Genomic DNA, 54619 nt, shown 5'->3' with positions numbered 1-54619 from the left:
CCGGGGTCGGTTCTCCGGGCCGCCGCGTTGGACCTCGGGTCGCCCGCGGCCCTCCTTGCATCGACTCCTGATCTTCCGCTGTCGCGCCGTTGTCGAGGTGTGCTCGCACGGCCGCGGCGCCCCGGGTTGTCCACAGCCCCACCGGTTGTCCACATGTTGATCATGACTCGTTGTGTCCTTCCTCACCGCTCGACACCGTGGAACCCGTACCCCTGAACAGGAGGACGGGATGAAGCGACCGGTGGCGCTGGTGGCCGAAGCGGGTCTGGTGGACGAGGTGCTGCACGCGGCGGCGGTGGTCGGCTGCGAGGTGGAGCGCGTGGCCGACGTGACGGCGTTGCGCGGCAGCTGGCACGCCGCGGCGGTGGTGGTGCTGGACGAGGAGGCCGTCGTCGCGTGCGTGGCCGACGGGTTCCCGCGCAGATCGGGTGTCCACGTCGTCGGCGCCGGGCCGCCGGGTCCGGAGGTGTGGCGGTGCGCGTTGGCGTTGGGCGTGGAGCAGGTGCTGGAGCTGCCCGCGGGGCAGGAACGGCTGCGCGCGGTGCTGGCCGATGCGGCCGAGGGCGGTCCCGTCGCGGACGGCAGGGTGCTGGCGGTGCTGGGCGCCCGTGGCGGCGCGGGCGCGTCGGTGCTGTCGGTGGCGGTGGGGCAGGCCGTGTCCGCCCTGGGAGGTCAGGGGTTGCTGGTCGACTGCGACCCGTTGGGCGGCGGGCTCGACGTGCTGCTGGGCGCGGAGGGGCAGGAAGGCCTGCGCTGGCCCACGTTGCAGCTGACCGGTGGCCGGGTGCCGGTGGCGGCGCTGCGCTCGGCGCTGCCCGGCCGTTCCGGTGGTGGGCGCGGGAGCCTGACCGTGCTGTCGTGCGGCCGGACCGGCCCGGGGCCGGAGCCCGATGCCGTGGTGGCGGTGGTCGAGGCGGGGCGGCGGGCCGGTGGCACGGTCGTGTGCGACCTGCCCCGGCAGCTGACCGCCGCGGCGTGCGCGGCCCTCGACCGGGCCGACCTGGCGGTGCTGGTGGTGCCGGCGGACGTGAAGGCGTGCATGGCGGCCAAGGCGCTGGTCGACCAGGTGGCCGAGCGCGGCGCGCGGCTGAAGGCGGTGGTGCGCGGCCCGGCGCCCGGCGGCCTCACCACGGCGCAGGTCGTGGAAGCCGTGGGCGTGCCGCTGCTGACGACCATGCGGCCCGAACCGGGCCTGGCCGCCGCCCTCGACAACGGCCGCTTCCCGGAGACCCACCGGGGACCGCTGGCGAAGGCGGCCCGGGAAGTCCTGGCGGTGCTCCATGACGGCTGATCGCGCACCCGGTCCGGTGCGACGGCTGCTCGCCGGACCGGCTGTCGGCGGGGGTTCGGGGGTGCTCCGTGAACCGTGATCGCAAGCCGACGGTGAAGCGGCACCCGGGTTTCCGGCCGCCGGTCGCGTTCCGGACCTGTCGGCCGGTGTCGTTGGCGGCGCTCGTGCTGGCCGAGTTGTCGTTGCCGCGCCTTCGGCAGCCGGTCGACCCCGACGTTCTGGCGGAAGCCGTGCGTGAAGTCCTCCCCTTGCGGCACAAGGGGTTGCGGGAGGTGGTGAGTGGTGAGCGACCTCGTTGAACGGGTCCGCAGGCGGTTGGCCAGTGGGCGCACCGAGTTGACCTCCGCCGCGGTCGCCGCGGCGGTGCGGGGTGAGGCCGGTGGGGTGCTGGGCGATGAGGACGTCCAGCGCGCGCTCACCGTGCTGCGCCAGGAGTTCGTCGGCGCCGGGCCGCTCGAACCGCTCCTGCGCGACCCGGGCACGACGGACGTGCTCGTCACCGGGCCGGACCAGGTGTGGGTCGACGGTGTCGCCGGCCTGCGCCGCACGGACGTCGCCTTCCCCGACGAAGCCGCGGTGCGCCGCCTCGCCCAACGGCTCGCGGTGGCGGCGGGGCGGAGGCTGGACGACGCGGCGCCCTGCGTCGACGGGTGGCTGCCGGGTTCCGTGCGGCTGCACGCCGTGCTGCCGCCGATCGCTCCGCTGACGTGCCTGTCGTTGCGCGTCCTCCGCCCCGCCGCGCACGACCTGGCGGCCCTGCGCGCCCGCGGCACGTTCGACGGGGCGACGGCCGACCTGCTCCGCGCGATCGTGCTGGCCAGGCAGGCGTTCCTGGTGGTCGGCGGCACGGGGTCGGGCAAGACGACACTGCTCGCGGCCCTGCTCGGCTGCGTGCCCCACCACGAACGGGTGGTGTGCGTGGAGGACGCGGGTGAGCTGCAGCCCGACCACCCGCAGGTCGTCCGGCTGCTCGCGCGCGGCCCGAACGTCGAGGGCGCGGGCGAGGTGACGGTGCGCGACCTGGTCCGGCAGGCGTTGCGGATGCGGCCGGACCGGATCGTGGTCGGCGAGGTCCGGGGCGCCGAGGTGTGCGAACTGCTGTCGTCGCTGAACACCGGGCACGACGGCGGCGCGGGCACCCTGCACGCCAACTCGCCCGCCGAGGTCCCGGCCCGGTTGGAGGCGCTGGCGGCGCTCGGCGGCCTCGACCGGCACGCGTTGCACAGCCAGCTGGCGGCGGCGGTGAAGGTCGTCCTGCACACCGGCCGGGCGGCCGACGGGACCCGTCACCTCGCCGAGATCGGGGTGCTGCACCGGCGATCAGGTCACCTGGCGGTCCGGCCGGCCTGGCGGCGGGACGGCGGTTGGCAGGAGGCGGGCGCGGCGCTCAAGTCCCTGGTGGGGTGGTCATGAGCTTCTTGCTGCTGGCTGCCGCGCTGCTGGTGCTGCCGTCCGGTCGGGCGCGGCGGCGGTTGGTCGGGGGTCGACGTCTGCCGCGGTGGCGGGCGCCGACGGTGAACCTGCCGCTCGTCGTGCTGGCGGGCACCGCGCTGGGTGCTGCGGCGGGCGTTGGCGGGGCGGTTGCCGGCGGGCTGTTGGCGGGTGCCGTTTGGCGGGCGCACCGGGAGGTGGGTCGGCAACGGGCGCGCTTGGCCGCGGCGGGTGCGCTCGCCGACGGGTTGCAGGCGTTCGTGGCCGAGTTGCGCTCGGGCGCCCACCCGGCCAAGGCCGCTGTCGGCGCGGCCGAGGACGCGGGAGCGCCGGCTGCCGAAGTCCTGCGGGCGATCGCGGCGACGGCGGCGCGCGGGGGTGATGTGGAAGCGGCGCTGGCCGACTTCCCCGACGCCCACCACCTGGCGCGGGCGTGGCGGTTGGCGGCGGTGCACGGCGTGCCGCTGGCCGACGTGCTGGACGCGGTCCGCCGTGATCTTGATCGGCGGACGGCGTTCGCGCGGCAGGTCCACGCCCGGATGTCCGGTCCGCGGGCCGGTGCGGCGGTGTTGGCCGGGTTGCCGCTGTTCGGGGTGGTGCTCGGCGAACTGGCCGGTGCGGGTCCGCTGGCGGTCCTGACCGGCGGCGCGCTGGGGCAGGTGCTGCTGGTGACCGGGGTGGTGCTGATCTGCGCCGGGTTGCTGTGGAGCGGTCGGCTGACCGGGCAGGTGATCGCGTGAGCCTCTTCCTGCTCGCGCTGGCGGTGATCACCTTCCCGGCGCCGTCCAGGGCGGCGCTGCGGTTGAGACCCAGAGCGGGGCCGAGGCGGACGCGCGCGCCGAAGCCGGGACCGCCGGACCCGTTCGCGGCGGCGGCGACCTGGGACCTGCTGGCCGCCGCGCTGCGGGCGGGACTGCCGGTGGCCGGGGCGGTGCGGGCCGTCCTCCCCGGTGTCCCGCCGGGGCCGGCCGAGCGGCTTCGGGAGGTGGTCGACCTGCTGGCGTTGGGCGCCGACCCGGTGCACGCGTGGGCCAGGGCCCTCGACCACCCGGACACCGCGCCGCTGGCGAGGGCGGCACGTCGGACCGCGCGGTCGGGCGCCGCGCTGGCGGGTGCGGCGGCGGACCTGGCGGTGCAGGCGCGGGCGGGGGTGGCCGACCAGGCCGAGGCGCGTGCCCAACGCGCCGCGGTGCTCGTCGCGGGACCGCTGGCGCTCTGCTTCCTGCCCGCGTTCCTGTGCCTCGGCGTCGTGCCGGTGGTGATCGGGCTCGTCGGCAGCGTCGGCCACAGCTGGTAGTTGTCCACAGTAGACGGAGGAGTGGGGATGTCGGTTCGTCGGGTGAAGGTGTTGGGCGACAGCGGGATGTCGTCGGTGGAGTAGTCAAAAGTGTGGCTATGCATCCCCTGGCATGGCCAGTCTACCAGGGGAAACATTGCGTTTCATGATCAACTAACCGTGTGTGTCGCTGTGGGGGTCGACCCACGGAGCGCGGGACTCTGAGCAGGGGAAACGCTAGGGCTGCCCAGCGGCATTCCCGCGCCTTCAGGGCTTCTAGGCGGCGTAGTCGCAAGATCGCTTCACGCGACATCAGTGTTGATCTTGGCCACAGGCGTCGAGGAAGAGCCGGGTGGCTCCAACACGCCGTCCGATGCCTTCTAGCCTCCGTGTGCTTCGATCAACGTCTACGTGCAAACCGGTTCAGCTCATGAGGGTCCGAGCTGTCCAGCTTGTTCGTTTGCCACCTCATCCACCCACACCACATGCACCCGCCGTACTCCCGCCGACCGGGAGCTGATCTCGAACAGCGTCCTTGCACTCTTGGCGCTCTGGGAGTGCAGTTGGAAGTCACCTTCCACGGAGTTGACGTCGGCACGGTTCTCGTAGGCCAGGCCGTAACCCGCCACGCGGGCGTCTTCGGCCTCGCCGTACTCCTCCACCAGGGCGAACAGCCGCGGGGCTTCGTCCACCGCCAACTCCCGCATGAGCCCGGTGAACTGCTCCGCGCTCCACGGCGGCATGGGCCTGGTTGGTGCTGCCTGCTCTACCAGCTCGGTCACGCGCTCTTCCTCTTCTCGAAGCTCTGGATCACGTCGGCCAAGGCGTCACCGGGCATCAGGCGGTTACCCGCCTCTTCGGGCGTGACCAGCCAGATCACCGGCGTCTCCCCGAGGGTGCTCGGCGGCAAGGGCATGGGCATCCCGGCCTCTACCACCTGGGCGTCACTGCTCATGAGCAATGAGGGCACCGGCGGCCGGACCAGGAAGTAGGCCAGCGGCATGTTCGGGAAGGCCAGCACGGGCGTCGGCAACTTGGAGAACCACGGGTCATCCGGGAGCGCCATGACCAGCGACTCGGCCACTGCGAACGCGCCCAGCTCCGCACCGGTCACGGTGAAGACGTTGGGCTCGTGCAGGCCCGGAGCCGACCACCACTCTCGCACCAGGTCGGCGTTGGTGGTCGCTGCCTCGATGGGCTTCAAGCAGGGACTGGTAACCGGCTGCTCGTCGGCGGGGTCAGCGAAGTGGCCCTCGTGCCAGATCGCTCCCGGTATGACCGGCCAACCGAGAGCCGCGTAGCTCAGAGCCGCTTGTGAGGTCGTCGATGGTTTGGTGTTCGGCGTGCTGGTCGGCACTGCCTTACCTTTCTGTCGAGTGATCTTCTGCTGGAGTGAAAGCGGGCATGACCTCGAACAGGTCGTGGAACTGGAGAGGTGCCAGGGCGACCAGCGCACCGCCGATGAACGCCGGGCCGGGCTGCAGCTCACCGCTGAGCACCCGTGCGACCGTGGAGCGGTTGACATCCATCGCCTTGGCGAGGGCGTAGTCCGAGCGGAAGCCCGCGAGCCGCGCGGCCTTGGTGAAGAAGTCAGTCCGAAGTCGAATGGTGCGCGGCATCGTGGTGGTGAAGCCAGTGGGCGATGAGTTGCTGGGAGTCCGCCATGCTCAAAGCCAGGCGGCTGAGCCGGTCCATCTTGTGACGGTAGGAAGCGACGACCTGTGGATCATCGTGGAAGACGGTGGCGGCGTAGGTCTCGACGTAGACCACCGGTCGATGAGGGGCAGCCAGAGTGAGCAGCGTGGCCGGGTGCTGCAGAACCTCGTGCAGACCACGTGCGCGAGGAACAACCCGAACCACGATGTTCGTCGTGTGTGCCAGACGGGTCAGGTACAGCAGTTGATCCCGCATCACCGCTGGAGAGCCGACGACTGAGCCCAGGGCGGCTTCGCTGACGTAGAAGATCACTGGGCGGTTCACCCGCCGAGCCGAGTGTGCTTGACGATCCATGCGCGCGGCGACGGTGTCCGTGTCGCTGAGAGCCAAGGCGTAATCGGCAGTCTGAGCCAGGCTCGGAACTCCGACGGGATCGTAGGTCGTGATCGCGGTGGCTTGCTGTTCATGTACGCGCAGGCCAAAGAGGTCATCGGCTGATGCCTCATGGGGACGGAGGAAGCTGCCCGTGTCGACAGCTTCCACCAAGGCCATGACCCGGTCGCGGACCTCCTGCTCCGCGCCGCACACGCCGAGGAACAGCGCAATCTCGTGTGGCGAAGTGCCGCGAGTACCTGCCTCGAGCTTGGACAGCTTGCCCGCCGACCACCCCAGGACATCGAGAAGATCATCCACCGTCTTCCCTGCCTGCTGCCGAACCATGCGCAGGTAGGCGCCAAGCTCGCGGCTGTGAGCCGAACTTGACCTGCGGGGCTTGCCCTCCGCTCGCGTCATGAACCCTCCAGCCACGAGTGGTTCGCTGCGCTGCGCGTGGCCGTCTGCGTATCGGTGACCAGCAGCAGGCAGTGCTGCAAGCGGAGGTGGCACAGCACACGAGCCACCTCGTCCCGATCGTCTGAGATGTGCCACGTGCTAGGGGTGACGAGACCGCTTGGACGCAGACGCTCCAGCGAACCTTGCAGGCGTCGGAAGCCCCGTCGTTCCAGCGGGGGCAGGGTGGTGACGTCGGAGAACATCGCCCCCAACGTGAGCTTGATGCTCCTGGCCCACTGGTTCAGGTGAGCTTCACCGTGAGGAACGAGTGCGTCCTCACCCGGTACCGCCCGTACATAGCCGAGCGTCAGTTGCCCTGCAGTCAACGGCGGATGTTGTACGGCGGTGCGGATCACTGGTTCGACCTGTCGCCCGGTGCCGTCATCGGTCATCCCTCGTGGTTCCTAGTTGATCTGTCAACGAGTCCCGATGGCAACTGCGCCGAGCACTCACACGCGAGCGGCTGCTGCCCCCTTGATCGACATCGGGAAGACTGACAGCAGAAAACCCCAATAAGTCCACGCGGCGAAGCATTCGAGTGTTGTCTCGATGTAGTCTCTTGCCTCTGGTAGTGCGAAAAACGCTGGTCAGAGCCTTGTGGTGCCCCATAGGGGCGATACAGTCGGTGCTACCAAGGAAGGGATGCCGAGATGGCCAGGCGGCGAGATGAAGACGGGTTCTTCACGCACCCGCTCGCCTACGTGCGCGCCGAACGGAACTGGACGTACCAAGATCTGGTTAACGTCATCGCTCGCCACGTCGGCAACATGGCGTCGCGCCGGGAGAAGGCATGGCGCTGGGAAAACTGGGGCGTCGTACCTGATGAGGACTCTCAGTACGCCCTGGCTCGTGAACTAGGCGTTCCGCACGAACAGGTGCGTCGGCTGGGATGGCCTGCCTGGCTCCCGGCAGGGGACCGCCTGAACGTGGGACTTCCCTGGACTCAAGAAGCAGCGTTGACCTCGCTCGACCACACCGCAGGAGCTGCTGTGCTTGATCGTCGTGCTTTTCTGACCCTGAGTGCCGGGACTGCGGTGACTGTCGCCAACCAGTGGTTGTCGCTGGAACCTCCTCGCGTCGATGTGGCTCTCCGCGGCGGCATGATCGACACGACCTTGGTGGAGGCCCTTGAGCAGCGCCTCCCGACCATCAGGCAGATGCAGTACGCCCTCGGTGGCGGCAGCGTGCGCAACCTGGCTGATGCCGAACTCAGGTTGGTGACTGACCTGCTTTCCCGCAGCAGCTACACCCAGCAGCTCGGTGAGCGCTTGTTCAACGTCGCTGCCGAGCTGGGCCGGGTGGCTGGGTGGTCGAGCTTTGATGCGGGCTTCCACGCCTCGGCGGAGCGCTACTTCATGGCGGCGCTTCGGGCCTCGCACACCGCCAGCGACCGGGCGATCGGGGCCAACATCCTCAAGTGCATGAGCTTGCAGCTCGTCGACGCCAAGCGGCCGGATGAAGCGTTGGCTATCGCGACGGCGGCGCGTGATGGTGCGAAGCAGGCTCCGCCGCGCATCATCGCCATGATGACCGTGCGCGAGGCGCGGGCGCACGCCGTGTTGGGCGAGACCGTCGAGTGCGAGCGGCTCCTCGTGAAGGCCGAAGCCGCCATGAGCCGCGCTGACGACCATGAGTCGCCGGGGTGGGCCAGCTACTTCGACCAAGCTGAGTACTGCGCGCAGGTAGCCGCCTGCTACCTCTTGCTACGCCGCCACCAGGCCACTGACCACTGGCTGAGTCAGTCGCTCAACCTGCAGCCGGCCGAGCGCCCGGTTGACCGCGCGACCTACCTGATGTGGCGCGCCGAGACGGTGCTGGAGCTTGGCGACGTCGACCACGCCTGCACGCTCGTTGGTGAGGCTGTGCCGTCCATCGCGGCGGCGCGGTCGGCTCGAAACCGGCGGCGCCTGGTGAACCTCCAGGGCAAGCTTGATGCGCACCACCAACACCCGGCCGTGGCTCAACTGGACGAGCAGGTTCGGACTCTGATCGCATAGGCGGTATGACCGCTGGCATCACGCGCGTGGCTCTGGTGACCGGTTCCAACCGCGGGCTCGGCCTTGCCATCGTGCGAGGTCTTGCTCAGCAAGGGCTTCACGTCGTGCTGACGGCGAGAAGCGAGCAGGCGGCGGAAGCTGCCACTGCGCCTCTTGTAGCTGAGGGCTTGCCGGTCTCAGCGCATCAGTTGGACGTCACGGATGTGGCGAGTGTCAGCCGGGCGGTCAACGACATCACCTTCGAGCACGGGCGGCTCGACGTGCTCGTGAACAACGCCGCCGTGGCGATCGACCGCGGTCTCGACGCCTCGTCGCTCGACCAGGAGCGGATCAAGGCGACCTTCGAGACCAACGTCTTCGGGGCGTGGCGCTGCGTCTCAGCGGTCGCGCCGGTGATGAAGGAGCAGAAGTACGGGCGCATCCTGAACCTGACGACGCACATGGCCAGCCTCGGCACGATGAAGAGCAGCAGCCCGGCCTACCGCGTCTCCAAGACCGCCGTGAACGCGCTGACCAAGGTGCTCGCCGATGAGCTGCACGAGCACAACATCTTGGTGAACGCGGCGTCCCCAGGACGTGCGGACACCCGCTTGGCCTACGGCAAGGCGGAGCAGACGCCCGATGAAGCAGCCAGCGCGATGCTGTGGTTGGCGACGCTGCCGGATGATGGGCCGACAGGTGGTTTGTTCCATGGGCGTGAGGCGTTGGATTCGTAGGCCACTTGTTAGATCGATGGAAAAGGCTTGCCTTGTAGCTGGAACTGTGTGCCGTACTTTTGTTTTCTGAACTTCATGACAAGAATCCGATCCGACATCTGTCGGTACAGCAAGTTTGCGCGCTCCTTTTGAGGTTGGCTGCTAGAGTGCAAGAAGTTTCGTGCAGCGCGAATTTCGCGTTCAGACCCGCCGTGGTGTACGGCAAGACAGAGTGACGTTATGTGTTTTCGAGGAAGGTGTTCCGCGTGTGATCTAAGTATTAACAGTGCCAGTGTGGAACGCTCATGCGCACCCTGCATGGTGTGGCGCTTCTGCATCAAGTAGTCCGCTTTGGTCAAGCATTTTGCGATTCTCTTGACTGCTTGAGGAGTCGATCGTTTCATGGCTCTACTATTGTATCATTTTTCGATGTTACCTTGAATCCACCTCGCTACTTCTCCCGTGATGTCCAGTCCGGGAACAAACGCCTCTAGCCACATCCATGCACCATGCGGGTTGGACTCCAGGAACACGAGGGTTCCATCTTCTCCGACGATAAAATCACTCGCCGCGAAAGGTAGACTAAAAGCTTCCAGGAGTGAGGTGAGTTTCTGTGCCGTGGATAGGTCCAGTTCGCCCATGCGATATTCGCATGTCGTCGCTGTCGCGCGCCAATCAAACCGATCGGGCTCAGTGTCTGACGAGAATACTTCCACGGCGAAGTGTTGCTCGCCGACTGTGGTAACGCGCAACTCCTTTCGTCCCTTGATCAGCGGCTGGAACTGGCATGGAACCGTAGCCACTTGTGCCAAATGAGCGATATCTTCGCGTGTCAGACGATGAGTGTAAGCGAATGTTCTTCCAAGTTCCGATTTGTCGGTCGTAAGGATTGGGCGGCTGATCGTTTTAGCGACTACCTCGCCCTGGCGCTTGATCCACTCCCGAGCCGAGTTAGCACTGTTGGTTATCAATGTGTCAGGTAGGTTAAGTCCGTGCTCTGTTGCAGTCAGATACTGAAGCGGCTTATTGCCAGCCTTTCTGCATCCCCAGAAGTCGTTGAACCACTTCCCTGGGCGAACGATGGAGAGCAACCCTTCGATAGTTTGTTCCACCTCGCCCGTTGCAAAGTCCAGGTAGGCAGGGTGCAGACCTTTCGATATACCGGGCTTACCTAGCCTGCGGAACCAGGCAACCTTTGGCCTAGTAACGTCCCACTGTACGTTGCCCTCGTGGACAAGTACCCGATAATCCCCGAAGGTGTCGAAGGCAAGGGTCGCCGCTTGTTCTCGTGGAAATCGGTCAACGTCTAGGCGGCAAACAGAAATGTCGCCGCCTAGACGTTGAAGGACTGCCGAGATATGCGGGTCGACCGATGTTCCTATCACTAGGAGGTCAACCGAGTGCATGATCTAGACGTCCGCCTCTTCCGTGTCGTTCCGCCATGTACCGGTATCGTCGTTTCTGCCCATCTCGTTGGAGCTGTACGGCGTGGTGGTGCCATCCGCAGCCCATCGAGCCAAGAAAGGCAACTCGCGGTCCAGATCGATACCTTCTGAGACGGTCGCAAGATGCGTCACCATATTAATTCACCTCCTTCTAGGTGATATCTATGCTTGCCGCGGTCTGTGGCAAGCAGCTTTCCCCCGAGACTATTCGTACTGCTAGTTCGCTAGCGAGACTTGAGAGTCACTGCCACTGCACTCCGTAGCTCAAGTGTGGCTTCAACCCGTGAAACTCGGTGGCCAGTTCGCCAAGTCGGTCTACGGATAGCAGTTCCCCTGTCGGTTTGAAGTCAACTGTCGCGAACCGCGGCACACCATTAAGTCGCCAGATTTTCTCCGGTATGTCCGTTGAGTCGAACTTGACGCGCAGATAAAAGTGCGCACACGGAAGCAATGGCGCCAGTTCGCAGTATGGCAACATCCACTCGCGAGGATACGAAGTCAATTCAACGCCGTACTCGTGCGCATCGCCAAGGTTGAGCGGTCGGGGCAGCTTCATCGTGAATTTGACATAGCCTGGTGCGGTCTGCTCGTCGGCAATGAACTCACCGCCGTATAACGGCCGTACAGCAATACGATCCGACCCGTCGAAGTTCGGAGGGCGTGGAGCGCTAAAGTAGATGTCAAATTCTTTGACGCCATCGGTTGTGGCGATGATGCGGCGCTCTTCACGAAGCAGCGGTACCGCTCGGTCCATGAACAGTACAGAGCGAACAGTGTGGTTGTACCACCCGGTTGGTGTGAACGGACTGGCACCTTCCGCTGTCAGTTCGTCGATCATCTCGGCCAGCATCCGGAACGCCGAGTCCACCCGCCGGATCGCTGTCTTCGGGTCCTTACGCATGAAAGAGGCGAGCCAGGTCATGCGGTCCTCTAGCGTGATGCCGGGTGCTTCCGCCGCCAACCCGAAGGCGACTCGAGCCGCGAGCTTGCGATCTTCGTCCAGCTCCTCGCACAGTTCCGTCATCTTGAGGACGATGGAGCGCCTGACCGACATGGCCGTGTCGGCTTCGGTAACAGCGCACAGGGCACGAAGGCGCGGCCCCACACGGTCACGAAGGTCGTCGGCCGCCAGGCCGCGCCCTTTGCGCAGCTCTTGCAGCTCCTTGACCGTGTCGGAGGTGGAAGCCATACGTACTCCTAGTGGGTGGTCGTGCTCAGGTAGCGCTACAGGGAGCCTGGCAGTTACAGACTTTGATGCAAGACATCCATTCGGACGTGGGGGAAGAATCTGGGACAGGAGGACAAATCCTGGACATTTGATCTTAACTATGTTGCAATAGAGGAGAATGGAACAAGCATCACACGATTATGAGCAATCCCAGGCACGAACACCTGAGGAGTTATTAGCTCTCGGTGATTCGTTACTTGACGACTTCCGTCGAGCGGATAGTGCCATTGCGCGCATTCGGCGTGAAGTCCTTAGGGTCAGGCGCACTCTTGCTCCCGAGGAAGAAATTCTGGACGAACGAGCCGATCACTTAACTCGTGTGCTTGTAGAGCTACCGAGTCGGGATATTGACCTTGCCCGCTATGTCTATAGTGTGCTCACCCACAGTGATGACCCAAGAGATCGATATTGGGCTGCCATCTTTGTGCCGCACATGCTTGCTGTCGACAAGTCGACGGGGCTAGGCATGCTGGAGCGCCTTATAGGCGACGAAGAAACTGAGCAAAAAGTTCAAGACACGGCTTGGGATGTACTGACAACGGATATCGCCTCACAGAACCTAATAACCCTAAGTGAGGCTGTGGAGTACATCGACACGTACCACCATCTGTACAGCTCGCGCTTGGTGCAACGGGCAAAACATGCCAGAGAAAGGCTGCAATCCGGCAACGAATAGTGTTACTCCCATTGCCAAGCGACGCCTGCGCAGAGACCACCATACAGATCGGCGAACTCGACCGATATCCTCCCCTCGTTATCCAAGGTTAGCGGAATCCCTGACTCGGGAGCGCCGGGCCGTTCGATACGATGCAACTTATCGTAGCCCCAGAGAAACTTAGGTCGATCCGTCAAGAAGTGAACCTCTACACGGTAACGCAGCGCTGGGCTCTCAAAACTTTGACCGGAAAAGTCAACATTGACCGTAGGTTCTGGATCACTCTCGGGTACACGTTCGCGAAAGCTAAAGGTATGCGCCCGTCCTCGCCTGAGCGGCACTGGAAATTCGATGGTGTGAACAACACCTCCGTCGGCACCACGAACCGAAGGCGCAAGAATGCCACCTTCGGTGTCGCTTAGTTCAGTGGGCGTATATGTACCGTATCTAAAGTGCGGTGCGCCATCGACGAGCGGAATTACAGTTCGCGTCTGACGTGATTCCACAAATCGTCGGTCTTTATTGATACACACTACGCTGAGTTGCGTCATAAGGTAGCCGCCGCGCGGAATAGGAAAGTCCTTTGGATCTGGTGCGCCTGCGTAGAAGGCGCTTAGCAGCCGAAGTGCCAATTCGTCGATAGCTTCGTCTTCCCAGTCTCGTACCCGACCGGCCGTACGCTTGACGGACTTGGCATAGGCGGCTCGACGCTCCTTAAGTTCGGTCTGCTGATCGCCACCGTCCGCACCGTAGGCCGCCCACAGAGCCCTGCCGCCTGGGAAGTCGTTCATCGAGCGCAACGCAGACAGGAACCGCTCACGGGTCGTCTCCGTCGGCTGCTGCGGGCCACCACATGCTTGGACGACCGCTCCTGCCTTGCTAAGTCGAGCAAGGGTGAGGCCCGGCCCCTTACGCAGCCACTTGAGATCCTTGACCAGCTCGCTGTCCTCGCTGCTGCGATCTTGGCTGTCAGCCACCACGTCTCCTACCTGCGAGATTCCACTTCCGCGCCACTTTTGACCACCAACCCAACTGGGCTGCTGAGATTGACGCAAGCCGCCATCAGGAGGGCGGCCAGGCCCCGGATGGTGGATGGGTCGCGGCTACTGGGCAGGAGGTGAAGCACATGGGTTCGCACTGGATCTGGCTGCTGCTGGGTCTGGTGTGAGGCAGACGGAAGCGGGCACGGGTTCCTAGGCACGTAGTCCGCTTCCGTCGCCGAACACCTACGGGCGCACCCGGAAGGTACGTTCCAGACTAGCCGTCTAGACAAAATCTGGACAGGAGTTGTCTGGCGCAGGCCCGGATGTCCTTGCGACATCCGGGCCTGTTGCTGTGTCCAGGTATTGTCCATCGCCACTTTGCAGACAACTGTCCATTTGTCGCCCATCGGGTGTCTATGCACAAGGCTTACGCCATCGGGGCTAACCTCGTAGGTTTTCATTAACCCGATACTCCTCGGCAAGTACCGGCATGACAAGGAGTTGCTAGATGGCAGACCTTGCGCATCGTCTTAGCAAAGCCGTTGAAACGGGTGATCGCAACTGCCTGTTCGCGTCGAACGGGCATCTGACCAGCAAGAAGGAGAAACCAGTGTCAGGAGAGCTCCAGCGTTTCTCGACGCAGGCCGAGGTGTCACCGCTCATGCGCACGCATGGCGGTCTTGTCCTCTCCAGCGAGGGTCGCCAACTTCAGGCGTCGCTTCGTCAGGAGGCGGCCGACGGCATCCTCAAGAAGGCGCGTGTCGCCATCGCGACCGACGTGGCGATGGACGCCATGGACAGCGTCAAGGCGGTGGATGACTACCGCCGCACGTTGGCGGGCAGCGACGAAGGGCTCAACGCGCTTCTCGCTCAGGTCGAGCTGAACCACGTCAGCCACGTCAGCCGCATCCAGCGCGGCAGTGCCTTCTAGGCAGCGGGCGACCATGAGGAAGATCGTCGCCAAGCTCAGCAGGTTTCGACTGGCCAAGCGGCCCACTGTGATCATCACGGTGGCTCCGGCTGCGGAGACGGCACTGACGGTCAAGGACGACAGCAAGGGGGCGGCGATCGAGGCGTTGGTGGAGATCGATACCTACCGCCAGCGCCTCGCCGCCGACAACCCGACGCTCAACCAGGCCCTCGGCGGCATCGAACTGACGCTCGCTCGTCAGCTCGGCGAGCAGTTCCGTCCAGTAGACCGAAGGAGAAGCTGAGGATGCCTCTCTTTCTTGCGTACATGGCCTTCATTCTGGCCGGGGCTGCCGGGGTGCTCATCATCAGCGGCTTGATCTACGTGGTCGTGAACTTCTGGTGGGCGCTGCTCCTCCTGCTCGTGGGAGGAGCAGGCTGGCTGTACCGCTACCACCCTGGAGTACGAGCCAAGCGCGAGCTGCGAGCCGCGGTTAGCCGCGGCCAAGAGCAGCGTGAGCGCATCCGGAACGCTACGTGGCGAGCCAAGGCCGACATGGACCGCATCGCACGGGACTGGAAGCGCCGCTCGTGAGAAGGCTCCGGGCGTGGATGGTGACCGCGATCCTCTTCGCGGTCACCATCCGCTTGCTCTGGTGGTCGGTAGAGCCGCTGGTGCCCTACATCGTGGCGGGCCTCTTCATCGTCACGATCATCGGCTTCGTCTGGTTCCGCTCGACGCGCTGGTAGGCCGAGATGGTCCTGCGCTTGCCGTTGGGCAGGGCCATCTCCAGCTCGTTGCCGATCGTCTTCGCCATGAGCAGCGCCAGCATCGCCGACTTCACGCTCATCACGCCGTTCTCCTCCAGGACGGAGCCCGTCTCGTGGAACCTCCTGATCAGTACCGCACCTTCGACCTTGCCTTTCCCGACGATCTCAAGCCGCAGCAAGTACAGGCGTGGCTGCGCACGCTCGTCGGCACGGCGCCGAGCGGCCTGCGGCGCATCTTCAACCTGCCGACGACCGTCTTCGAGGTCGTCGTGACCGACCGCATGACGACGTATCGCCTTCGCGTGCAGCCAGCGCAGGCTGACTACGTCGCGGCGCAGCTGCGCACCTTGATTCCCGGCAGCAAGGTTACGCCGGTCGCCGCGCCGCTCCCCGAGCCGTGGAACGAGGTGGTCGAGTTGGGCCTGCGCCGCCTCTCGCGCACCGTGCCGCTGCCCACCGCCGAGGAGTTCGCGGCCAGCCTGCTTGCCAGCCTCCAAGGACTGAAGACCGGCGACATCGTGCTCATCCAGTGGGTGGTGACGCCCGCGGCCGTCGAGACGCCGCCAACCAAGCAGCGGGGCGGGCGGGATGAAGCCGACAGCTTCTGGTGCCGCAACCCTGACGAGGTCAACGATCGCCGCGCCAAGCTGGAGGAGGCCAACTTCCTCGGCGTGCTCCGGGTGGCGTCGCGGGCATCCAGCGACGAGCGGGCTGGCCATCTGCTTGGCCGCATCAAGACGGCGCTCGGCAGCGTCCGCGGTCCTGACAACCAGTTCGTCCGGCGTCCGGTGCTCTCTCGGCGCAGGCTCATCGAGCGCGTCAACCAGGCCAGCGGCTCGTGGCTATATCCGGCGCGGGTGTCGGTGGGCGAGCTGGGCAGCCTGCTCGCCTGGCCGGTGGGCCAGCCGCATGTCGCTGGGTTGCCGAGTGCAGGTGCCCGGCACCTGCCAGCGACCGAGGTCATCCCGCGGACCGGTCGCGTGGTGATGCGCTCCAACTTCCCCGGCGCCGAACGGCCGGTGGCGATCGGGTACAGGGAAGCCGTCCAGCACCTGCACGTGGTCGGTCCGACCGGCGTGGGGAAGACGACCTTGCTCGCTGGCATGGCGCGGCAGGACATGGAGCAGGGCTACGGCCTGGTCGTCATCGAGAGCAAGGGCGACCTGTTCCACGCCGTGCTGGACGCCGTGCCCGAGAAGCGCATGGACGACGTCATCGTCTTGGACGTCACGGATACCAGCTTCCCGGTCGGCTTCAACGTGCTCACCGAGGGCGACGCTCGCTCGGCCGTCGAGGAGCTATGCGCGTTGTTCGAGTACCTCTACCGCGAGACGCGCAGCGTCTACACCCGCGAAGTCCTCTACTTCGGCCTGATGACCTTGATTTCGCAGCCGGGCTATACCTTCGTCGACCTGGCGACGCTCCTGATGCCCAGGCGTCCGGAGCATCAGGCGTGGCGCGACCAGCTCGTCGGCTCGCTCATCGACCGGGAGCTGAAGCACTTCTGGCAGCGCTTCGACGCTCAAGCCAAGGCTCAGCAGGACCGCATCGTCCAGCCGGTGATGGACCGCATCTGGCAGCTGGTCGCCCGGCCGGAGATCCGACGCATCATCGGGCAGAGCACCAGTAGCTTCACCATGCGGGCAGTCTTGGAGAGCAACAAGATCCTGCTCGTCAACCTCGCAGGGCTCGGCAGGGACACGGCGGGCCTGGCCGGCACCCTGCTGGTGAACGCGCTCTGGAGCGCGGCGAAGCGCGTGCGGCCCAAGAAGCCGAACTTCCTGTTCCTCGACGAATTTCAGTCTTTTCTACAGCTTCCCCTGGAACCCGAGGACATGATCGTTAAGGCCAGGAGCTCCGGCCTCGGGATGGTGCTCAGCCACCAGCACCTCGGCCAGTTGCCGGTCGAGTTGCGCGCCGCAGCCATGGCGAACACCAGAAGCAAGATCGTTTTCCAGACAACGACCGACGACGGCCGGGTGTTCGCCCGCGACTTCGGCCGTCGAGTCGACGAACACGACTTCACCGGTCTCGGGCAGTACGAGGTGATCGCCCGGCTGATGACGCCGAGCGGCTTGAGCGATCCGGTCACCGGTACGACGTACCCGCCCATGAAACCGACCGGCACCGCCGCGCAGGTGCGGGCGCTGTCGCGGCGGCGCTTTGGACGTGCCGCCAGTGAGGTGGACGCGGCGATCGAGGCGCGCTGCACCGTCAGCGCCATGCACCCGAAGAAGCCCACGCTCGGTCAGCAGCGGTGGGGGTAAGCATGGCGACCTTCATGGAGCGGGACTACAGCAACGGCAAGGTGACGATCCAGGTTGACGGCCGCCACGTGGAGCTGGTCTTCGTCGGCCAGGACGGCAGGGTCGAAGCGTTCCACTGCGAGGGCACGAGTGCTCGACTTGCTGAGCTGATGACGGCGGTAGACGGCGAAGTCTTTGATCCGGATCTTCTTCATGACTGGGAGCTAGGAAGTCTGGACGACGGCCTTACGGGCCCTGCGAGCTGGTCATGACGACACGAGTCGACGAACTGTCCGAGCGGGACCGCGCGGTGGTCGAGCTAGTGGGTCGGTTCCGGCAACTGACGACCAAACAGGTGCGGGCGCTGAATTTCGCTGACCTGGCTTCACCGACACCGGCGGACCGCACGCTGAAGCGCCTGGTCGAGCGTAAGTACTTGGCGCGGCTTGAACGGCTGCTCGGTGGGCACCGCGGCGGGTCGGCGCAGTACGTCTACCAGCTTGGCCGTGCGGGCTGGAAGCTCGTCGGCAGGGAAGGCGCTTACTGGGCTCCGCGTGCTGTGAACCTCCACGCCTTGGCCGTCGCCGACTGCTTCGTGGCGCTCAAGGACGCGGAGCGTCGTGGCAAGCTGGAAGTCGTCACGTTCACCACCGAGCCGGACTGTCACCAGATCGTCGGCCAGGTGTGCCTGACGCCTGACGCTTACATCGAACTTGCGGTTCACGGCCAGAAGCTGACCTCATGGCTTGAGGTGGACCGTGGTACCGAGCACCTCGGCGTCATCCGGGAGAAGTGCGAACGCTACTGGAAGGCGTTCAACTCAGGGCAGTGGGACGGCGTCTTCCCGTACGTCCTGTTCGTCGTGCCGGACGATCGGCGAACCTCCGCCATCCAACGAGTTTTCCGGGCCGGGCCTGCTGAAGCAGAGCAGCTCTTCAGTGCGTGCACCGTTTCGGAATTTCCGGTGATTCTCTAACGATCATGTGGAGGGAGGATCTTATCCGCTATCAAGCTACTCGATTGGCAAGTGCGCAAAACTGATCACAAGAGGAGGAATGATGCAAAAACTGATGGGCAAGATATTGCCTGCAGTGATCCTCGCTGTCGCGAGCGTTCTAGTGCTGGCCCCACCGGCTTCGGCCGCGACCAAGACAGTGACCATCTCGATGGGTGACTGGAACTGTCGCCTGAACAATGAGTACAAGGGCTGGGTGTCGCGCTCGCTGATCGATGTTGTGCCGGGCAGCAACCCCCCTGCCTCGTGGCAGGGGGGTAGGAGTCGCACTGTCAACGTGATCTACCAGCCGGGTGGCTCAAAGGTCACAATCGCGGCGGTGGTCTTCTGTCAAACCAACTGGTTCGGCGGCGGCTACTACCGCGAGATCGCGTCTGGTCGTTGGGTGGATAATTCCACCGGGACTGACTGGCAGGTCTAGCCTAGAGTACTGTCGGTGTGCATGTGCAGTAGCGGCTGCGGTTCCGTCGGTGGCCGCTACTGCACACCACGCTCCCATTCGATCATTTTCATCCTGAGGTCATGCAGGTCGGTGTAGATACGTTCCTCGCCTTGCTGGATTCGACTGGTTAAGGCAAGGTAAAAACCAAATTGGCAGGCGAGGGCGAGTAGGGCGGCAGCGATGATGACTGCTGTTAGTTTCTTGTTTGAAGTCCGAATTTCTCCGTTGGGCATGGCGTGGTTCTCGTTTATGTTGCTATGTATTCAGTGTAGCAAATTTGCCGTTGGTGCTGCTAGCTAAAAGGGGTCTTGCATCGGTTTATGGCATCCTCTTGCAGGCTCGTCGATCATGAGTTGCGCTAGGGTGAGCCCGCACGTCTCACGTTGGTTTCTTGTTATGCTGCAGTCCCTGACAACGCTGATCGTGAGTGAGGCTTCCCGCATGGCCCAGAAAGTCCTCGTCCAGCTCATCGACGACCTCGACGGCACACCGGCCGAAGACGGTCAGACTGTCAGCTTCGCGCTCGACGGTGTGACCTACGAGATCGACCTCAAGCCAGGTAACGCCGACAAGCTCCGTAGCGCCTTGGCCGACTTCGTCGCAGCAGCCCGCAAGACCGGCGGTCGAACCAAGCGCAACACTGCTGCTCCTGGTGCGCGTCGGCCCGCGCCTGACGCCCGCAACAAGGAGCAGACCAAGGCCATCCGTGAGTGGGCCCGCAGCAACGGCCACGAGCTGGCCGACCGCGGGCGCATCCCGGCCAACGTCATCGAGGCGTTCGAGGCAGCGCACCGCTGATGAGCACTCCCGCCGAGTCCAACCTGGAGGTACACGGCGAGTTCTGGTTGCCCGGCGCCGACGACAAGAAGGTGCCGGGCACCCTGACCTTCAGCGCTGAAGAAGGCGGCTCGCTCAAGCTGATCGGCAGCTTCACCGAGTGGCACCAGTTCTTTGGGAAGGCACAAGCTAAGGACTACAGCCGCATCCTCGGCGAAGACGACAAGACCAAGTACACCCTCGACGGCTGCCTGCGTACCCGCGAGCGGCAGACCCTCGGCGGTGGTGCGCGGCAGAGCTTCTCCGTCGGGCAGGTCGTCAAGGACGCCTGGTTCGACAAGGACGAGGCCATCGAGGCTGAGATGGTCGACGTCGAGATCGACCATCTGCTCGGGTGGATGGGCATCTCCGGTCTCTCCGAGCAGGGAACGTTCAGTGAGGCTGCGGGTGGGGCTGTGACCGAGTGGCGCATCGTCGGCGTGCCTCAGCAGCCTCATGTCGTGGAGCTCCCCTTCGGGAAGCTGGAGCTGCGCCACGTCGTGCGGCCACCAGCAGGGGACATCACTGGCCTGCGCATGGGGCAGGATGTCTACGCCCGCTTCGACTTCGGGTCGTTGCATCTGCTCTCTGAAGCCATCGACTACGCCAGTGACCTCCAGGACCTGGTCAGCATCGCTACCCAGCGATCCGCAGCATTCAGGGGTGTTCTCCTGCACCACGAGGCGTTGAGCCTGCAGACCTCCAGCGGTCGCACAGAGCAGTGGCCCGCCCGGCTCTACAGCGCGTGGCGTGTGAAGGCCGATTCCAAGCCGGCTCGCGCCTGGGAGGATCGTCTCTTCACCTTCGAGGAGTTCGGCGGCATCGAGGGTGTCGGGCGCTGGATGCGTGTTGCCGAGACGTACCGCGAGCTGCTCGGTCGCATGATGATGACCCGGTACGCGAAGGACTCCATCGTCCAGGACGTGGTGGCCAGCAGGATCGCCACGCTTGAGGGCTTCGACCGGCAGCGCTTCGGTGGCAGCCAGACCAAGCTGCTGACCCGGCTCAAGCGGCTCGCCGCTCACGCTGGCGCACCGTTCGAGCAGTTGGTCGACGCTGACAACGTCACCGCCTGGTGCACGAAGGCCAAGGACTACCGCAACGACATCGCGCACCACCTCGCGCGCTACCCAGGTGTCGGTGGAGCGGAGATGCACTACGTCGGGCAGGCTGCCTACTGGTTGTTCGTCCTGTGCCTGCTCCGCGAGGCTGAGGCACCTGCGGCTGTCTACGACCGCCTGGTGCAGTCGCAGCAGTTCCTGTTCGAGGCCGGGGAGATACGAAGCTCCTTGTAGGAGTTGGAGCAGGTCACCGCTGCGCCCCAGCGACCACACCGAGACCTTCGAACAGCTCAAGCGCTCTCTCAGAGGCGCTTCTACCTCGTACGGCAGCCCAGCTACGGAGCTGCCGGTGCCAACTGCGACGCCCACCGCTTCGCCTCGTCACCGAAAACCTTGGTCCGCCACGCGCGGGTGATCAGCTCCTGCCACCCGACGAACGACTCGATGATGTGGCCGTTCATCTCGGCACGAGCCGCGTCGCTCGTGCTCGCTGACGACAACTTGGCCAGCAGCTCGGGCCGAACTGTGGTGAGTTTGTGGTGGAGTCCCTCCCACAGCTCCCGCGGTGACGGGTACGGCTGCGAGGCAGATGCCAGGTGATCAAGGTTGAAGAACCGACCACCTCGGGCGTAGGTACCTAGCGTCTCCAAGATGCTGTCGATGTACGGGTCGGCATCCACAGCGTCAAGCAGCTCGGCCATGTAGCCGGGCACGGTACTGCGGTCCTGCTGCGCCACGATGACGGCTCGCACATGACGCTCCATCCCGACGATGTCATGACTCCAGCCCTGCATGGTGGCCTTAGACGGCCACACCCCTGTCTCGTGCAGCGAGTTCATGCCCGCGCTGAGCTTGAGCAGCTTCTCGGCTCCTCCGGCCAGGCAGACGAAGACGGCATAGGCGTCGCGAGCTGCGAACCGGTACGACTTCAGTACGGCGAGCCCGTGCCGGAGCAGCGACGCGGCGGCATCGACCTCATCGACCAGAGCGCCTAGCTTGTCGAGCGGGATGCCGGAGGAGGTCATGAGGTTAGTCTCAGCTGTGTACGACCTGTTGTCCAACAGCTAGGCAAGCGCTGAACTGGTGAAACTGATTGATCATCTGAGCTAGCTAGAAGTTAGTTAAGGTAAAGCAACATGTAGTGGCGGTTCGAGGTGTTCGGCTACCTGATATCGGGTACCCGGCAGGTGTTTGCTATGCCAGTCGAGAGGTGCAGCAATGAGCGACACCGCAGGAAGAGATCAAGCGCCCGGTGGAGAGGAGTCTGACAGACCTGGCCTTCATGGTCTCTGGTTAGCGATACTGGGGATCGTTATTGGTGTTATCGCCTTAGTGGTCAAGACAAGTTTTTCGCTCTACGTGGATACTTGGTTGGGTGTTGTGTGGCTAGTTGTTGCTGCTATGGGGGTCGCGTACGCGATTGACCTCTTCGTGCTGGTCCATAGGGGACAAAGGCGAGTTGTGAGCCTCTCCTTTGCAGTTCTCGTCACCGTGGTTGCTTCAGCCTTGTTTGCTTACGAGGCCCAGCCACCCTCCCGTGGCGAAGGGAAGATCGACTGCAAGTTCGGCAGTTTCGGCTTTGGTTACGGCAGGAATGACGTGTGGGTCAAGGCCGACGTAGCCAAGGATGAACACTACAAATTTCATGTGATCTGGGGTGCCGTCGAAGCATTCAAAGAGGCGGACCTTTCCCGAGAAGTCTACTTCCTCTACAGAAAGAAGGACTTCTGGTCGAACGGGTACGCGACGAACGCTATTGACCCCGGCGTTACGTTGTCGTGCGGCAACGGTGCACCGCCAACGGAAGCGCAGATAATTCAGATCACTGATGATGACTGGCAGTTGAGAAAAAAGTAAAAAGTGGAACGGTGTTCCTTGTTTAGGGTGCCGGGTGCAGCGCTGGACGCATTTGGCCGCTATGTAACGACTTCGTCCATGCGCGCGACAAGAGGCTATATGGCGTCGTGTATAGCTGGAGGTTGGCGTCCGCATGAGCATCTGCAGTCAGCATGAAGTGTTGGATAAAGTATGCCGGGCGCTAGGCGATGTCACCATCGTGAACCCTGACGGCCGCCACTTCGGACGCCCCTTCATGACGGCCTATCAATTGGCTATCGAGTTCCAGCAGACGTACCCGGAGGTCGCTCGGGCTCTCGGCGTCGACGTAGGCAGCAGCGGCACAGGCAGCCGCACTAGCTCGGCTCAGTACCTCGCGCGTGAGTTATCATGGCGGATCAAGCAGTCAGATGACGACTCCCAGTCGAGGGTGTCTTCATATCGAACGACCACGTGAGTGCGCTCCACCACGCCGCTGCGGACGGAAACGATCTCGCTAGCAGTCTCACGGGCACTAGCTTTGACATCTCGTTGTTTCGGCTTCGCTCTGGAGGTTGAATCATGGCCTGGCAAACGACTGAGCGGCTGACCACCGGAGGGCAAGCTGAAATTTGGCTTGTCACGCACTCGGAGACGAGTGAGCAGGCGGTCATGAAGAAGTTGCTGCGAACTCCTCAGCTTAGTGATCCAGACGCAGAGCTGCGGCGATTTGAGCGCGAGATACGAATGCAAAGTAGGTTGAAGCACGAGGGCATCATGCCAGTGCTCGCGATCGGGACACATTCAGGCGTGCCCGTCTACGTCATGCCGAAGGCAGAGAAGACACTCGCTGACGAGATCGCCCTTCACGCAGGCGGTATGCCGATCGGGGTCACGGCGGCAATATTCTGGGATATTGCTATGGCCGTAGAATATGCCCATCAGCAAGGCGTGTACCATCGAGACCTCAAGCCGCCGAATGTTCTCATGGTCAACGGCAAGTGGAAACTTGGCGATTTCGGTCTATGTCGAGACATCCACAGTAATAGTACGACATTCACGCAGGTGAACTCGATTGTTGGCACTGTCGCCTACATGGCGCCCGAACAGTATGACGACGGGCACGCCGTAGGTCCGCAAGCTGACGTGTACTCTATCGGCAGAATCTTGTATCACATGCTTACCGGTAAATCGCCTTTTCCCTATTCTCGCATCGATCGGCTTCCTGTGGAGTTTCGATATCTCTATGCGAAAGCAGTGGCGGAAGAGCCTAGTGAGCGGTATCCTACTGTTTCTGAGCTGGCTCGTGAGTTTGCGATGATAGTAGTGGGAGACGATTCTCTGACCGTTCCCATCGAGCGGGCGAAGAACCTTCTAACGGCGGTACTAAGGCTTGAGTCTGGCGCTGCTCAAGATTTGCTTGCCTTGATCACGCGAAACGCGGATGATGAAGTATTCTTTAGCCAGTTCGTCTCGCGATTGCCGCCACCTGCTATAGCGATGTTGCAACAAGCGAACTCGCCAGCTTTTGCTAGCGTGGTTCGCACTTTTGATCGGTATACCGACGGTAGTCAGCCATTCAACTACGTGGATGTAGTAGCAGATTTCTTCGCCAATATATTCTCATTGTCGGTGGACCCGATGCTGCGCTCTCTGGCGCTACGGAAGATCATGAAAATAGGGGCTGGACACAATCGCTTCTATGTCGGTGAGGTCTTTGCGCGGCTTATCGCGGGATTGAAAAATCCACAAGACGTACTTTTGGCGCTGAATGTGATGAGAGAGGATCCGGCAGCGCTGGGGTGGTATCGGAACTACCTCGTGCAACACTCGTTGCCGGATGAAGTAAAGCAAATCTTGAATCAGGTAGGTTAGATAAAGTGTGACCATCTGCACGATTTGTGCGCTACCTGTTTGAAGTGTGCCCGCTCGAAAGTGCGCGCATCCCGTCAGTATGCGACTCGCGAGAGTATGTCACGTCGACGCGTGCGCTCTCCCGCCTCGTTGAATTAGACATTCATCGAACGATGTAAGCGAAGCACAGGAGGTCGCCACACCTCGGTCCAATGTGGCGGCTCCTATGTGCGCGCTGGATAAGTATATGTCCACACGGGTTAAGTCGCATGTTGCCGGTACGGAACCTCAAAGTCACTAGTTTACCGCTTTAAGCATCCGGTTCCTTCTGGGTGTGAACTCATTGATAAACTGACTCCGCGGCATGCCGAGAACCCTGGCCAGTTCATCTGAGGTGTACTCGTGCTCATCAAGGTGTACTTGGACAATCTCTGTTAGCACAGTCGGATTTTCCCTCGGGACTGGCAGAGGTTCAATAGGAAGATAGCCGAGCTTATTCATGTAAGCATGAAGGCTCCGGCACCGCCCCGGCGAGATGATGCCCAAGTGCTCGGCGCGAAGGATCAACGACTGCATCGAGACCTTCCAGTACGGCTTCAATGTTGCCGCCTTTTTAAGATCGATCTCTCGCAGATCACTTGCTACATCGGTCGCGGGCATCAAAAATTCTCCAGCAAACCGGTCCGCTTCGCGTTCAGCTTCTTCTCTGGGAGGTTCGCCCTCATGCATCACCATGTGACCAAGCTCGTGTGCCAGTACGAATCGCTGCTGCTCAGGCGTAAGGGTCGAGTTGACAACGAACAGTGGCGGCGAGCCTGGGTGCCAGACGCTGATGGCATTGATCCGGTGCGTCTCGAAGTCGTGCCGCACGATGACGCCACCAGCATTCTCGATGGCGTTGACAACGTTTCCTACGGGGCCAATAGGGAGGCGCCAGGCAGCACGAAGCCGCCTGGCAACTTCCTCCGGCCCTCCTGCTCCGTCCGGGTCAAGATGGGGAATGGTCATCGAAGCATCAATCTCGACGCCTTGCGACAACCGCTGGACACGCATACGCAAAAAGTTGACCTGTGCCTGGATGCGACGCAAGGTCTTCTGGCTCAAGCTTTGCTGCTTACGGTGGAAAAAGCTGGCGCTACCGAACCCGTAGACGTCATCAGGCCAACTCAGGAGGTCGGTCGTGACACCGAGACGCTCGGCAACACGCTTGAGTTCATCCTCAGTTAGAGGACGGGTGCCGTTCTCAGCCTTGCTGATGCTCGACTGAGCAATGCCACACGCGTCCCCCAACTCCTTCTGAGTGAGTCCCTGCGCATCCCGTGCTGCGGTGAGCATGCGCGGGTTCATATCACTCTCCTTCTGTGGCCTTCTTGCGCCGGGTGCTACGCACGCGAGGCTTCGAGACGGTCGGATCCGCGACGTCAGTCACGTGGACAGTTGCAGTGCGCTCGGCAGCTTCGGTAAAAATTTCGATGGGCGGCCAGAAGTGCTGACCTTCAACCGAACAGGTGATGGCAACCTTCTCGATGCCAGCCTCCAGCTCGTTGAGCAGGTAGCCCGCCACCAGGTGCGTGATCGGCTGAAGCTCGTCCTCAGAGAGTTCGAGGTGATGAGCATCGAAGGCTGCGGTCTGCTTGTTCCAGTTGCCCGACGTCTTCAGCGACTTGCCGCTGAACTTCTTGAAGCGGATGACGACCCGGTCGCGGATGCGAACCACGAGGAGTCCCCGCGACTCCTTGATCTGCACGCCGGGCTTGCCGAGGAGTCGCTGCTTCACCTCTGCCCTGATGAAGTCGTGCAACACGCGAGCCCGTGCGTGCGCCGTGAGGTCGGCAGGGGAGCCCTTCACTTGGGGCAGCCAATCGCGCCAGCGTTCCCACGCGCTCTGGAAGCACTCGTTGAGCACGGAGACGTGGTTCGACAGCGTCTCCTCGCACTGGGTGCGCGTCAGCAAGCTCGGCTCTGTCACAAGCGCATCTTGGCAGGTTGCAGAACCCCTGTCAATTATTCACACAGCGATTCCGGATGATCAGTGCCTGTCGGTCTGACCTGGTCAGGCGCTTGCGGTGACCTGTGTGGCCTCATGAGCTCTGCTTGCCTACGTTCGTGCCATGGTGGTCGAGCCGCTCCACCACTGCGGCTAGCGTCGTCCCCAGTGCCTGTGCGACATGTTGTGTCTCGACAACGTCCAGTCGCCGCTCGCCGGACTCGTACTTGCTGACGAAGGACTGCGGCTCGCCCAGGCGCTCGGCCACCTCGACCTGCGTCAACCCAGCTTCCTTGCGCAGTTGCCGCAGCAACTCGCGGAAGCGGCGGTACTCCGCGGCCGTGATGCCCTTGTCCACCGGTACAGATCACGACGACACTTGCCAATATCCCGAAATCGGATATCGTGGCCGTGTCTCGGTCGCAAAAGATCGACAGCGGCCCATGCAGTGATTCGTGAGGGGGTGAGTCATGCGCATCGCGATCAGCGGTGGTGGCGGCGGCATCTGAGCCAGCTACCCATGAAGGCGTGAGGACGGCCCTGGGTGTCTGTAGCACCCAGGGCCGTCGTCTACGTATTCAACACTACGACAAAACTTGGTACAATAAGGCTGCATGGCCACGTCGTTCCGTCAGCTGTATAAGACCAAAGCTCAGCTCGTCGCTGTGCTCCTTGCTGTCGGTGGCCTCGTGATCCTCATCTTCGCCAAGTGGCCACCACTGGCTGATCTCCTCGCGGCACTGCCGATCCCCATCCCGCTGACCGAACTTGGCTCGGGACTCTTCGGCATCGGCGTCGTCGGCTTCTTCTTCGAGCTCTTGGACCGCGAGCTTGGTGAGCAGCACGCCAAGGAAGGACTCCGCGAAGCCGTGCGTGCTGAAGCACCCGCCATCCGCGATGCGGTGCTCGACGCCCTGGCCTTCGACCCCAAGATCCTCGAGGGTGTCGCCTCAGATGACCAGCTCGATCGAGTCGCTACCAACGCCATCGCTCTACGGCTCAAGGACAGCGCCCTCGCGAGCGACCTCTACGCCGATCTCCGTGACCAGGTCATCCATGCGCCCGAGCGGTGGCATGACGTTGATGCCACGGTCGCCCTACACCCATGGAACGGGCGACCGGCGAGTGCCGCCAACTCGATGTTCGTCGCCACCGTCCGCTGGGAGTACAAGGTGCACCCAGCCACCAACATCATGCGCTTCGCCTGTGTCTCCGATCTGGCGGAGTACCGCGAACTGTTGCGCGACCAGGCCGTCACGTCAGTGTGGCACTTCGACCCATCGAGCGGTCTCGATGCCGCGAACCCGGAGGTCTTCGAGCTCACCAGCGTCACGGTCAACGGCAAGCCGCGGAAGGTACGTCGGACTGAGCGCACCGGCGCCCAGCTCTACACCGTCGACCTGGGCAAGGCGGCTCACAGCAGCGAGGAGATCACGGTGGCCTACACCTACCGTGCGCTCGTCCTCCGCCACGGACACCTGCTCTACCTCGACTTACCGAGGCCAACCAAGGGCTTCCACGTGCAGTTCGACTACGGCCAGGCGGGCATCCGGCGGATGAACACGCTGGACTTCTTCGCGAGCAGCCAGGTCTCCCGTGTCGAGCATTCCCGCCGCAGCGACGAGCCAAAAACGGTGAACATCAGCTTCGACGGTTGGATGCTGCCGCGGGCTGGGGTGGCGTTTGTGTGGGTTTTGGACGAAGAGTTGGCGAAAATGAAGTAGTTTGACAAACCGTTCACGCTTGTGTTTACGACGAGATTTGTTACGCTAAGTACGGTGATCGAGCACGTCGGCTCTCGCCATCTCGCATCAAGGTCTTGTAGTGGGTGAGCGTCACGCTTTCCTCGTGAGGCAGCGAGATCCACGCATCAATCGAACTCTCCCATTGGGGGTGAAGGCTATGCGTATCGCGACCAGCGGCGGCGGGGGCGGCACCTGATCTCCGCGCTACTATGCCCTTGAGCGTCTCCGGATGCTCAAGGGCTCTTTCAATATCCAGACAACGTCGCAAGGACATTCAAGGGTTGTTCGGTCCGCGTGTAGTGCAAACAAATTCCATGTAGTCTTATACTTGAGTGTTCTTGTGGGTTCTCCTATAGTAAGGAAAGTCGTGGTCGAACCATCAGGCGAAGCCGATGATGATCGTGGGCGTGTGGCACTAGGGCGACGGTTGATTTCCAATGCTCTCCAGTATTATCCGGCTGCGATCTCACAGCTATCCGGTCTTCGCAACCTGAAGCATGACAAGGATCTCTTGCCTCTAATGCAGCGGCAGCTTCGCATGCTGCTCGATGCGTTTCATCGGGACACGGCGGCTGCGTATGACATCCAAGGGTTTACCGATCAGGGCTGTGATGTACTCATCCGCCTTGAGAGTGCAGCTGGCCCGCAGTTTATCTGCATTCAGGTCAAGAGTCATGACGAATTGGCCAATCCAGAGATGGTTAATAAGTTACTCCTCCAGTACGGTGATGCTGACGATCACTACGCCCCGATGAGTAACTTCTACGTCGCACTTGCGGCCGATCTGAACGATGCGAAAAAGCAGCAGCAAGTGGTTAGGCGAGTTCAACAGAAGTTTGCCAAGAAGTCAAAAGCACGTGTCGTTGACCCCGCTTATCTTGCCACGTTCCTCCGGATGACGCCCTCGACAATGGACAGCATCGTCACTCAGACTCTCCGTAAAGGTGACCCGGTGATGACGGCGGCCCTCGCTGATTTGCAGCGGCACCCGCTCGCCGCAGCGATCATCTTGAGGATGACCGTCGGGTTGATTGAGGGCCGTACGCACTTCTCGCGTGACGAGTTGCTCCACGACCGATGGCTACAAGCTGTCGCTGAGTTGATCCCGTTACCACACCTGGAAGGCATGCAGGATAGTAAGTCGTGGGACAGAGAATTCATTGGTGAAGTCACTCTCAGGAGGCTGTTCGCTGTTCCACCATTTCATGACCCCGAGGCCATAGAAGCGATTGGAGGCGAGGAAGTTGAAGAGTTCTTCTCTGGCGACGTCGATGATCTCCTCGGGAATCTTCCGCCTGAACTAATTCGTCACTACCTCGCTGCGGAAGATACCGGACCAGGCGCGCCGAGTCGACTGCTGGAGATCATGGCAGAAGTGCTCGATGTGATGGAGTTCGACAACTCGGTAGGTACGCTACGATTGGACATCGACGAACACTCCGCACTGTTGTGTCTTGCCGCCGAGGGAAGAGTGCGGCACGGGCTTTCGGGTGGTGAATTGATCGGCTACCTTGTAAACCTGATCCTCACGAGCGAGGCGTGAAGACTAACTCCTATGGCCGCATGCAGATCCGTAGTAGCTGCCATGGATCGCTTCATGGCGCGCAGTTGCTTCCTCACGGGCGACCGTGTCCAACACTTCGTCCGCGAGCACCTGGGCAGCGCGCTTGGCAACGACCAGCATGGTGGCGAAGGGAACGGCCCAGGTTCCGTCACCTTGCGGGATGCTCAGCGGGTCGCTCGTCAGCTCCGTAGCGTCCATGTCGAGCAGCTTGGTCAGGGCAGGCAGGTCGTTGATGAACAGGATGCCGCCGTCCTTGTTGAAGCCAGTCTCGACGCAACTCAGCGCCGCTCGGTCGTCAAGCACCATCTCGGCAGCAACCAGCTCGTGGTCATCGCGAGGCCGCCAGGAGGCGCCGCGGAGGGCGGCCCAACGCTGGTCGTGGGCCAGCCACTCCTCAGCCTGGTCCCATGTCGTCTTGAGCCGAGCAGGCGAGACCCACTCCTCGCGCCCCTCGTACTCGTCTTCCATGAACCGGACCAACACCCGCGGCGGGCGATTGGTGCCGATGCGCCTGATCTGCACACGGGCCACCCGATCGCGCTGGTTGGCACGGTAGGCCCACTCCTCACCGACTTCCACAAGCTGCTCCTGATCAGCGATATCACGGCGTCAGGGAGCTTAGATAGGTCTCGACGTCGAAGCCGTAGTCGATGAGTCGGCGCCGAGCCGCCTCCAACTCCGCATCGCTAAAGAGCGGCCTGTACTCCGGCTTCAACGCCAGAGCCTCGATGCTGTGCTCCAGCATATTTGCCTCCCACAACGTGGTGAAGCCAGCGGAGATATTCGGTGTCTGGAGAAGCAGATGAGCTGCGCCAACCCCGCCGTTCATGGCGACCATGTGCAGGAATGCCTTCGCTTGGTAGTTAATCGTGCGAACCAGGTGCCGGTAGCCTGCCATTGTCTCGTCATGAAACTGTCGTTCGAGACTGATCACCTCAGGGTCGGAAGGTATTGTCACAGCATCTCCTCGCGCATGTCGGTGCTGCGCCATCTTAATTCCATAGAGGCAAGCCGCGCTACCAGATGCGGACCGTCTGTTCTAGGGGCATCCTTGTCATATCTTACGTCATCTAATCGTTCCATAACGCTGCTGGACGTGTTGAACAGGTGCTTGTTCGGCGGGTAGGGCTAAGAGTAGATACTCGACTCGTTGGCCTTCGTTTCTTTGCGCGTTATGGGTCTCTACCTCGCCCGCCTCTAGTGGGTCATCGTGCGAGTCGCTGCGCCCAGCTCATCCGCTATTTTTTTCATAAGCTCCTGCCTTACCGATAGGTCAAGAGGGGTCTTTTCGCGGTTATCGCTCCATGGTGAGTCGTTCGGGAAAGGCTCTTCCAGTGGAAACCTGGGTATAAGATGCGCGTGAACGTGTGGTTCTCTATTGCCCAAGATTGCTACGTTCATCCGATGACACTTCGTGGCGTTACGTATTGCTTCTTCGGCAGACCGAAGGAGCATCATGAAGTCGATATAGAGACCATGGGGCACGCCGGATATCTCCGAGTGATGCTCCTTTAGGGAAAGAATGCATCGTCCGGGGAATCGGCCGTCATCGTACAGGCCGAGCCAGGCCACCCCGAGATCTGCAATCGGCAGCCACAGTTGAAAGCCACACTGGCTACAGGCTGGCGAACCTACAGTATGGGGGTGCTTCCGGAGTACCTTGGCTCTGCTCATTACTCTCGATTCTAAAACAAAAGGTATCGTTCAGTAAAGTGAATGATTTTTGGTGACATGAAGATCTTTTGCAGGTTGACCTGCAGATCCTTACCCCACTGTCGAACGAGACCAAACTCAGGTTCGGTCGTAGGGTCGGACCTCGAGCACTCATCGGCGATTGTTGAGCGCCATTGGGCATCACCTAGTTTTTCGATGAACTTGTCGGCAAGTGTGACCGAGCTTCGCAGGAGTTCGGTAGCTTCATCGTCAAGCCATGGGGCCAAGCGCAGTAGGCGCAGGATTGATGGCTCGGTGTAAGCGGTGGAGAGATGCTGTGCAACGTTATTGTGGTCAACGTTTAGGCATTCCAGTAGCGGAACGAGGGAAGCGGCAAACGTGATTTTTCTCGAGATAAGAAGCTTCAGGTAACGTAGCGAGTACAAGGTTGACCCGAAGCTCTTTGCCTGGTAGTCAACCGCGATGGTGCGCCAGTACCTCACAATATCATTAAGCAGGAACCGCGGTACACTCTCTTTTCCTCGAACGCGTCCGAAGAGGTAGCGGTCGATCATGCTGTCGAGAAGTTGTCGATGCCTTTCGGGCTGGAAGAGTGATACGGATTCTTCTAGGAGCAGGATCCGTCGGGTGTGCGAGTGGTTGGTGTCATCTTCCAGTCCGATGCGTTCCACCATGTCCGAAGCTGAAGTTACTCGACCAAAGACGCCAGTTGCGCCTGGTGGTCGGACTTCATTGTCTTCGAAGAGCGTGAAACGCAAAGAGTCGGTATGTTGCAGCATGCGTCGCGCCGAGCCGGGATGCGGATCGAGCCCGTAAGTAACTACAAGATAGTCGAGATCGGATTCCGACGTGAACTCGCGGCGAGCAAGCGAACCGAATCCGACAACGTCAACGTTAACTTCACTATCTTGCACTGCCGAGTGCAACTGCACGCGAGCACGGTCGATCAGCATGTCGCTGCGGTTGAAAGATGCGTGAAGGGCAGGTACGGAGGCGGACGTGAGACCAACGGCGCGGAGACGCTCGACAAGTACCTTTGTGGTGTCTACTGCTTGCTCAACCATCGTGACCTCCTGACTCCATGGTGACTCTAGTTGGCACCATCGACAAGATCGCTCAGCGGGGCAAGTAGTTACAGGCGTGTCGCGCTTAGCCTCCTTATCGATCATGCCGTTGTCCGTGAGGTACGCGTGTGGGATAGGTAGAGTCGCACTTCTGGGCAAGCCCGGCTACCCCATGGCGGCAACCCTTAGGGCAGTCTCGACACGCAGGTGGCAGACGAGACGTATCAGTTCAGTAACGGCGCCCTGGGTCCTTGTAGCTAGGCTCCTGCCGTGATGCCAGGACGTGACCTCATCAGCCGGGCGACCCGCCGAGCCTTCCGCGACCTGGCCGCAGGGTTCCTGCTCCGTGACATCGATGGTGCCTGGCAAGACGAGGGCTTCGCGCCGACCGGTGAGCCCGACCAGGAGCAGGGAGAACGCCGCAGCAGATTTAAAGAGTACGAGGACAGCGTGCTGTGGGCGGACCATGACCACGTCACCCGTGCCCTCCGCGTCTTCGAGACCATGTTGTCCGGCTTTGAAGAGGAGCTGCCGGTGCTCCTCCGCGCCAAGCTCGAACGAGACGGCTGGACGATCACCGAACAGCGGCGGATCGTGCCCGTTCAAGGTTCACCTGCCGCGCCAGCCTCGCTCGCACACCTGACCGACCCCTCGGTCATCCTGGAGCACTTCGACCGCATCGCCCGATCACTGCCAGATCATCCGCGGGAAGCCATCGGCGCCGCCAAGGAGCTGATCGAGTCGACCGCGAAGGTCGTCCTGGTCGAGCTGGGCGAGCCGGTCGACGAACGTAACGACGACCTACCTGGCCTCATCAGCCGCGCGCAGCGAGCCCTGCATCTCCACCCGGCAAGCGCCGCGCCCGGACCGGATGGTTCGGACGCCGTCAAGAAGATCCTCGGCGGTTTGACGTCAGCCGCTGTCGGCGTGGCCGAGCTACGCAACCGCGGATACGGCACCGGTCACGGCCCGGCGCAGGCACCTGTCGGACTTCGCCCCCGCCACGCCTACCTTGCAGTCGGTGCGGCGCGCACCTGGTGTCAGCTCATCCTCGACACGCTGGCAGATCCTGAAGCACCGTGGCAGCGAGGCAAGCAGCCGTAGGAGATTCCTGGCGTTCAGCGCCCCTCGGCTTCAGCTCGCCAGACTTCCACGATGTTCGATCGCAGTGCCCGTCCCGCCTTCAATTGGAACCGCTTGCCCTGCGCGACGCCCTCGGCGAACTCTCGCAGCCGCTCCACCTCGTTGAAGTTGAAGCCGTTGGCGTACGACCAGATGCACAGGTCGTCGACGTCATACCGGTAGCCGGCCTTGTGCAGCACCTGCAACGTCTCGATGGCGTCGCGCCGGTCGAGGACTCCGGCCAGGCTGTTGCCGTGGTTGACGCTCTGCTCAAGCCAGCTCATGGCCACCTCGACCACCGGGTCGAGCCTGACCTCACTGCGTGGATGCACCTGACCGTCAACCACGCTGCGGGCATGATGTCCGGCCAACCAGTTGATGCAGTCCTGGTCGCTGTCGCCCCACTCCATGACGCACAGCGCCGTGACCTTGGAGCGAAGTTCCTCGGACAGCAGCTCCAGGACGTCGTCGGTCGGCCAGGGCGCAAGTACTGGTCCCGTCGACCAGGACGACGCCCTGCCCAGGTTCCGCGGCCAGGCGACTGCCGCACCGGTAGTCAGCCGGTTCAGGGTGCGATCCCCCTCGCTGCTCGTCTTGCTCGGGAACAGCACCAGCGGCGCACCTGTTTGGTCGCGTAGCCACGCGGCGGCGTACCGCGCCATCGCCTCGCGGTCACCAAGACTCCACGGCACATAGAAGACGTCGTAGGGCACTACGCGCTCGGTCATCTCGCCTCCACCAGGTAAGCCGATGAGCATAACGGCGTTCTGGTGACCGAGCGTGTGAAGCGTTCCCCGGTGGGGCGACAGCGTCCGGCTAGTGAACCCACGATCCTGGCGCCCGCGAACGGTACTGTCTCGGTAAGAAGTGTTGCAGGGTAAGGACATCACCCGACCCCGCATCCCTCAGCCATCAACGATGGCTACGCATCGCTGGAGCGATCTAGTAGGACCGGTGGTCCACAACTTTTCGGCTACAAGACCGCCGATCGGCGGTTCCGCACCGCGTCAGTGTTGGTCCGATGGGATCGATATCTGCTCCTTCACCCTATTGGTGGAGAACGACTACCTGTCCCGGTGCTCGTCGCCAGGCCGCATGTCGTTCGATCAGACTGGTTCATCACCGGTTGGCGGACGTTCACTTCGGTCGGAGCCGACTGAAGCCATCAACCAACAGCGGATTAACTGCCGCTAAGTGTTGACGTAAGGAGCGCGAAGGTACCCCTCTGCCTGCGAGAACGGCGATGACTGCAGTGCGCTGATACGTACATGACGAAGCCGGAACAGGACACCTGTGCGAGCGATGTGCCTACGTTGTATGCAATGTGCTGCATGGTTTTGATGGCTACGTGGCTCGGAGTCGGTCGGACAGGCGAGACACACGAGTCGAACGCAAGCTGTGATGGCGAGGTTCCGCCAAAGCGGTGAATGTCAAGTAGTACAGTGCGAAGTTAGAACACGCAGAGTTTGCTACGATACCTGCCGAACATCACACGAAAGTGTGAATAACCCGGTAGTATGCGTATTGCGACGCTATAACTATGACGCCACTCGCAGAGGTGGTGTTGGGACCCGTTGGGTTCAACGAAAGGCCCGCCGTCCGGGTCCGTCCAAAGCCAAGGCTCGGGCGGTGGGTTCAAAGCTAGACCACGTCCGATGTTGCAGAGCGTTACGGCTCTCCACGGACGAGTGACGCCTTCCCCGAATGGGTACGGTTGCGCTGTCGCGCTTGATAACGACCCCTCACCTCTGTTTTTCTTATGACGTGCTCACCGCAAGGTCCTTGGACGGAGCCGGGCGGCGGGTCTTTCGTTGAACACCAACAACGTAGGGATGCGACTGATGCTATCGCCCTCGTAGAGGGCTACGTCCTACCTTCTTCCAACACCAGCCGTATAAGGAACGCGACTGTGCAGCTTACTTTGCAGGGCGGTACACCCCCTGCCTCCTCCTCGCGTCGTCGCTTGACGAGTTTGATCATGCCGCTCTCCTTCGTCGCAGCCTATTTCATCGACGACACGATGTCCTCACTACAAGTTGACTGGTTGACGACTCCACTAGGAGCGTTGTGCGCTGGGCAGCTCATCCTTCAGACGGTCGCCTACATATTGAGTCGCTTTGAGCTCTACGGCACCTTCTCGTTCGCGCTGACGGTCAACATCGGGCGAAAGCTGTCACAGGAGTAGTCAAAAGCTCGCAGAAGATAGATGGTCAAGCGGCCAAGACGTCGCAAATTAGAGCGGGCCGACGGGTGATCACCCCGTCGGCCGTCGGCCCGTCCGTCTGTGCAAGGTTGAATGAGCCCGTTGCTCCGCAGAAGATGCGGAGCAACGGGCGAGACTCAGTACATCAGCGTCCAGCACTGTTCCTTGGAAGCAGCCAGAAGCCGAGCAATGAGCGAAGCGAACCCGCCTTCCTCGATGAGAGGCTCGAGCGTCATGCTCTCGAAGGCGATGCTGTGCCGGATGGTCAGCCACTCATCACCACCGTTGGACTGATTGATGAAGCACAGGTCCCGGTAGTAGAAGGCTGTCCCGAGCGACCAGTTGCCGTGGCTGATCTGCTCCGCCAGCTCCTCCACGCTGAAGCAGCCGACGAAGCTGTCCCGAGTGAACGGCGGGTCGTCTGCCGCCGTGATCCACATGTTGGCCTGGCCGAGCTGGTACCACGTCTCCCGGAGCTGGTCGTCCAGTTTCGGTACGACTCGCACCTCCCGCACGGCCGGCTGAATCAGCCCGAACCGAGCGGCGTAGCGGTACGCCTCCGTCCAAGCGGTGAAGACCATCTCGTTCTGGCGCCACTGCTGGCTCGTCCCGGCCAACGCCTGCACGCAGAAGCGCTTGGTGGTGAACAGGAGGTCGACCAGGTCGAGGGGAGCAGTGAGGTCGTCACCATGGTGGTCGACCGGTCCGACAACGAACGCCGGGCCGACGATCATGTCCGCCGCTGCGCGCAGGGCGCTGTTGTGCACCCATGCCAGCGCCGTCGCCCGCGGATTGACGGGCAGCCTCTCGAGCTTGCCTTCCTCGTTGAGGTAGAGGCTGGCCGGTGGCCGGTCAAGCGTGACCACCTCGAGGTTGCCGCCGACAATCTGCCGGTAGGCGCTGAGGTCGTGTGGTTCGATCTGTTGCTGACGGATCGGCTGCCGTTCGTCGGCAGGGATCACGATGGCTGTGAGCATGACGAGTGCTCGCTTCTGGACCGATAGGCGTGTGCCTGGCGGGCGGTCCGTTCCGCGCCAGGCCGCGCACCTCGATCGTCTGGCGCGTGGCCTGCTGCGGTCTTTTGATGACCCGTCACTTCCATTTAGTCATCTGTGCTACGGCTTGCATATGGTAGAAAACATAAGTGCCTATCAGGCGGTGGCAGATATTGCGGGTGCCCTGGAGAGGACAAGGTGTGTCTGGCGTAGTCCCCAGCCGTGACCTAAGTGAGTGTTCTCAACGAGCATAAGCGTTGTTCACTCAGCCTGTCACGTACGCCGCGCAGCCGCACTTTGCGGACTTCATGCCAGGTGTCTAATCGTGGCAGTACTTGCTTGATCATTTGCGCCACGTGGCGCATACTAGAAATGTATGAACAGTCAAGAATTTATGGAAGACATGAAGCAGTTACTCCGAGCCGAGATCTCGGGGGCGGTGCAGCACCTAGATAAACGTATCGATGGTCTTGAGCGTCGCATGGATGGCATTGAACAACGCATGGCCACGAAGGAGGATTTGGCGCAGCTTCGGGAGGGGTTTAAAGCTGACCTGAATGAGTCCCATGAAGCCATTGCTGAAACCCTAAACACTGGCCTGGATTCAGTTGCCGCCAAGCCGCAAGTCGATGATCACGAGCGCCGGATCACACGACTTGAGCATCGCTCTGCCTAGTACTATGGCAAACGAGGAACTGTTCAAAAAGCTCAAGATCTTGCTTAGTGAGGCGTTGGATCGCCAGAGGGCGCACTACGTAAAGAGATGCAAGCCTCGCTCGAAATCACTCTCTCGTTTCCTGTGACTTTGACGGCTAAGTTGACGGCTCCGCACCTGACACCACTGTCTTCCGCACGTCTCGGCGACTCTATTACCTCTGTAATCCGGCCGTGCAAGGCGCGATCGACCGTCCTGGCGGCCGCTCCGCCCCTCCCTTGCGTATCGTGAAAAGTACGGTGACGGGATGTTGGGCGTTATTGATCGGCATTGTTATCGTCCGTCGTCTGTCAACGGCGACCAATTCGATCGGTCGATGATACGTTGGCTATAGTAACAGTTGCCCATGTCGTGTCGATCTAGTCAATGTGCGCAGACAAGATGATCCGGCGCCGCTCCAGACGCACGGTGCCGGACGACTAACCGACCAGAGTTCATCTCGACGCCCTAGGCGAGCTGGCCTAGGGAGTAATCCGTGGTTTTTACTGGGCGGAACAGCTATTGCGTTGGTCAGTCTGATCGCTGCTCTGCTCGGCCCTGTACCTGAATTAACTCGTCCCCGGACTAAAGTTTCAAATATCGACGTAAAATCGACTAACACGGATAGTGTGACCCAGTTCATGCTTCCACTTGGTGCGCCGTTCCATGAGGCCCCCGAAGCGTTTATGTTCTGCACTCCTCCAGTGCTAGCCTGGCTCGAAAAAGTTGGCATGGAGGTTCCGCCGAAACAGAATCTGTCGATCAGAAATACAGCGGAAGACGGGGCTATGCTCTCCATGAGCAACATTCGAGCCGTCGATGTACGTAAGTCCGAGCCAGAGCGGATGATCCGGTTCCATTGTCCCAACGCTGGACTGGGTGATTCGGTTTCCCTGGATGTGCGCCTGGATTTCGACTTGCAGGCTAAAGTGCGCGACCGAGAAACCGAGGAATATAAGCCTTTCGCGTTCAATCTTGAACCCGGCGAGCAGGGCTCTATTGAAATCAACTTCAAGCGGGACGAAGTGTATAGCTACTCGGGCAGGATGGTCGCCGACGTCTTAGCTGGTAACAGTGTAGAGACTATTGAACTGCCTCTTGATGGTTCTGGTGATGGATTCAATTTTGTTGGCACTGGTGAATTTACACGTCTTGAGATGGGGCCAGGTGACTATAGGAAAAAAGGGGTTTTTAAGTGCACTTTATATGATCGACTTAAGCGCTGGCGGGAGGATAAGGGAGTATCCAATTTCGATTGCAGTGCAACTCAGGTGCGCTATATTCTTGCTAGCATGAGATAATAAAGTTGCGGACTGTAAAGGCTTTTTGATGACCGGCGAGCCAATGCTGTTTCTAGAACAGGGAAGCGGGATGCGTTAGTTGTATCTTGGCGCGATGGAAGGGTCACCTGGGTCGCAAGGGGGGAGTGACTCTGACGGCTAAGTTGACGGCTACTGTGCCCAATATCCACTGCCTTTCGGCACGTTTCATCCGCCCTCTCACCTCTGTAATCCGGCCCTGCAAGGCGAGCCCGGTCGTCCTGAAGAGCCTTGTGTCCCCAGTTCGAGTCTGGGAGGAGCCACCAAAGAAAGCACTCACCCAACAGAGGTGAGTGTTTTCTTTGGGTTGTGCTTTGCCTGGTACCTGGGCCAAGTTGACGGCTAATTTGTGACTTTGACGGCTAAGTTGACGGCTACGCTCACTGTCGTCGCCGTCCTTCGCGAAAAGCTGGTGCTCGACCTTCTCCAGTGCCACGCGCTTGTTGGTCATATCCACATGCTGGTAGATGGCAGTCGTGCGTGTGTTGCTGTGACCGAGAACGACCTGAACGTCCCGGTCCGGTACTCCGAGGTTCTTCTGAAGGGTGCCATTCGAGTGGCGGAGCCCATGCAGAGTGATAGGGCGAAGATTGTATCTTGCACAGATGCGGCGAAAAGAACGGAAGACGTTGCGTGCCTCGATCGGGCGCCCGGTCTTGGTGGTGAAGACGAGTTCCTTCTCATCGCCGCCACCCTGCCACGAAGCGCCTGCAGCTTCTCGTGCTGCTGTCTGCCTGATCTGCTGCTCCATGAAGACTTGCCTAACGGTTGTGAGCAACGGTTCATCGCGGTGGCTGGAGGAGGTCTTAAGTGGTACTTGCTGGAGTTGGCCAGCGATCCGCTGAACCTGCTGTCTTATGCGGAGTTCGTTGCGTTCAAAGTCGACGTCAGACCACCTGATGCCTCGAACCTCGCCGCTTCGGAGACCGTAAAGCACGAGCACAACAAACAGTGGGTAGAGCGGATCTGATTTTGCGACTTCTAAGAAGAGTTGTACCTCGCCAGCGTTCCAGTACTCGGCCTCATCGGGTTTATAGGTGGGCAGTTCCACGAGCCGTGCGACGTTGCGAAAGATCAGCTCTTGGCGCATAGCCCATGTGAGGGCAGCGCTGAGAACTTTGCGGATCTGGAAGAGGGTCGCTTCTGTGATACCAGCGGCTTGCCGTTGGTCGAGAAAAGTCTGAACGGAGTGGACGGACAACGTCTTAAGGGCATGTGCCCCGAGATGAGGCTTCAAGTGCAGGCGCACCACGCTTTCCGCTCGCTGGTACGTGAGCGGTCTCCGCTTCGTGTGTACTGCCTGTTCGAGCCAGTAATCCAAGTACTCTCCGACGCGCCAGTTCCTGTCTGGACTCGGTATGCCCCGCTGTGTCTGCAGTCGCGCTTCAACGAGCGTGGCGCTCACCTCGGCATGGGTCGTCCCGTAGAAGCGAAGCCGCTTCCGCTTGCCGCTCGTCGTGTCGACGTAGAGCGCTGCCTCGTACCGGCCGTCCTTACGCCGATAGATCGACCCTTCGCCATTAACGCCACGACGAGCCATCTACTGCAAGTCCTCGGCGAGCCGCCGTTTTATATAGTTTGAGACGCTACATACTGGGATTCGGCGGCTACGTCCGATGGTGATCGTCTCGATCGCCCGTGCTCGGATCAAGTCGTAGAGTGTCCACCGGCTGATGCGGAGCACCTGGCAGGCTTCTTTGACCGTTAGGACAATCGGCCGCGGCTTGTCGGCCCGACAGTCATCATCCGGGGCACTGTGATCTAACTGGTTGGTGTTATTCGATACTTCTTCTGGCATAGTGCTTCTCCTCATCTATTTTACTCGTTTGTTGTTCTGTTGTGAATAAAAGACGGTTGCCTTATGGCGGCGGGCGTCCACTTGTATGGTCTGTCGTGTCTGCCAGCTCCGGCGGTGTCATCAGGAGTCGGGGTCCTGTGTTGATGAGGGCGACGTTGAACAGCCCGGACGCCTCGACAGCAAGCGACCCAAGAGCACGCTCGATGTTCTGCAGACGACGCTGGTTCGGGACGAGCCACACCACCTGGGGGAAGACGCCTTCGCGCTGTTGCTCGACGCCGCTACGCCAGTAGGCGACGTAGCGAGCCGACTTGCGCACGATGGTCGGCAGGCTTTCGGTGGCCAAGTCGACCTCGACGAACACGCGGCGTTCGACAGCCTGGAAGCCGATGCGCACGTAGGCGTCAGGCTTGAGGACGACCAGCTCCCCGCCGCTGCCCGTGAAGTGCCGCCAGCAGTTCGGCTCGCTGGCGAACGTGAGCAGTACCGCTTGGCTCTGTCGCTCAGACTCGCGGAGACCGACGTACAGCTCGGCCACCCCCAGCATGTGGTTTTGGAAGTAAGGCGTGGTCTCCCAGACTCGCCGCCGCCTCCCTCCTCCCGCTGGGCCGCTGACGTCCAGGACCGCCTGACCAAGCGCCGACAGGCCATAGATGAAGCCGGAGGAACCTCCTCGGACACCACCGATGCCACGGGACAGGCGAACCACCAGGGCCAAGGCTTGAAGTCGCTTCATGAGGTACTGGGTGCGGCGGATGCGTGAGCCGGGTGCGCCATCAACCAGGTACAGCCGCTGAACTTGAGCATTGGTCAGCAAGCGGAAGCGGTAGAGCGAGTCGAGCACCGCCAGCGCGCGGGTGTCGAGCTGGGCCCGTAGACGGAGCGCCTGGACATGAAGTCGTCGCCCGGTCATGAGGAGGCTCCTGACAGGGAGAGAGTCGTTGGCACCTCCAAGCGATTGACAGAGGCGAGCAGGCTGTTTATGGCAACGCGACACGTCAGGCGAACCGAAGGGGGAAGCGAAGCCATCACGCGGCGCTCCGCGGGCCGATGCCGATCGGTCCATCCGGGCGGGTAGTCCCTCCTCGCCAACGGGAGACGAGCTGAGCATCAAGCTCGTTGCCCGAGACGCCGTAGCGCTGCTGGCTTGCGAGGCGCAACTCAGCCGAGTTGGACGAGGCGGCTCCAAGTGGGCGGCTCTGCACGATGAACGGCTTGGTCATGGTGTTGCCGAGCACCAGGCGGCAGTACGCCTGAAAGCGGCCGAGCCGTTCAAGGTCGGTCGCTGTGGTGCCATCACCGAAGACCTGAGCGAGGTCGCGGGTGTCGTCGGTGCTGGGATGGAAGGCCATACGGGAGCGGGCGTTGGCGAAGAAGGCCGCCTTCAGCGTGGGCGAGAGCTGGCCGAGGTGTTGGTGGGCGGCCGTTAGAGACACGCCGAGCGCCCGCGCCTGGGCCAGGAGTTCGCCGATATCGACCGGCAGCTTCAGGTAGTCCTGGATCTCGTCGATCACCACCATCACCGGATGCCGCTCGGCGAGCGGGACAGTGGCGCGTCGCTGGATGGCCTGCCAGAGCTGAGTGAGGAGAAGGGCGCCAGTCATGCTCGCAGTCTCGGCACCGAGCACACCGGCATTGAGGTTCACCAGCACGATGCGGCGCTGGGTGAACAGGTCGTCCAGTGTGAACCGCGGCGCAGCTTGGCCGAGCAGGTGACGGAGCGCGGAGCGGCTGAGGAAGGCCCGCGTCTTGTTGAGAACCGGTGCGATGGCCTGAGCGCGCTCGGCGTCAGACAGGTTGTCGTACCAAGCAAAGAAGGGCGCGAGCACCAAAGGATCGGTGACCTCGGTGAGCACCTGACGGCGGAAGGTCGCGTTGGTCAGCAGCACCGGCAGGTCCGCCAGTGAACCATCCCGGCTGCGAGCCAAGGCCGTCAACGCGTGCAGCAGGACGTCGGCACTCCGCGGACCGATGCTGGAGCCGAAGACCTGGCGGAACAGATGCATCACTAAGTCCGCCCGTCGTTCGGCTTCCTCGGGAGAGCCAGCCAACGGGTTGACGCCAACGACATGCCCACTCAGACCGGGCTCGATCACGACAACGTCGTCGCGACGCGTGGCCGGAACCGCCTTCAGTACGTCGTCAACAAGATCACCACGCGGTTCGATCAGCAGCACACCGTGGCCTGCGCGCATGTCGGCCCTGACAAAGGAAGCGAGCTGCGTTGACTTGCCAGAGCCGGTCACGCCGGTGACGTGTACATGATGAAGCGCGGTTGCTACAGGCATCGTGACGAGCTGGTGCTCGTCGGCCGGATGCAGACTGCGCCCGAGCACGCGCACGGCAGCCGTGTGGTGAGGCTGGTCAGCCGGGATGAGGAGCGACGGCGGGGCAGGATGTGCCTGTGGTGGCTGGTCGCTGAGTTCATCGAAGGGGTAGCCGAGAAGTGACGCCAGCTCGGCCGCGTTGAGGATGCCCGACCACCGTTGCGAGCGCGGCACACTGGTGATGGTGCGCCCACCACGACGGGATGCGAGCGAGCTGCGGATCTCCGTGTAGCTGGCGCTTGCCAGCGAGACCGCTTGGGCCAACATCTGCACCACCGCAGCGGTTCGCTCGAGCCGGGCGGTTCGTGCGCCCACACGTCCGTGGACAGCGAACAACGGCTCAACCGTCTTGCGCCGCCAGTGCTGCAACTGGTCGCTCCGAGTTGGCGGCGTGCCGCGAAGACCCAGGAGATGGGCTAGGGAGAGCGCCTGAGGTGGTTCGGTGTGTCGTCGTTGGGCAGGCCCTATCACCCACTGCAGGACGGCCGATTCATCGTTTCCCAATGACCGAAGCACGTCATGAAGCCCTGCGCTGACACTTGGTGCCATGTCGAGGCGAAGCGGTTGCGACAAGCCAGTGATACGTAGATCGCTCACGAGGAACGGTGTCGGCCGCTGTGGCGTCGAGGTGGCTGTCAAGACGAGGCGCGGAACCTGTGCGCGCAGTTGGTCCGGAAGCGACGTGGACAAGTTCAGATCCATGCCGAGCAGCCAGTAGGGCTGGCCTGCATAGGCGCGTAGCTCGATCACAACTAGCGGCGTGCGCCCGAGTAAGCCGAGTTGCGGACGATGCGCGAGCGGGCGAATTAAGTTAGTAAGAGTGGCTAGATCAAGCGTCAGGGGGAAATGGATAGTAAACCAGATCAGTCCGCCCGCGTCGACGTGCGACTGATTGGATGACGGCATGACAGGTGTCGTAGTAGTCATATACCTCCTTTCTAGTATACGTTCATCGTTCTGTTTATATATGCGTCGCTGATGCTAGGAGATGACCCGCTCAGTCTCACGCAACTATGCGGAGACTGAGCGGGGCGGAGCGCACGGACTATGAGCCGTTGCGTGAACCGGGCAGGCGTCCGCGAGTACCGCGGGCGCTGCGCAGAACCTGTTCCATGTCAGGTGCGGCCTTGTTGAAGTCGCTCACGCGGACGTAAATCTCGCGAGTGGTGGTGTCCGGCATGCGGACTTCCAAGATCACCAAGTCGCCGATGTCCTTGAATGATCCGAGCTCGGTCACCAAGACATCGAGTGCCTTGGGCTGGTCGATGGTGGGGTGCTGCCTGACGACCACTTGCGCGAAGTCGTCGTCGGACCCTTCCGTGCCAGAAAGATCAGACACCTTTCTACTGACGATGGCCATGCTTACTCCAGATAGTTGTAAATGAGGTGAGCGGTGTTGCCCAAGCCTCTACCTCCATTTACGCATGGAGATAGAGGCTTGCATATGGTAGAAAAATGTGGTGCCTGTAGGTGGCTGGCGCACGTTCGATGGGCTTCACGGTTGCATGTGGTTGATCGTCGGTGCTTGGATTTAGATCCAACACGAAGCCCTTGTAACGCTGCCAGCCCTTACGGCGATATGAGGGCAACCGCTGTGGGTTTTTGATTGGAGCAGATGGCGATGGGGAAATTCTGGGACGATCTGAAGTTAGCGCTCAAGGACCAGATCGCAGGCAGCATGAAGTACGGGGCCTCAACGTCGTACCGGCACAATCGGGCCGCGATCGAGGCCGCAAGAGCCGAGCGTGAGGCCCGCGAAGCCCGTGAGCGTAACCTGGGAAACGAAGAGTTTGGTGCGAACGGCACCTTCGAAGGACATCACGCTTTAATCGAATCCGGCTACACAACTGACGGTCAAGCAAAAGTTGATATCTACTACGGGGGGCGTGGCGGCCCGCTGGGTAAAGGTCACGGACATCTCGTAAAACTTCGCGATGGCGACAGTGTGGTCTACTGGCGTCTTCCGCAATCTGAAGGCGGGCGCGTAATCACAGACAATAGACGAGGGCTCCAGTAGCCCTTGGCGATGGCCTGTTCATTTATCTTCTGTTAATATAAATATTGTATGAACGATTCATTCGAAGACCATTCACCGCTTTCTAACTGGGATATTATATCTTGGGATATCCATCATGATGTGAGCCCGGCTGAAATCTGCGTAAAGATCTTGAATATGTCAAATAGCAACGAGGATTCGGATGAACTTGGCTCAGCCGATTTCGCCGAAGTGGTTTATCTGGCAAGGCTGTATATTAATGGCCAGGGGGACTCGGGACGTATTTGGGGCAGAATAACAGGAGTGATAGCGCAATCCTCCCGCAACGGTGGAGAGCGGTAGATGCGTGGGCCTGGTTCAGCGAATGATGTGGGTCCTGCTTCTTCGGTTCAACACTCCACCCGGGCCAGCGGCGTCCCGCTAAAAGTGCAGGACGCCGCCGTGATCGCCAAGCTTCGGCTGCTCGTCAGTGCAGCCAGACGATCTCAATCAGCTCTGGGTCGAAGTACCAGCCGTTCTTATCCGGCCACCGCTTCGCTCCCGTCCGCCCAGGATGGATTACCACCTTCTCGACCACCAGCCTAATGACACTGGCTCGCCACTCCATGCTGGCGGTCTCCCAAACCTCTCGTAGACCGCCGTCAGTCGGGACGGCGAGGCTCTTGGCTTTGGCACTGAGCAGTTGCTTCTTCTCGGTCTCTGCGAGCGCAAGCTTCTCTTTGATCAGCGCCACCATCACCCGGTAATCGTCTTTATCGTGCTCACCGGCCGCGTACTCCGCCGCAAGCACTTCGCGGCGCGCCTGAAGCTCGGCCAGCTCTTGGATGATCGCTGTCATGCGCTCTTCGTTGTCGGCAGGCGCAAGCGCTCTTGCTACTTCCGGCGAGTCGAAGCGGTACAGAACCTGCTCGCTCACGAACTGCTCGACCGCGTCCGCGATCCGGAAAACGGTGCAGCAGCCGACGCGGAAGCCGTGGCGATCCCACTTCTTGCAGGCATAGCGGCGCTGGCGGACAACGCTGCCGTCACGCTTCGTGTATGTCTTGCCTTGGCCGAACATCTCGCCGCCGCACACATGCCCTTCACGCTCGGTGTCCCGCCACGTACCGCCACAGTAAACGATGCCGGTCAAAAGGTAGGTACGGCTCTTAAGGCGTCCCGGGCTGTACCAGAGCTTATTGCGACCGTTGAACATTGCAGTGAGCGCGTCATGTTCGGCCCGAGTGAAGACATACGGCCACCTCGCGCGGTGGCGTTCGTTGTGGTGAATGCGGGTAGCGCCAGTCTCTGGGTTCTGCAAGCAAGGGCAGTCCGTCGGGTGGCCGATTGGGTCGAATTTAACGTAGCTCTCGTTGAGCAGTGTCCGCTTGAACGGGCCAACGCTCCACGGGCCGCCTAGCGCCCTCGTGATACCGCGCCGGTTCCAGTCCCTAATGATGTCGAACTGGCTTTCTCCGGCCAGCGTCCGGCGCTTGCCTTCCTGAAGCGCAGCGATCTCGTGCTCGCGCACCTGGTACGGGTCGCAGATGTCTTTGCCTGTCGCAGGGTTGTGTCCAATGGTCTTGCCGTACCCGTAGAGGCGTCGCCCGCCGCCCGTCTTACCCTCGCGGGCATCTTGCAACTTTTTACGAAGAACGCGCTCCTGTAGCTCCTCGGCTTCGCCCGCGTCATTGGCGGCTTGATAACGAGCCATGCGCCGATTGGCGGCTACCTGGAGATCAAGGAACTGCCCGCGAACGTAGTAGAACTGAATGCCATGGCGGCGAGCCAGCTTAATTTGCTGTTCACTCTCTTCCGGTTTGCGAGTAAGACGGCTCGTCGTGTAGCTGAGCACGATCTTGATCGGGCCGGTTTCGAGGAGGCCCATCATCTCTTCGTAGTTCGGTCGGTGCTCGTCCGTGTTCGTGCTGGCAGACAGGTCGTTGTCCACGAACTTTCTGACCAGCGTCACGCCGAGATATTCGGCCAGCTTGTCGATGTCTTCATCTTGGCGCTTAACGCCAAGTTCCTTACCCTCGCGGTCATCGCTGATCCGCTCGTAGGCGTAAGCTAGTTGTCCCTTCAATGAGTCTTTCATTACGCTGCGTATCCTTTACATTACTTATTGTAAAGGATGCATAGGAATTTGACGAGTACGCGATCGGCACGCTGGCCGCCGCCGCGCTCGCCCTGGTGCTGCTCTCGCTGTTGAACGGCGACTGGGTGGAAGGGCTGCTGCGAGGGCTGCTGCTGCGGGCTTTCACGGTGGACTGGTGAAGCGGGCCGCGCTCGGTGACGACCGGGGCGGGGTGACGGTCGAGGCGGCGGTGGCGGTGTGCGGGTTGGTCGTCGTCCTGGTGCTCGGCGTGTCGGCCGTGATGGCGGTCGTCGGCCAACTCCGGTGCACCGACGCGGCTCGGGAGGCGGCGCGGTTGGTCGCTCGCGGGGACGAGGGGCGGGTGGCGGGCGTGGTCGAGCAGGTGGCGCCGCGGGGCGCCCGGTGGGCGGTTCGGCGGGAGGGGGACACGGCTCGGGTGGAGGTGACGGTCGAGCGGCTGGGCGTCGAACTGCGGGCACGCGCCTACGCAGTGCTGGAGCCGGGAGTGGCTGACGGGTGATGTGGGTCGGGTCGCGGGCCCGGCACGGGAGTTGGAGCGGGGAGGCGGATTGGAGGCGCGCGCTGCCTGCACGGGGCGGCGGGAGAGGGCGGCAGGTGGAACGAGGGGCGGGTGGGGCGGTCGGCGGACTGCATGCGCACGGCGCGGGCAGCGGGCAGCGGGCAGCGAGAGGCGGGCAGCGGGAGGCGGGAGGCGGGAGGTGAGGCAGGGAGGTGGGAGGCGAAGCAGAGGCGCCGGCAGGGCAGCGGGAGCAGAGCAGAGCAGAGGCGGCGGGGCAGGACAGCGGGAGCGGAGCAGGGAGGCGGAGCAGGGCATGGAAGCGGTGGGGCAGGGCGTGAAGGCGGTGGGACGAGGCTGGGGGCGGGGTGGAGCGGCTGGCGGATTGCATGCGCGCGCTGCCGGCGCGAGCAGCGGGGCAGCGGGAGGCGGGTAGCGGGGCAGGGAGGCGGCGGGGGCGGAGCGGGGCGGTAGGGCGAGGCGGTGGAGTGGAGTGGGTTGGAGGTGTGACGGGAGGCGAACTGGAGGTGGTGCGGGGCGGTGAGCGATGAGGTGGTGCAGGGAGGTGGAGCGAGGAGGTGCGCTGGAGGTGGCGTGGGGAGGCGGGGTGGAGCGGGTGGTCGAGCGGGGCGGTGGAGCGAGGCGGTGGGGTGGCGGAGGAGTGGGAGGTGGGGTGGAGCAGTGGTCGAGTGGGGGAGTGGGAGGTGGCTGATGGGTGGGATGGGTCGGCTGGGTGACCGGGGGTCGGCCTCTGTCGTCGCGGTCGTGGTCGTGGCGGTGTGGTTCGGGCTCGTGGTGGTCGGGGTTCGAGTAGGGGAGGTGGTGGTGGACAGGCACCGGTTGGGTGCGGCGGCGGATTTGGGGGCGTTGGCGGCGGCTGGGCAGTTGAGTGGCGGGGTGTCGGAGGCCTGCGCGCGGGCTGGGTGGGTGGTTGAGCGGATGGGTGGGCGGTTGGCCGCGTGCCTGGTGGAGGGCTGGGAGGTGACCGTGCGGGTCTCCGGCGAGGCGGGGGTGTTCGGCGCGCTCAGCGCGCAGGCGCGTGCCGGTCCGGCCGAACCGTGACCCCTACTCCTCGCGACGAACGGTCGTCCAGTGGCGGTGAGCGGACTCACACGACCGCAGATCCGCGGCTTGGTGGTGGATGGGCGAGCTCGGCGGCGTTCGGTCGGCCGCCCTCGCCCGTCGCGTTGGCCGTGCCACAACGACCAGTTGTCGACTCGCGGTTACCAAAACCACCGGTCATGGCGTTAGTTCAAGTGGTGGCACCGACACGGTGTCGAACACCACGCGACACGCTGTCGTGAACGGCAGCGCAGGAGGCGAACGAAAGATGGAGTGGTCGGATAGCTGGCGCGGGGCCTTCCGCATCGAGCTGCGCGCAGAGGCGGTCAACCTCGCGTGGCACGGGTGGCCTGTGCTGCCGGGCACCTATCCGGCGGGCGACCAGTGGGCCGGGCGCGAGGGCGTCGACGGCGTCGAGGACCACGGCCCGGTGCCGGTCCACGCCGACTGGCAGGAGCGCATCGGCACCAAGGCGGAGCAGGTCGCCACCTGGTGGACCGGCCACTCCTACAGCATCCTGCTGGCCACCGGCCACGGCGTGGACGCCATCGAGGTCGACGCCGAGCTCGGCCGCCGGGCCGCGGTCGCGCTGCGCGCCACCGGCGTGCCCGTCCCGATCGTGGCGACCCCGCAGGGCCGCTGGATGTTCCTGGTCGCCTCCGGCGGCGGGATGGTCGCCGACGCCGAGGTCCGGCACTACGGCAAGGGCGAGTACGTCTCGCTGCCGCCGAGCCCGTGCCAGGTCGGCGTCGTGCACTGGCGGGTCAAGCCGCAGATCTGCGCGTGGCAGCTCCCGCACGCGGACGTGGTGCGCGAAGCCCTGGTGCTCGCCGCCGACCGCACCTCCGACTACGGCCTGGTCGCCGCCGACCGGTCGTGACCGACGTGGCCGTGCCGGACGTCGTGGCGTCTCTCCCCGACCACCCCGAGCACGACGTCCAGCACGGCCACACCGCCCGCCTTGTCCAGCGGATCGTTGCCGTTCCCGCACTTCGGCGACTGCACGCAGGACGGGCACCCGGCCGGACACGCGCAAGCCGCGATGGCCTCCCGAGTAGCGACCAACCAAGGGACGACCGCGTTGAACCCGCGGTCGGCGAACCCGGCTCCCCCGGGATGACCGTCGTGCACGAACACCGTCGCCTCCCCGGTGTCCTGGTGCAGCGCGGTCGAGACGCCGCCGATGTCCCACCGGTCACAGGTCGCGAAGAGCGGTAGCAGGCCGATCGCCGCGTGTTCGGCGGCGTGCAGTGCGCCGGGGACGCGCGCCGGAGCCAGACCGGCGCCCCCCGGCGCACTGCCCAGCAACTCCGCCGACACCGTGTACCAGACCGCCCGCGTCACCAGCGTCTGCGCGGGCATCGACAGCGGCACCGCGTCGACCACCTGCCCGGACGACAGCTTCCGCAGGTAGCCGACGACCTGCGACGTCACCTCGACCTCGCCCAGGCACACCGCCACCCCGTCGAACGCGCGCTGCTCCAGCACCCGCACCACCGAGATGTCCTTGGTGTCCCGCGCGGTCGTCGTCCAGTCCGGCTTCTCCGAGTGCACCAGCGCGAGCCCGCTCTCCAGGTCCAGCTCGTCCACCACGTACGACTCGCCCTGGTGCAGGTAGACCGCTCCGGAGTGGACCTGCCAGCACGCCGACGCGTGGTCCACCGTACCGAGCATCCGCCCCGAGTCGGCCTCCACCACCACGACCTGCTCGCCGCCGGACCTGCGGATGTCCACCTCGCCGTGCGGCCGGTCGTGCGACGTCCAGTACCACCCGTTCGGCCGCCGCCGCAGCACCCGGCGCGCCACCATGTCCTCCACCACCGCCAGCGCCGCGTCACCGCCGAACGACGCCAGCGACTCCGGCGTCAGCGGCAGCTCGGCCGCCGCGCAGGCCAGCTGCGGCTCCAGCACGTACGGGTTCGCCGGGTCCAGCACGGTCGCCTCGACCGGCTTGTCCAGCACCGCCGACGGGTTGTGCACCAGGTAGGTGTCCAACGGGTCGTCCCGCGCCACGAACACCACCAGGGCGTCGGTGTCCCCGGTCCGCCCCGCCCGCCCGGCCTGCTGCCAGAACGACGCCAACGTTCCCGGGAACCCGGCCACCACCACCGCGTCCAGCCCGACGATGTCGACGCCCAGCTCCAGCGCGTTCGTCGTCGCCACGCCCAGCAGCTCGCCCGACGACACCGCCCGCTCCAGCGCCCGCCGCTCCTCCGGCAGGTACCCGCCGCGGTAGGCGGCCACCCGCCCGGCCAGCGCCGGCTCGACCTCCGACAGCACCCGCCGCGCGCCCAGCGCGGTCAGCTCCGCGCCCACCCGCGACCGCACGAACGCCAGCGACCGCGCGCCCTCCACCACCAGGTCGGCCAGGATGCGGGCCGTCTCCGCGCCCGCCGAGCGCCGCACCGGCGCGCCGTTCTCGCCCTCCAGCTCGTCCAGCAGCGGCGGCTCCCACAGCGCCACCGTCCGCCCGGCGCGCGGCGAGCCGTCCTCCGTCACCGCCGCCACGTCCGCGCCGAGCAGCGCCGACGCCGACGCCGCCGGGTCGGCCACCGTCGCCGACGCCAGCACGAACACCGGGTCCGCGCCGTACCGCTGGGCGACCCGCCGCAGCCGCCGCAGCAGCAGCGCCACGTGCGAGCCGAAAACACCCCGGTAGGTGTGGCACTCGTCGACCACCACGTACGACAGCCGGCGCAGGAACCGGATCCACCGGGCGTGGTGGGGCAGCACGCCCCGGTGCAGCATGTCCGGATTGCTGAACACCCAGTTGGCGTGCGCCCGCACCCAATCCCGCTCCGCCACCGGGGTGTCGCCGTCGAACGACGCCGCGCGCACACCGGGCACCGCCAAACCGGTCACCGACCTCAACTGGTCCGCGCCCAGCGCCTTGGTCGGCGAGAGGTACAGAGCTGTTGCCCTCGGATCAACTGTCAACGCGCTCAGGACCGGCAATTGGTACGCCAGCGATTTACCCGAAGCGGTACCCGTAGCCACGACTACGTGTGATCCGGACCACGCCAGCTCCGCCGCTTCGGCCTGGTGCCGCCACGGCTCCGCGACCCCGCGCTCCACCAGCGACGACACCAGCGCGGACGGCGCCCACGACGGCCACGGCACTGGTTGCGCAGGTCGCGGCGGCTGGTTCTCGGTGTGCGTCAACGGGGATTCGCCCGCCGGGACACCGGCGAGGACGCGGTCCAGCAAACGACGTCCCTGGTTCGCCACGTGGCGCAGCTTCGCACACCCGGCCGACTTCCGGACCCTGCCTGTGCGGATAACGGTGTGTGTACGGATCGGGACTCGTCGTTGCCTACTTGCGGACTATGAATAGACTCCGCCGACATCGCATCCAATGAGGGGTGCATCACGTTGTGTCGGGGCTGACAGTCGCGTGAGTGACCCGCCTCACAGCAGCGGGGTGGCCCTGACATTGGGCTTGGAAAACTCACCAGGAGGACGGATGTCCCGGCAATTCCTCGCGGAGGGCCTAGAGCTCTCCGGAGGTGATCGCGGCCTCGTGGCCGTGGTCGCCGTGGTCGCCCTGGCTGCCCTGGCCGTGGGCTACGTGCTGCTCCGGGAGGTGCTGGCCGCGGGCCAGGGCACCTCCAAGATGCAGGACATCGCCAAGGCGGTCCAAGAGGGCGCAGCGGCCTACCTCAACCGGCAGTTCCGAACGCTCGGCATCTTCGTCGTCATCGTGTTCGTGCTGCTGTTCGCGCTGCCCGCCGAGGACATTGGGGAGCGGATCGGCAGGTCGCTGTTCTTCCTCGTCGGCGCCGGCTTCTCCGCCATCATCGGCTACCTCGGCATGTGGCTGTCGACCCGCGCGAACGTGCGCGTCGCCGCCGCGGCCAGGGAGAACGGCGGCCGGGAGAAGGCCATGCGGATCGCGTTCCGCACCGGTGGCGTGGTCGGCATGTTCACCGTCGGCCTCGGCCTGTTCGGCGCGGCCCTGGTCGTGTTCGTCTACGTCGGCCAGGCGCCCAGGGTGCTGGAGGGCTTCGGCTTCGGCGCGGCCCTGCTCGCCATGTTCATGCGGGTCGGCGGCGGCATCTTCACCAAGGCCGCCGACGTCGGCGCGGACCTGGTCGGCAAGGTCGAGCAGGGCATCCCCGAGGACGACCCGCGCAACGCCGCCACCATCGCCGACAACGTGGGCGACAACGTCGGCGACTGCGCCGGCATGGCGGCCGACCTGTTCGAGTCCTACGCCGTCACCCTGGTGGCGTCGCTGATCCTCGGCACCGCCGCGTTCGGCGCGAAGGGCCTGCTGTTCCCGCTGATCGTCCCCGCGATCGGCGTGATCACCGCGGTCATCGGCGTCTACATCACCAGGGCGCGCACCGGCGAGAACGGCCTGTCCGCGATCAACCGCTCGTTCTACATCTCGGCGGTCATCTCGGCGGTGCTGTGCACGATCGCGGCGTTCCTCTTCCTGCCCAGCTCGTTCGCGGGCCTCGCGGGCGTGACCGAGGAGATCGCGGCCACCAGCGGCAACCCGGCCTGGATCGCCGCCATCGCGGTGATCATCGGCATCCTGCTGGCGGGCGTCATCCTGTGGCTGACCGGCTACTACACCGGCACCGAGCACAAGCCCGTCAAGGAGGTCGGCCGCACCTCGCTCACCGGCGCGGCGACCGTCATCCTGTCCGGCATCTCGGTCGGCTTCGAGTCGGCGGTCTACACCGCGCTGGTCATCGGCGGCGCGGTCTACGGCGCGTTCCTGCTGTCCGGCTCGGTCGTCGTGTCGCTGTTCGCGGTCGCGCTGGCCGGCTGCGGCCTGCTGACCACGGTCGGCGTCATCGTGGCCATGGACACCTTCGGCCCGGTCTCCGACAACGCGCAGGGCATCGCCGAGATGTCCGGCGACGTCGACGGCGAGGGCGCGCAGATCCTCACCGAGCTGGACGCGGTGGGCAACACCACCAAGGCCATCACCAAGGGCATCGCGATCGCCACCGCCGTGCTGGCGGCGACCGCGCTGTTCGGCTCCTACAAGGACGCCATCGAACAGGCGCTGCGGGACGTGCAGGTCGGCCTCGCCGACGTGCCGGTGTCGTTCAGCAACGTCGTGTTCAGCCCGAACGTGCTGGTCGGCGTCATCATCGGCGCGGCCGTGGTGTTCATGTTCTCCGGTCTCGCGGTCAACGCGGTGACCCGCGCGGCGGGCGCGATCGTGTTCGAGGTGCGCCGCCAGTTCCGCGAGAACCCCGGGATCATGGACGGCACGGTCAAGCCGGAGTACGGCCGGGTCGTGGACATCTGCACGAAGGACTCGCTGCGCGAGCTGGCCACCCCCGGCCTGCTGGCGGTGCTGGCCCCGATCGCGGTCGGCTTCGGCCTCGGCGTCGGCCCGCTGGCGGGCTACCTGGCCGGCGCGATCGCCACCGGCACCCTGATGGCGGTGTTCCTGGCCAACTCCGGTGGCGCCTGGGACAACGCGAAGAAGCTGGTCGAGGACGGCAACCACGGCGGCAAGGGCTCCGACGCCCACGCCGCGACCGTCATCGGCGACACCGTCGGCGACCCGTTCAAGGACACCGCCGGTCCGGCCATCAACCCGCTGATCAAGGTGATGAACCTGGTCTCGGTGCTGATCGCGCCCGCCATCGTCGGGTTCACCGTCGGCTCGGGCGAGTCGGCGGGCATCCGGTACGCGATCGCGATCGTCGCGGTGATCGCCATCGTGGCGGCCGTGGTCGTGTCCAAGCGGCGCGGCACGGCCATCGCGGACACCCCGGCGGAGGCCACCACCTCCGCCTGATCGACCGCACTAGGGCGGGGCGTCCCGGTCGGGGCGCCCCGCCCTCGCGCGTCCACGGCGCCGCGGATGTGGCGGGGGTCGGGTGGCCTCGCCCGATTGGGGGCACACTGTCCGGTGATGACCAGAACTGTTGGGAGCACCCTGATGAGACTTCTTCCGCTGGTCGCCGCGCTGGCCGTGGCGGTCGCCGGGTGCGGTTCCGGGGACGACGGCGCCGCGCCGACGTCGTCCGCGGAACCGTCCGACGCGGCGGCGGTGGAGTACATGGACAAGGTGTGCACGGCGGCGGCG

The 54619-nt window shown here is 63.2% G+C and carries 58 protein-coding genes (1 of these 58 only partly in view); 32 read left to right on the top strand and 26 right to left on the bottom strand.

Annotated elements, in window-relative coordinates:
* The first annotated feature begins 229 nt into the window (after positions 1 to 229).
* From ssd to AB0F89_RS05815, 4 genes are all read left to right on the top strand, one after another.
* Positions 230 to 1291 carry a septum site-determining protein Ssd gene (gene ssd, locus AB0F89_RS05830; RefSeq protein WP_367133324.1) on the top strand — a complete coding sequence of 354 codons (1062 nt, stop codon included), beginning with the start codon at positions 230 to 232 and terminating at the stop codon, positions 1289 to 1291.
* 279 nt (positions 1292 to 1570) lie between these two features.
* Positions 1571 to 2704 carry a TadA family conjugal transfer-associated ATPase gene (locus AB0F89_RS05825; RefSeq protein ID WP_367133322.1) on the top strand — a complete coding sequence of 378 codons (1134 nt, stop codon included), beginning with the start codon at positions 1571 to 1573 and terminating at the stop codon, positions 2702 to 2704.
* Positions 2701 to 3462, top strand: a complete 762-nt coding sequence (locus AB0F89_RS05820) for a type II secretion system F family protein (protein ID WP_367133320.1) — start codon at positions 2701 to 2703, stop codon at positions 3460 to 3462. The genes AB0F89_RS05825 and AB0F89_RS05820 overlap by 4 nt, the downstream gene beginning before the upstream one ends.
* Positions 3459 to 4019 carry a type II secretion system F family protein gene (locus tag AB0F89_RS05815; RefSeq protein WP_367133318.1) on the top strand — a complete coding sequence of 187 codons (561 nt, stop codon included), beginning with the start codon at positions 3459 to 3461 and terminating at the stop codon, positions 4017 to 4019. The genes AB0F89_RS05820 and AB0F89_RS05815 overlap by 4 nt, the downstream gene beginning before the upstream one ends.
* Before the next feature lie 407 nt (positions 4020 to 4426).
* On the opposite strand, the gene AB0F89_RS05810 is transcribed toward AB0F89_RS05815, so the two are convergent.
* From AB0F89_RS05810 to AB0F89_RS05790, 5 genes are read right to left on the bottom strand one after another with little or no spacing between them, the layout of a single operon-like run.
* Positions 4427 to 4780 (bottom strand): hypothetical protein, encoded by a 354-nt coding sequence (locus tag AB0F89_RS05810; protein WP_367133316.1) that lies wholly within the window; start codon positions 4778 to 4780, stop codon positions 4427 to 4429.
* Positions 4777 to 5355: a bifunctional DNA primase/polymerase gene (locus tag AB0F89_RS05805; RefSeq protein WP_367133314.1), complete on the bottom strand. Its 579-nt coding sequence runs from the start codon at positions 5353 to 5355 to the stop codon at positions 4777 to 4779. The genes AB0F89_RS05810 and AB0F89_RS05805 overlap by 4 nt, the downstream gene beginning before the upstream one ends.
* Positions 5356 to 5359: 4 nt before the next feature.
* On the bottom strand, positions 5360 to 5617 hold the full coding sequence (locus tag AB0F89_RS05800) for a transcriptional regulator (protein WP_367133312.1): 258 nt from the start codon (positions 5615 to 5617) through the stop codon (positions 5360 to 5362).
* Positions 5589 to 6446: a helix-turn-helix domain-containing protein gene (locus tag AB0F89_RS05795; protein WP_367133310.1), complete on the bottom strand. Its 858-nt coding sequence runs from the start codon at positions 6444 to 6446 to the stop codon at positions 5589 to 5591. Before AB0F89_RS05795 ends, AB0F89_RS05800 begins: the two co-directional genes overlap by 29 nt.
* Positions 6443 to 6877, bottom strand: coding sequence for a hypothetical protein (locus AB0F89_RS05790; RefSeq protein WP_367133308.1), 435 nt, complete (start codon positions 6875 to 6877; stop codon positions 6443 to 6445). Before AB0F89_RS05790 ends, AB0F89_RS05795 begins: the two co-directional genes overlap by 4 nt.
* Before the next feature lie 258 nt (positions 6878 to 7135).
* Here AB0F89_RS05790 and AB0F89_RS05785 point away from each other — a divergent pair, with 258 nt between their 5' ends.
* The gene (locus tag AB0F89_RS05785) at positions 7136 to 8482 is read left to right on the top strand and encodes a hypothetical protein (protein WP_367133306.1); all 1347 of its coding nucleotides are present in this window, start codon (positions 7136 to 7138) and stop codon (positions 8480 to 8482) included.
* Positions 8483 to 8487: 5 nt separating this feature from the next.
* Positions 8488 to 9198 carry an SDR family NAD(P)-dependent oxidoreductase gene (locus AB0F89_RS05780; RefSeq protein WP_367133304.1) on the top strand — a complete coding sequence of 237 codons (711 nt, stop codon included), beginning with the start codon at positions 8488 to 8490 and terminating at the stop codon, positions 9196 to 9198.
* A 398-nt stretch (positions 9199 to 9596) separates the two neighbouring features.
* Here the strand turns inward: AB0F89_RS05780 and AB0F89_RS05775 are convergent, their stop codons facing one another.
* Both AB0F89_RS05775 and AB0F89_RS05770 read right to left on the bottom strand, forming a co-directional pair.
* A complete protein-coding gene (locus tag AB0F89_RS05775) occupies positions 9597 to 10583 on the bottom strand; it encodes an MvdC/MvdD family ATP grasp protein (protein ID WP_367133302.1) in 987 nt (328 codons plus the stop codon).
* 280 nt (positions 10584 to 10863) lie between these two features.
* Positions 10864 to 11811 (bottom strand): hypothetical protein, encoded by a 948-nt coding sequence (locus AB0F89_RS05770; protein ID WP_367133300.1) that lies wholly within the window; start codon positions 11809 to 11811, stop codon positions 10864 to 10866.
* Positions 11812 to 11968: 157 nt separating this feature from the next.
* Here AB0F89_RS05770 and AB0F89_RS05765 point away from each other — a divergent pair, with 157 nt between their 5' ends.
* A complete protein-coding gene (locus tag AB0F89_RS05765; RefSeq protein WP_367133298.1) occupies positions 11969 to 12526 on the top strand; it encodes a hypothetical protein in 558 nt (185 codons plus the stop codon).
* A 2-nt stretch (positions 12527 to 12528) separates the two neighbouring features.
* Here the strand turns inward: AB0F89_RS05765 and AB0F89_RS05760 are convergent, their stop codons facing one another.
* On the bottom strand, positions 12529 to 13482 hold the full coding sequence (locus AB0F89_RS05760) for a hypothetical protein (protein WP_367133296.1): 954 nt from the start codon (positions 13480 to 13482) through the stop codon (positions 12529 to 12531).
* Between the two features lie 514 nt (positions 13483 to 13996).
* Between AB0F89_RS05760 and AB0F89_RS05755 the strand changes: the two genes are divergently transcribed.
* From AB0F89_RS05755 to AB0F89_RS05745, 3 genes are read left to right on the top strand one after another with little or no spacing between them, the layout of a single operon-like run.
* On the top strand, positions 13997 to 14419 hold the full coding sequence (locus AB0F89_RS05755) for a hypothetical protein (protein WP_367133294.1): 423 nt from the start codon (positions 13997 to 13999) through the stop codon (positions 14417 to 14419).
* Positions 14420 to 14432: 13 nt separating this feature from the next.
* Complete coding sequence (locus AB0F89_RS05750) at positions 14433 to 14702, top strand: hypothetical protein (RefSeq protein WP_367133292.1); 270 nt, start codon at positions 14433 to 14435, stop codon at positions 14700 to 14702.
* 23 nt (positions 14703 to 14725) lie between these two features.
* Positions 14726 to 14992: a hypothetical protein gene (locus AB0F89_RS05745; RefSeq protein WP_367133290.1), complete on the top strand. Its 267-nt coding sequence runs from the start codon at positions 14726 to 14728 to the stop codon at positions 14990 to 14992.
* Between the two features lie 85 nt (positions 14993 to 15077).
* Here the strand turns inward: AB0F89_RS05745 and AB0F89_RS05740 are convergent, their stop codons facing one another.
* Complete coding sequence (locus AB0F89_RS05740; RefSeq protein WP_367133288.1) at positions 15078 to 15248, bottom strand: hypothetical protein; 171 nt, start codon at positions 15246 to 15248, stop codon at positions 15078 to 15080.
* Positions 15249 to 15281: 33 nt separating this feature from the next.
* On the opposite strand from AB0F89_RS05740, the gene AB0F89_RS05735 reads away from it, so the two are divergent.
* The 4 genes from AB0F89_RS05735 to AB0F89_RS05720 all read left to right on the top strand — a co-directional run bounded on the left by AB0F89_RS05735 (position 15282) and on the right by AB0F89_RS05720 (position 18850).
* Positions 15282 to 17435, top strand: coding sequence for a type IV secretory system conjugative DNA transfer family protein (locus tag AB0F89_RS05735; protein WP_367133286.1), 2154 nt, complete (start codon positions 15282 to 15284; stop codon positions 17433 to 17435).
* A 2-nt stretch (positions 17436 to 17437) separates the two neighbouring features.
* Positions 17438 to 17686 carry a hypothetical protein gene (locus tag AB0F89_RS05730; protein ID WP_367133284.1) on the top strand — a complete coding sequence of 83 codons (249 nt, stop codon included), beginning with the start codon at positions 17438 to 17440 and terminating at the stop codon, positions 17684 to 17686.
* On the top strand, positions 17683 to 18390 hold the full coding sequence (locus tag AB0F89_RS05725; RefSeq protein WP_367133282.1) for a replication-relaxation family protein: 708 nt from the start codon (positions 17683 to 17685) through the stop codon (positions 18388 to 18390). Before AB0F89_RS05730 ends, AB0F89_RS05725 begins: the two co-directional genes overlap by 4 nt.
* A gap of 79 nt (positions 18391 to 18469) precedes the next feature.
* Positions 18470 to 18850: a hypothetical protein gene (locus AB0F89_RS05720; protein ID WP_367133280.1), complete on the top strand. Its 381-nt coding sequence runs from the start codon at positions 18470 to 18472 to the stop codon at positions 18848 to 18850.
* 56 nt (positions 18851 to 18906) lie between these two features.
* On the opposite strand, the gene AB0F89_RS05715 is transcribed toward AB0F89_RS05720, so the two are convergent.
* The gene (locus tag AB0F89_RS05715; RefSeq protein ID WP_367133278.1) at positions 18907 to 19104 is read right to left on the bottom strand and encodes a hypothetical protein; all 198 of its coding nucleotides are present in this window, start codon (positions 19102 to 19104) and stop codon (positions 18907 to 18909) included.
* Positions 19105 to 19267: 163 nt separating this feature from the next.
* On the opposite strand from AB0F89_RS05715, the gene AB0F89_RS05710 reads away from it, so the two are divergent.
* Positions 19268 to 19669 carry an Lsr2 family protein gene (locus tag AB0F89_RS05710; RefSeq protein WP_367133276.1) on the top strand — a complete coding sequence of 134 codons (402 nt, stop codon included), beginning with the start codon at positions 19268 to 19270 and terminating at the stop codon, positions 19667 to 19669.
* A complete protein-coding gene (locus AB0F89_RS05705) occupies positions 19669 to 20982 on the top strand; it encodes a HEPN domain-containing protein (RefSeq protein ID WP_367133274.1) in 1314 nt (437 codons plus the stop codon). Before AB0F89_RS05710 ends, AB0F89_RS05705 begins: the two co-directional genes overlap by 1 nt.
* Before the next feature lie 101 nt (positions 20983 to 21083).
* Here the strand turns inward: AB0F89_RS05705 and AB0F89_RS05700 are convergent, their stop codons facing one another.
* Positions 21084 to 21773 (bottom strand): hypothetical protein, encoded by a 690-nt coding sequence (locus AB0F89_RS05700; protein WP_367133272.1) that lies wholly within the window; start codon positions 21771 to 21773, stop codon positions 21084 to 21086.
* A 193-nt stretch (positions 21774 to 21966) separates the two neighbouring features.
* Here AB0F89_RS05700 and AB0F89_RS05695 point away from each other — a divergent pair, with 193 nt between their 5' ends.
* Positions 21967 to 22605: a DUF308 domain-containing protein gene (locus AB0F89_RS05695; protein WP_367133270.1), complete on the top strand. Its 639-nt coding sequence runs from the start codon at positions 21967 to 21969 to the stop codon at positions 22603 to 22605.
* A gap of 540 nt (positions 22606 to 23145) precedes the next feature.
* Positions 23146 to 24438, top strand: coding sequence for a serine/threonine protein kinase (locus AB0F89_RS05690; protein WP_367133268.1), 1293 nt, complete (start codon positions 23146 to 23148; stop codon positions 24436 to 24438).
* Between the two features lie 276 nt (positions 24439 to 24714).
* Here AB0F89_RS05690 and AB0F89_RS05685 read toward each other — a convergent pair whose 3' ends face one another.
* The 3 genes from AB0F89_RS05685 to AB0F89_RS05675 form a co-directional block, all read right to left on the bottom strand.
* Positions 24715 to 25764, bottom strand: a complete 1050-nt coding sequence (locus AB0F89_RS05685; protein ID WP_367133266.1) for an ImmA/IrrE family metallo-endopeptidase — start codon at positions 25762 to 25764, stop codon at positions 24715 to 24717.
* A 1-nt stretch (position 25765) separates the two neighbouring features.
* On the bottom strand, positions 25766 to 26386 hold the full coding sequence (locus AB0F89_RS05680; protein WP_367133264.1) for a hypothetical protein: 621 nt from the start codon (positions 26384 to 26386) through the stop codon (positions 25766 to 25768).
* Positions 26387 to 26498: 112 nt separating this feature from the next.
* Entirely contained in the window at positions 26499 to 26762 is a 264-nt protein-coding gene (locus tag AB0F89_RS05675; protein ID WP_367133262.1) for a helix-turn-helix domain-containing protein, read from the bottom strand.
* A gap of 256 nt (positions 26763 to 27018) precedes the next feature.
* On the opposite strand from AB0F89_RS05675, the gene AB0F89_RS05670 reads away from it, so the two are divergent.
* The gene (locus tag AB0F89_RS05670; RefSeq protein ID WP_367133260.1) at positions 27019 to 28128 is read left to right on the top strand and encodes a hypothetical protein; all 1110 of its coding nucleotides are present in this window, start codon (positions 27019 to 27021) and stop codon (positions 28126 to 28128) included.
* Positions 28129 to 28516: 388 nt separating this feature from the next.
* Positions 28517 to 29692, top strand: coding sequence for a hypothetical protein (locus AB0F89_RS05665; RefSeq protein ID WP_367133258.1), 1176 nt, complete (start codon positions 28517 to 28519; stop codon positions 29690 to 29692).
* 3 nt (positions 29693 to 29695) lie between these two features.
* Here AB0F89_RS05665 and AB0F89_RS05660 read toward each other — a convergent pair whose 3' ends face one another.
* The 3 genes from AB0F89_RS05660 to AB0F89_RS05650 form a co-directional block, all read right to left on the bottom strand.
* Positions 29696 to 30292 carry a hypothetical protein gene (locus AB0F89_RS05660; protein ID WP_367133256.1) on the bottom strand — a complete coding sequence of 199 codons (597 nt, stop codon included), beginning with the start codon at positions 30290 to 30292 and terminating at the stop codon, positions 29696 to 29698.
* A 22-nt stretch (positions 30293 to 30314) separates the two neighbouring features.
* Positions 30315 to 30704, bottom strand: a complete 390-nt coding sequence (locus AB0F89_RS05655; protein WP_367133255.1) for a hypothetical protein — start codon at positions 30702 to 30704, stop codon at positions 30315 to 30317.
* A 694-nt stretch (positions 30705 to 31398) separates the two neighbouring features.
* Positions 31399 to 32451: a hypothetical protein gene (locus tag AB0F89_RS05650; protein WP_367133254.1), complete on the bottom strand. Its 1053-nt coding sequence runs from the start codon at positions 32449 to 32451 to the stop codon at positions 31399 to 31401.
* A gap of 273 nt (positions 32452 to 32724) precedes the next feature.
* On the opposite strand from AB0F89_RS05650, the gene AB0F89_RS05645 reads away from it, so the two are divergent.
* The gene (locus AB0F89_RS05645) at positions 32725 to 33555 is read left to right on the top strand and encodes an abortive infection family protein (protein WP_367138723.1); all 831 of its coding nucleotides are present in this window, start codon (positions 32725 to 32727) and stop codon (positions 33553 to 33555) included.
* A 14-nt stretch (positions 33556 to 33569) separates the two neighbouring features.
* Here the strand turns inward: AB0F89_RS05645 and AB0F89_RS05640 are convergent, their stop codons facing one another.
* Positions 33570 to 34301: a hypothetical protein gene (locus AB0F89_RS05640; protein WP_367133253.1), complete on the bottom strand. Its 732-nt coding sequence runs from the start codon at positions 34299 to 34301 to the stop codon at positions 33570 to 33572.
* Positions 34302 to 35551: 1250 nt separating this feature from the next.
* Between AB0F89_RS05640 and AB0F89_RS05635 the strand changes: the two genes are divergently transcribed.
* On the top strand, positions 35552 to 35758 hold the full coding sequence (locus tag AB0F89_RS05635; RefSeq protein WP_367133252.1) for a hypothetical protein: 207 nt from the start codon (positions 35552 to 35554) through the stop codon (positions 35756 to 35758).
* A gap of 155 nt (positions 35759 to 35913) precedes the next feature.
* Here AB0F89_RS05635 and AB0F89_RS05630 read toward each other — a convergent pair whose 3' ends face one another.
* Entirely contained in the window at positions 35914 to 36753 is an 840-nt protein-coding gene (locus tag AB0F89_RS05630) for a DUF3846 domain-containing protein (protein WP_367133250.1), read from the bottom strand.
* A gap of 394 nt (positions 36754 to 37147) precedes the next feature.
* Here AB0F89_RS05630 and AB0F89_RS05625 point away from each other — a divergent pair, with 394 nt between their 5' ends.
* A complete protein-coding gene (locus AB0F89_RS05625; RefSeq protein WP_367133248.1) occupies positions 37148 to 37447 on the top strand; it encodes a hypothetical protein in 300 nt (99 codons plus the stop codon).
* Positions 37448 to 38094: 647 nt separating this feature from the next.
* Entirely contained in the window at positions 38095 to 38766 is a 672-nt protein-coding gene (locus tag AB0F89_RS05620) for a hypothetical protein (RefSeq protein WP_367133246.1), read from the top strand.
* Positions 38767 to 38869: 103 nt separating this feature from the next.
* Here the strand turns inward: AB0F89_RS05620 and AB0F89_RS05615 are convergent, their stop codons facing one another.
* From AB0F89_RS05615 to AB0F89_RS05595, 5 genes are all read right to left on the bottom strand, one after another.
* Positions 38870 to 40324 carry a tyrosine-type recombinase/integrase gene (locus tag AB0F89_RS05615; protein WP_367133244.1) on the bottom strand — a complete coding sequence of 485 codons (1455 nt, stop codon included), beginning with the start codon at positions 40322 to 40324 and terminating at the stop codon, positions 38870 to 38872.
* Entirely contained in the window at positions 40325 to 40582 is a 258-nt protein-coding gene (locus tag AB0F89_RS05610) for a helix-turn-helix domain-containing protein (RefSeq protein ID WP_367133242.1), read from the bottom strand.
* Between the two features lie 61 nt (positions 40583 to 40643).
* A complete protein-coding gene (locus tag AB0F89_RS05605) occupies positions 40644 to 41495 on the bottom strand; it encodes a replication-relaxation family protein (RefSeq protein WP_367133240.1) in 852 nt (283 codons plus the stop codon).
* A gap of 115 nt (positions 41496 to 41610) precedes the next feature.
* On the bottom strand, positions 41611 to 43815 hold the full coding sequence (locus AB0F89_RS05600) for a type IV secretory system conjugative DNA transfer family protein (protein ID WP_367133238.1): 2205 nt from the start codon (positions 43813 to 43815) through the stop codon (positions 41611 to 41613).
* Between the two features lie 139 nt (positions 43816 to 43954).
* Positions 43955 to 44269 carry a hypothetical protein gene (locus tag AB0F89_RS05595; RefSeq protein WP_367133236.1) on the bottom strand — a complete coding sequence of 105 codons (315 nt, stop codon included), beginning with the start codon at positions 44267 to 44269 and terminating at the stop codon, positions 43955 to 43957.
* 246 nt (positions 44270 to 44515) lie between these two features.
* Between AB0F89_RS05595 and AB0F89_RS05590 the strand changes: the two genes are divergently transcribed.
* The gene (locus tag AB0F89_RS05590) at positions 44516 to 44926 is read left to right on the top strand and encodes a hypothetical protein (protein WP_367133234.1); all 411 of its coding nucleotides are present in this window, start codon (positions 44516 to 44518) and stop codon (positions 44924 to 44926) included.
* A 48-nt stretch (positions 44927 to 44974) separates the two neighbouring features.
* Entirely contained in the window at positions 44975 to 45247 is a 273-nt protein-coding gene (locus AB0F89_RS05585) for a hypothetical protein (RefSeq protein ID WP_367133232.1), read from the top strand.
* 124 nt (positions 45248 to 45371) lie between these two features.
* Here AB0F89_RS05585 and AB0F89_RS05580 read toward each other — a convergent pair whose 3' ends face one another.
* Positions 45372 to 46982 (bottom strand): recombinase family protein, encoded by a 1611-nt coding sequence (locus tag AB0F89_RS05580; protein WP_367133230.1) that lies wholly within the window; start codon positions 46980 to 46982, stop codon positions 45372 to 45374.
* Between the two features lie 62 nt (positions 46983 to 47044).
* Between AB0F89_RS05580 and AB0F89_RS05575 the strand changes: the two genes are divergently transcribed.
* The 4 genes from AB0F89_RS05575 (at position 47045) to AB0F89_RS05560 (ending at position 49441) form a co-directional block, all read left to right on the top strand.
* Complete coding sequence (locus AB0F89_RS05575) at positions 47045 to 47161, top strand: DUF4244 domain-containing protein (RefSeq protein ID WP_367138721.1); 117 nt, start codon at positions 47045 to 47047, stop codon at positions 47159 to 47161.
* On the top strand, positions 47158 to 47502 hold the full coding sequence (locus tag AB0F89_RS05570) for a TadE family type IV pilus minor pilin (protein WP_367133228.1): 345 nt from the start codon (positions 47158 to 47160) through the stop codon (positions 47500 to 47502). Before AB0F89_RS05575 ends, AB0F89_RS05570 begins: the two co-directional genes overlap by 4 nt.
* A 708-nt stretch (positions 47503 to 48210) precedes the next feature.
* Positions 48211 to 48561, top strand: a complete 351-nt coding sequence (locus tag AB0F89_RS05565) for an Rv3654c family TadE-like protein (RefSeq protein ID WP_367133226.1) — start codon at positions 48211 to 48213, stop codon at positions 48559 to 48561.
* Positions 48562 to 48829: 268 nt separating this feature from the next.
* Positions 48830 to 49441, top strand: coding sequence for a bifunctional DNA primase/polymerase (locus AB0F89_RS05560; RefSeq protein ID WP_367133224.1), 612 nt, complete (start codon positions 48830 to 48832; stop codon positions 49439 to 49441).
* On the opposite strand, the gene AB0F89_RS05555 is transcribed toward AB0F89_RS05560, so the two are convergent.
* Complete coding sequence (locus AB0F89_RS05555; RefSeq protein ID WP_367133222.1) at positions 49411 to 51789, bottom strand: DEAD/DEAH box helicase; 2379 nt, start codon at positions 51787 to 51789, stop codon at positions 49411 to 49413. The genes AB0F89_RS05560 and AB0F89_RS05555 overlap by 31 nt on opposite strands.
* 235 nt (positions 51790 to 52024) lie before the next feature.
* Between AB0F89_RS05555 and AB0F89_RS05550 the strand changes: the two genes are divergently transcribed.
* Both AB0F89_RS05550 and AB0F89_RS05545 read left to right on the top strand, forming a co-directional pair.
* The gene (locus tag AB0F89_RS05550; protein WP_367133220.1) at positions 52025 to 54328 is read left to right on the top strand and encodes a sodium-translocating pyrophosphatase; all 2304 of its coding nucleotides are present in this window, start codon (positions 52025 to 52027) and stop codon (positions 54326 to 54328) included.
* Between the two features lie 144 nt (positions 54329 to 54472).
* Positions 54473 to 54619: the beginning of a hypothetical protein gene (locus tag AB0F89_RS05545; protein WP_367133218.1), read on the top strand. It continues 429 nt past the right edge of the window; 147 of the gene's 576 nt are visible here — the first part of the coding sequence; its start codon is at positions 54473 to 54475; its stop codon lies off the right edge, out of view.

It is taken from the genome of Saccharothrix sp. HUAS TT1 (assembly GCF_040744945.1).
Lineage (GTDB): Bacteria > Actinomycetota > Actinomycetes > Mycobacteriales > Pseudonocardiaceae > Actinosynnema.
This window is presented reverse-complemented; position numbering and strand designations above follow the sequence as displayed.

What these genes read in the sequence shown, in the direction of transcription:
- AB0F89_RS05750 (WP_367133292.1), top strand. Translation starts at nt 14,433, where the DNA reads ATGAGGAAGATCGTCGCCAAGCTCAGCAGGTTTCGACTGGCCAAGCGG.
- AB0F89_RS05635 (WP_367133252.1), top strand. Translation starts at nt 35,552, where the DNA reads ATGCCGCTCTCCTTCGTCGCAGCCTATTTCATCGACGACACGATGTCC.
- AB0F89_RS05705 (WP_367133274.1), top strand. Translation starts at nt 19,669, where the DNA reads ATGAGCACTCCCGCCGAGTCCAACCTGGAGGTACACGGCGAGTTCTGG.
- AB0F89_RS05745 (WP_367133290.1), top strand. Translation starts at nt 14,726, where the DNA reads ATGGCCTTCATTCTGGCCGGGGCTGCCGGGGTGCTCATCATCAGCGGC.
- AB0F89_RS05710 (WP_367133276.1), top strand. Translation starts at nt 19,268, where the DNA reads ATGCTGCAGTCCCTGACAACGCTGATCGTGAGTGAGGCTTCCCGCATG.
- AB0F89_RS05625 (WP_367133248.1), top strand. Translation starts at nt 37,148, where the DNA reads ATGAACAGTCAAGAATTTATGGAAGACATGAAGCAGTTACTCCGAGCC.
- AB0F89_RS05700 (WP_367133272.1), bottom strand. Translation starts at nt 21,773, where the DNA reads ATGACCTCCTCCGGCATCCCGCTCGACAAGCTAGGCGCTCTGGTCGAT.
- AB0F89_RS05770 (WP_367133300.1), bottom strand. Translation starts at nt 11,811, where the DNA reads ATGGCTTCCACCTCCGACACGGTCAAGGAGCTGCAAGAGCTGCGCAAA.
- AB0F89_RS05755 (WP_367133294.1), top strand. Translation starts at nt 13,997, where the DNA reads ATGGCAGACCTTGCGCATCGTCTTAGCAAAGCCGTTGAAACGGGTGAT.
- AB0F89_RS05630 (WP_367133250.1), bottom strand. Translation starts at nt 36,753, where the DNA reads ATGCTCACAGCCATCGTGATCCCTGCCGACGAACGGCAGCCGATCCGT.
- AB0F89_RS05730 (WP_367133284.1), top strand. Translation starts at nt 17,438, where the DNA reads ATGGCGACCTTCATGGAGCGGGACTACAGCAACGGCAAGGTGACGATC.
- AB0F89_RS05645 (WP_367138723.1), top strand. Translation starts at nt 32,725, where the DNA reads ATGCCAGGACGTGACCTCATCAGCCGGGCGACCCGCCGAGCCTTCCGC.
- AB0F89_RS05765 (WP_367133298.1), top strand. Translation starts at nt 11,969, where the DNA reads ATGGAACAAGCATCACACGATTATGAGCAATCCCAGGCACGAACACCT.
- AB0F89_RS05670 (WP_367133260.1), top strand. Translation starts at nt 27,019, where the DNA reads ATGGCCACGTCGTTCCGTCAGCTGTATAAGACCAAAGCTCAGCTCGTC.
- ssd (WP_367133324.1), top strand. Translation starts at nt 230, where the DNA reads ATGAAGCGACCGGTGGCGCTGGTGGCCGAAGCGGGTCTGGTGGACGAG.
- AB0F89_RS05585 (WP_367133232.1), top strand. Translation starts at nt 44,975, where the DNA reads ATGAACGATTCATTCGAAGACCATTCACCGCTTTCTAACTGGGATATT.
- AB0F89_RS05695 (WP_367133270.1), top strand. Translation starts at nt 21,967, where the DNA reads ATGAGCGACACCGCAGGAAGAGATCAAGCGCCCGGTGGAGAGGAGTCT.
- AB0F89_RS05565 (WP_367133226.1), top strand. Translation starts at nt 48,211, where the DNA reads ATGGGTGGGATGGGTCGGCTGGGTGACCGGGGGTCGGCCTCTGTCGTC.
- AB0F89_RS05600 (WP_367133238.1), bottom strand. Translation starts at nt 43,815, where the DNA reads ATGCCGTCATCCAATCAGTCGCACGTCGACGCGGGCGGACTGATCTGG.
- AB0F89_RS05605 (WP_367133240.1), bottom strand. Translation starts at nt 41,495, where the DNA reads ATGACCGGGCGACGACTTCATGTCCAGGCGCTCCGTCTACGGGCCCAG.
- AB0F89_RS05725 (WP_367133282.1), top strand. Translation starts at nt 17,683, where the DNA reads ATGACGACACGAGTCGACGAACTGTCCGAGCGGGACCGCGCGGTGGTC.
- AB0F89_RS05685 (WP_367133266.1), bottom strand. Translation starts at nt 25,764, where the DNA reads ATGAACCCGCGCATGCTCACCGCAGCACGGGATGCGCAGGGACTCACT.
- AB0F89_RS05610 (WP_367133242.1), bottom strand. Translation starts at nt 40,582, where the DNA reads ATGCCAGAAGAAGTATCGAATAACACCAACCAGTTAGATCACAGTGCC.
- AB0F89_RS05780 (WP_367133304.1), top strand. Translation starts at nt 8,488, where the DNA reads ATGACCGCTGGCATCACGCGCGTGGCTCTGGTGACCGGTTCCAACCGC.
- AB0F89_RS05550 (WP_367133220.1), top strand. Translation starts at nt 52,025, where the DNA reads ATGTCCCGGCAATTCCTCGCGGAGGGCCTAGAGCTCTCCGGAGGTGAT.
- AB0F89_RS05595 (WP_367133236.1), bottom strand. Translation starts at nt 44,269, where the DNA reads ATGGCCATCGTCAGTAGAAAGGTGTCTGATCTTTCTGGCACGGAAGGG.
- AB0F89_RS05640 (WP_367133253.1), bottom strand. Translation starts at nt 34,301, where the DNA reads ATGACCGAGCGCGTAGTGCCCTACGACGTCTTCTATGTGCCGTGGAGT.
- AB0F89_RS05800 (WP_367133312.1), bottom strand. Translation starts at nt 5,617, where the DNA reads ATGCCGCGCACCATTCGACTTCGGACTGACTTCTTCACCAAGGCCGCG.
- AB0F89_RS05790 (WP_367133308.1), bottom strand. Translation starts at nt 6,877, where the DNA reads ATGACCGATGACGGCACCGGGCGACAGGTCGAACCAGTGATCCGCACC.
- AB0F89_RS05785 (WP_367133306.1), top strand. Translation starts at nt 7,136, where the DNA reads ATGGCCAGGCGGCGAGATGAAGACGGGTTCTTCACGCACCCGCTCGCC.
- AB0F89_RS05580 (WP_367133230.1), bottom strand. Translation starts at nt 46,982, where the DNA reads ATGAAAGACTCATTGAAGGGACAACTAGCTTACGCCTACGAGCGGATC.
- AB0F89_RS05775 (WP_367133302.1), bottom strand. Translation starts at nt 10,583, where the DNA reads ATGCACTCGGTTGACCTCCTAGTGATAGGAACATCGGTCGACCCGCAT.
- AB0F89_RS05690 (WP_367133268.1), top strand. Translation starts at nt 23,146, where the DNA reads ATGGCCTGGCAAACGACTGAGCGGCTGACCACCGGAGGGCAAGCTGAA.
- AB0F89_RS05820 (WP_367133320.1), top strand. Translation starts at nt 2,701, where the DNA reads ATGAGCTTCTTGCTGCTGGCTGCCGCGCTGCTGGTGCTGCCGTCCGGT.
- AB0F89_RS05740 (WP_367133288.1), bottom strand. Translation starts at nt 15,248, where the DNA reads ATGAGCGTGAAGTCGGCGATGCTGGCGCTGCTCATGGCGAAGACGATC.
- AB0F89_RS05560 (WP_367133224.1), top strand. Translation starts at nt 48,830, where the DNA reads ATGGAGTGGTCGGATAGCTGGCGCGGGGCCTTCCGCATCGAGCTGCGC.
- AB0F89_RS05715 (WP_367133278.1), bottom strand. Translation starts at nt 19,104, where the DNA reads ATGCCCAACGGAGAAATTCGGACTTCAAACAAGAAACTAACAGCAGTC.
- AB0F89_RS05650 (WP_367133254.1), bottom strand. Translation starts at nt 32,451, where the DNA reads ATGGTTGAGCAAGCAGTAGACACCACAAAGGTACTTGTCGAGCGTCTC.
- AB0F89_RS05615 (WP_367133244.1), bottom strand. Translation starts at nt 40,324, where the DNA reads ATGGCTCGTCGTGGCGTTAATGGCGAAGGGTCGATCTATCGGCGTAAG.
- AB0F89_RS05720 (WP_367133280.1), top strand. Translation starts at nt 18,470, where the DNA reads ATGATGCAAAAACTGATGGGCAAGATATTGCCTGCAGTGATCCTCGCT.
- AB0F89_RS05795 (WP_367133310.1), bottom strand. Translation starts at nt 6,446, where the DNA reads ATGACGCGAGCGGAGGGCAAGCCCCGCAGGTCAAGTTCGGCTCACAGC.
- AB0F89_RS05655 (WP_367133255.1), bottom strand. Translation starts at nt 30,704, where the DNA reads ATGGCGCAGCACCGACATGCGCGAGGAGATGCTGTGACAATACCTTCC.